Genomic DNA, 57,671 nt, shown 5'->3' on the forward strand with positions numbered 1-57,671 from the left:
AAACCGGTGGGGCCGGCCTTCTCCGCGACATCGAGCTTCCGCTGGTGAGCGTCCTTGCCCAGATGGAGTCCATGGGGATCGCGGTCGACACCGAGGCGATGGAGCGGCTGGAGTCCGACTACTCCGATGGCGTGCGTGCCGCGCAACAGGACGCCTTCGCAGCGATCGACGGGGAAGAGATCAACCTCGGTTCGCCCAAGCAGCTGCAGACGGTGTTGTTCGACCAGTTGATGCTGCCGAAGACCCGCAAGACCAAAACGGGATACACGACCGACGCCGATGCCCTGACGGATCTCTACGCGAAGACCGAGCATCCGTTCCTGGAGGCGCTGCTTCGGCACCGAGACTCCACCCGGCTACGGGTCACGATCGAAGGCTTGCAAAAGTCGGTCGCCGATGACGGGCGCATCCATACGACGTACCAACAGACGATCGCGGCGACCGGCCGACTCAGTTCGGTGGAGCCCAACCTGCAGAACATCCCGATCCGCACTGAAGCTGGACGCCGAATCCGTGAGGTGTTCGTGGTTGGCGGTGGGTATGACTCCCTCATGTCTGCCGACTACAGCCAGATCGAGATGCGCATCATGGCGCACCTATCCGGCGACGAAGGGCTCATCCAAGCCTTCCGCGATGGTGAGGATCTGCACTCGTTCGTGGGTTCGCGGGTGTTTCATGTCGACCCATCCGAGGTCACCCTCGAGATGAGGTCGAAGGTTAAGGCCATGTCTTATGGGCTGGCATACGGCTTATCGGCCTTTGGGTTGTCTAAGCAACTTGCGATCTCGACTGGCGAAGCCACGGAGTTGATGGAGGAATACTTCGCCCGCTTCGGCGGAGTCCGCGACTACCTACGCGATGTTGTGGCTGGCGCAAGCAAAGCGGGCTACACCGAGACGATGCTCGGTCGACGGCGTTACCTGCCCGATCTCACCTCGGACAATCGGCAACGTCGACAGATGGCCGAACGAATGGCGCTCAACGCGCCGATCCAAGGCTCGGCAGCCGACATCATCAAGCTCGCGATGCTGCGGGTCGACGCCGCGTTGCAGGACGCCGACGCACAGTCGCGCATGCTCCTGCAGGTCCACGACGAACTCGTTCTTGAGGTCGCGCCGGGGGAGCGGGACCAGCTGGAAGACCTGGTGCGCCGCGAGATGGGCGCTGCCGTGGAGTTGACGGTGCCGTTGGACGTCAGTGTCGGACACGGCGCGACCTGGCACGCGGCGGCACACTGACCAGCGATCCGTCGGACTCAGTCCGAACCGCGAGTACCCAGCAACTGCTCCGCGGCGGCCAGCGATCCTGGGGTGCCCACATCCAGGAAGGTGCAGTCCTGACGGAATGCGCCAATACGTATTCCGCGGGCGAGGGCGGCAGGAAGCACGTCTCGTTCCCATGAGACGTGGCCGACGCGCGACGTCGTGTCCAGCAGGGCTGGATCAAAGACGTATGTCCCCGCATTGACCACACCGGACCGTGCATCTGCTGGGCGGTCTGGCTTCTCCTCGAACCGAGAAATGAATCCAGCCTGGTCGACCATGACCGCACCGTATTGGCGTACATCTGGGACGGAACGCACGTGCAAGGTGGCGAGCGCACCCGCTGCGCGGTCGACCGCGTAGGCGGCCAGGTGTTCGTGAAGATCGTGCGTCGAGATGAGGTCACCGTTGACCGCCAGGACGACATCGCCAGATACCAGACCGAGCTCATCGATCGCTGCGGCGAGGGCGCCGCCGGTGCCCTTTGGCTGAGTCTCACGCACGTACTCCAACGAGAGGCCGTAATCCGTCCCCCGGCCAAGCACGGCGGGAAACAGTTCGGCGCGGTAACCCGTGGAGATCGCGACCTGGCTGATGCCCGCAGCCCACAGTCGGCGTAACTGGTGCGCGATCAGCGGCTCTCCAGCAACCATGAGCAAGGGCTTGGGTCGGTCGTCGGTCAGCGAGCCCATGCGGGTGCCGCGTCCACCAGCAAGCACAATCGCCCATCGGTCGCGTTCAGTCACGACGGCTTCTCCAGGATGTCCTTAACCTGTGGGGCGAACCAGTCCCACACGATCGGTCCTGACTGTTTGGTGAAGTGCATTCCGTCGGAGTAGAGCGGTACGTCGTTGACTGTGTCGTGGTAGCCGCCCGGACACACCGCTGCATTGAGATCGATGATGGGAGTGTTGGTGTTGCGTGCCCAGGACTTCGTGATCCGGTTAATCCGCGCAGTGTCGGCGCTGGAGTTGAACCGCGGTACAAGCGGGTCGACACCAAAATCGGCCAGGCGATGGCAGGTGGGCGTGACGACAGCGAGGTGATCGATGCCCGCTCGGGCTGCGCTTCGACGCAACCAGTCCAGGGATCTGAAGATGAAGGCGTCATGTTCGGGAGTGCCAAAGCGGGCCACCTTGCCGTCAATCCGATGATCGGCAACGAGGGTATGCGGCACGAAAAAGACCAGGACGTCGGCTTGGGAGTTCTTGAGTTGCTGCGGCCACGCCCGTCGCCAGTCCTGGCACGCTTTCGTGCGGCGCGGTGTTTTTCCATCGACTGTGACGTCCCCGTCGAAGGGATCGCATCCGTAGTTAGTCACGGTGCGCACGTCCAGATCGGGGTAACGGTTGGCCTCGAGCGTTTTGCCGAGACTTTCAGGCACCGAGTTCCCGGCGAGCGCCACCACGTGTTCTTGTTGCCCAACGGTGTATTGGGCTGGGACCAACTCGACGTTGCGCCTCTCCCCGGGTTCGACGGTGGGCAAGGCGCGGGCGGTCATGGGCAAGCCGAGCGCGCCGATCGCCAGCGCTGGGATCGCCACACCCGTGATCGCCCGGCTGAGTCGGCGGCGACGCGGTATGAGGGCGCCGAAGCCTTCGCGCCGGATCGGCAACTCGATGTAGCGATAGGTCAACCAGGCCAAACTGACCGTGAGGGACAGACGCAGCATCGCCAGGCCAAAGCCAGCAAAGCCCACCAGGTCAGGACTCAAAAACACGATGATGGGCCAGTGCCACAGGTATATCGGATAGCTGATGAGGCCGATCCACACCAGCGGTTTCCAGGAGAGCGCACGTTGGAAGTGGGACTCGCGCGCGCTCACCGCAGCAAGGATGGGAAGAACGGTGATCAGCGAGAGGACCAGCAGGCCACCCTGGAAGACCGCCGCGGCCGACTCGGATAGCACAGCGGCGCTGAACAGCACGATGGCGAGGGCGGGCCAGGCGAGGTAACCGCTCATCCGTTGAATCCCCAGGTGTGTGCGCTTGCGGCGGAACAGACTCGTTCCCCACAAGGCGGCAGCGCTGGCGCCGATGAGTAATTCGAAGATGCGGGTATCGGTGCCGTAGTACACCCGGCTCGGCTCTGTCCCGGGCTGATAGAGGTGAGCCATCCACCAGGCCGAGACCAGCGCGAGCGCGAATAGGGTGCCTGCAAGCGCGCGCCGCGACCGCAGGACCATGCCGAGTCCGATCAGCACCAACGGGAATACCAGATAGAACTGCTCCTCGATGGCGAGCGACCAGGTATGCCGTACCGGGGACGGCAGTGCGATCGTGCCGAAGTACGCCTCGTCGCCCAAGAGGAAGCGCCAATTCGCGACGTAGGCGATTGCAGAGAGCACGTCTTTGCCGATGTCCTGGAGACGGCCCTGGGGTGCGAAGAGGGCCGAGGCTACGACGACGGTTAGCAGCATCGTCATGAGCGCGGGAAGAAGTCGCCGTGCGCGGCCCAACCAGAAGGCCATCACGTTGATGGAGCCCCAGACTCGCCGCTCGGCCAGGAGGAGCGAGGTGATCAAGAACCCGGACAACACGAAGAACAGGTCAACCCCGAGCCAACCGCCAGGAAGGAGCGAGGGATTGAGGTGAAACATCACGACCAAGATGACGGCGACAGCCCGCAGTCCATCCAGCGCTGGGCGGTGAGGCAGCAGTCGTCGCTGGTCAGTCAAGGGGGAGTCCTTCCGGGCGTGGCCCTGTCGATCCTACTGTCCCGTAGCCATCTCCTGCCGTACGTCGCTACCATTCCCCTCATGTCGAATCCGGTGGCCTCTCGTACGGTCCATAGTCCACGCACAGGTACCAAAGTCGCAGTCCTCGTGGGACTGGTGTTTCTCGTGCTTGCTGCCTACTGGTACTGGGTGCCGGTGACCTTCCTCAGCAACAACGGTCAGATCTTTGGATGCGGCTCGGCCGCCAGTCCGCCTACGGAGAAGTTCCCGCAGAACGTCTGCCGGGAACTCCCGAGCACCTATGAAAAGCGCGCACTGTTTAGTGCGCTGGCCGGAGTGGCCGTGGCGTTGGTGGGTGCGGCGCTGTTTGGGTTCGATCGCCGCGAGGAAGAACTCGACGCTGACGACGACGATGATGACGATGACGACCGTCCCGCGCGGTCCAAGAGCCAGGCCCGACGGCGTTCGGCCAAGGGCACGCGTCGCCCGGTCCGGGCCGATGATGATGACTGGGACGACGAGGATGACTGGGACGACGAGGACGCTGACGACACCAGCGTCAAGACCGAGCGCGGTCCTCGGCGCCAGGGAACGTCAGGGTCTAAGCCCCGCCGTACCGAGCGCTAGTCCGCGTGGCTGAGGGCGTCCGCCTCCGGCGGGCAACACGCTCGCTGAAGGCGCTGGTCAGCACCGACCTCGACTCTCAGCCCCGCGGTTATCGGCCGCCCTTGGATGGATTCCGGGGTCTCTTCGTTGTTCTCGTCCTGGCCTATCACTTCGGCGCGACCGGGCTCGCCGGTGGTTGGATTGGGCTCAACCATTTCTTCGTGTTCTCCGGGTTCTTGATCGCCACCCTGCTGATCAAGCAAGTGCAGCGCAGCGGATGGATCGACGCCTGGACCTTCTACATGAGGCGTGCGCGTCGCCTACTCCCACCGCTGGTGGTGCTCGTAGGCGCCGTGCTGATCTACCTCGTCGTCGCCTCACCGCCTGATCGGCGACAGACCGCTGGCGATGCGGGCGCCTCCTTGACCTTTTGGCTGAACTGGAGACTGATCGCCCGAGACGATCAGTACTTTGATCTCTATCAGACGCCGTCGCCACTGCGACACGTGTGGACGCTCGCTGTGGAGGAGCAGTTCTATCTGCTGATTCCGTGGCTGTTGATCGGGGTCTATCTGCTCCTTCGTCGGCGGTGGATGCGCGTCGCTCTTGTCGCGGGGCTTGCCCTGGGGGCAGCGGCCTGGAGCACCTGGCTGACTGGACCTGGGGGCGCAACGACGAGCCGGATCTATTACGGCACTGACGTTCGGATGCAGGCCATCCTCGTGGGAGTCGCTTTCGCCGTCGCGATGACGCCCGGTCCGGGTGGGAAACGGCTGCGGTTGTCCCTCCCCGCGACGGCAGTCGTCGGCTGGGTCGGTGCTGTGGTGTCCATCGCCGCCTTCTTTGTTCTGGACGAATCCAGCATGGACCTGTTTGGCAACGGCGGTGTCCTGCTGTTCGCCATCCTTGCCGGTGGCATGGGAGTGTCGGCGTTTGACCAGCGCGATCTGCTGTTGAACCGGATCTTCAGCTGGGGCCCGATCGTCCACCTCGGTCAGATTTCTTACGGGCTGTACCTCTATCACTGGCCGATCGAGTGGTGGCTACCGATGGATGGGGCGCCGACCTGGTTAGCCGGGTTGGCGAAGTTCGCCGTCTGTTGGACGTGCGCGGTGCTGTCCTATCGATTCCTGGAACTCCCGGTGCTGCAGCACGGGATGCGAGGTCTGTTGCCGGTTGGTCGGGGCATCTCCTTCATCGGTCCAGGGATCGTCGCGGGGATGACGGCGCTATGCCTGGCGATGGTGCAGGCCATGCCGAGCGCACGCGAAGCGGTCGGGGACGGTCGGCCCCTCGTGGCGGGGGTGTCCTATCAACGGCCAGCGCAGGACGTACGTATCGCGGTCGTGGGCGATTCGGTGCCGACGTCGCTCCAAGAGGGCTTTGAGCAATCCCGTTACCCCGGAGCGACGGTGCTTCGCCACGCGGATTACGGGGGCTGTAACCCGATTCCGTTGACGCTGGACGTGGGTGGTGATGCGGTGCCGGAAGATCAGGGTTGCGATGAATGGCGTCAACGATGGCCGCGCGAGGTCAGGAAGGACCGCGCCGATGTGCTCCTGGCGCCTGCCGGCCTGGGCTTCACCTTGCCCATCCGTGAAGGTGGTCGACTGGTTGAACCACGCTCGGCGACCGCAGAACGACTGATCCGCTCCGCTTTGGCCGCACAGTTGCGTCAGTTCGAGCAATCCGGTGCCACTCAACTGCAGGTCGTGAACGTGCCTTGCCGCGTTTTGCGTCCGGCAGTCCTGGGCAAGCGCACTCGGGAAGCGCTGGGGGAGCGCTCCTACGAAATCGATCCGACGTGGGTGAACTCGGTCATCGCCGACTGGGGTGCACGCCACCGCGCGCAGGGCGTGGAGATTATCGATCTCAACAAGGCGCTCTGCGGCAACGGTTTTCGGGGCGACATCAACGGAGTTCGGATGTATACCGACGGGGTGCATTTCAGTGAGCCGGGCGCCGCCCTGACCTGGACCTGGTTGATGCCGACCAGCGTTCGAGTGTGGGAGCAGCGTGGTGGACGTTAGCGGGACTGCCAGTTGGTGCTGACCTGTCCGAGGAGCCAACGCACCATCATGGGCGTCGCCTCGGGCGAGTAGTGCAGGGTGTCGTTGAAGAGCGGGATGTCGTTCTTGGTCGGCACGTAGTTGCCCTCCTCGCAGGAGGCCGAGTGCAGGTCAATGAGTTTGGCATCAGGAGTGTCCTTCACCCAGGACTCCAGCACCCGATTGATCTTGGTTGGCTGCTCGAACTCCTCGATGTAGCCCGGCGTTCTCTTCTGGATGCGCTGGTATAGGTCGGAGAATCGATCTTGGCCGAACTCGCGGCAGGGCACGTTCACGAGGTTGATCTGCTCGACGCCAGCTCGGCGGGCCCGCGTGGCGATCCGGGTCAAACTGCTGGTCAATAGTTGGTCGAATTCGGGATCTCCGATGGACTTTGTCTGTCCGTCCGTCATCACGTGTGGGGCGGCCAGGACCGGGGAGCCAAAAACCAACAGGGTTGAGGTCTGGCTCTCTTTCAACCTCTGTGGCCAGTCGCCCAAGCAGACAGCGTGCTGGTCTTTGGTTCCGTAGACGCTCACCATTGGTCGATCAATGAGGTCGCAGCCTTCGCGAGCCAAATTGACCGGCTGGATGCCAGGAAACTGCCGAGTCGGGAACCTCTCCATCAAGTACCAGGGAAGCGAGTCACCCAGGACTGCGAAGGAGTCGGGCTCCCCGGCCTGATAGCCCGGCTGATCTGAAACCAGTTTGGGTGGCAGCGATGCGCTCGAACTGGCTGTGACCTGAGCGTTCGTTGGGGTCGGGAGCAGCACCGTGGAACTGATCAGCGTGAGGCAGACGGCAGGCACCACCACCGCGACAACTGGCCGTCGCAGTCGGGGAAGAAGCCCTCGTACGCCGTGGCGTAGGACCGGCTCCTCGATGAACCGATAACTGACGTAAGCCATTCCGGTCGTGATGGCGAACGCTAGGAGCCCGGTGACGAGAGGTGAACCGATCCCGCCGTTGGCACCCAGCCACAAGATCACGGGCCAATGCCAGAGGTAGAGCCCGTACGACAACTTGCCGAACTGTGCCGCGATTGGCCAGTCGAAGACGCGCGTCAGCGGTGTCCGCTGGGCGCCGCTCAAGGCAGCGACCAGGACGGCGGCCGCGACCGAACTGACAACGACGCCGCCTTTCTCCCACATCCACGGCGAGTAAGCCTCGACCGTGAGGAACATCCAGATCAGGACCGCGGCGGACGCCCACCCGGCAATTTGGAGGCTCGGACGGGACGCGACTGCGGGCACTCCCTGACGTCGCCGCCATCCGAGAGCAACGCCCAAGGCCGCTCCGATGAGCAATGACGACACCCGAGTGTCGGTGCCGTAGTAGAGCCGACCGAAGTTGTCGGTCACCGATCCTGCGACGTGCGCAGTCCACGCGGTGGCGGCTATCGCTGCACCGATCAGGAATACGACCCGATGCGAACGCCGGCGAAGGAGGTAGAGCCCTAGCACGACGGCGGGCAGCAGGACGTAGAACTGCTCCTCGATCGACAGAGTCCAGGCATGGCGCAGCGGGGAGGCGAGCAGGCGATCACCGAAGTAGAGGTCCTCCTGCGCAATCAAATTCCAGTTCGTGACGAAGCCGAGGGTGGTGAGGATGTCACCGCCGAAGCGATGACGTTGCTGCTCTGGTGCGAAGAAAACGCAGTAGGCGGTGATGACCGAGAGAAATGCGAAGAGGCCCGGCAGCAGTCGTCGGCCACGCTTCTTGTAAAACTCCCAGGCGCTGATGGAGCCCCACTGCTCTCGTTCCTCGACCAACAGCCGAGTGAGGAGGAACCCGGACAGGACAAAGAAGCAGTTGATCCCGATCCACATGCCCTCCAGCGCGGTCGCGCCGAAGTGGTAGGCCATGAATGCCGCCATCAAGATGCCGCGCAGCCCATCCAGGCCTGGGGCATACGGATAGTGCGTCTTCGGCACGAGAGCGGATCCTTCGATCTCAGCGGGGTCGGTGACAGGGCTAACTTACGGGTCGGTACGGTCACCTGGTCTCAGGCTATGACGGCCTGTTGTCAAACGGAGGCTCGAATGGACACCACGACGTTCTTGTCGCGCTCGGCAGACCTGTTTGTCGCCGACGGTGCGACGACAACCCCCCGCGACCCCTACTGGCAGCAGATCGCGGACTCGGTGAGCGGCTACACCTCGGCCCACGAACTCGCGGTGCTCGGCCTCGCGGCTGGTCTGCTGCCGGAGTCGGAGTGCTACGTCGAGGTCGGAACATTCAAGGGGCGGTCCATCTGCGCGGCGGTGCGTGACGCAGCGGGCCAACAACTCTATGCGATCGAGAACTTCCTGGAGTTTGGCATGACGGGGCAGGAGGCGCGCGCCGAGCTCGAACACAACCTGGCCACCTATGCCGCCGATGCCAATGTGGTGTTGCGCGAGGGTGATTTCTTTGAGATCGCGCGCGGCACAAAGCCTTTCGATCAACCCGTCGGTGTCTATTTCTACGACGGGGAACACACCTTGTTGGCGCACTACCTCGCGCTGGCTGCCATCGAGCCGTTCCTCGCCGACGAGGCGCTCGTCCTGATTGACGACGCGACCTGGCCGGTGGTGCAGCGAGCGCACCGGTGGTTCCTGCGTAGCCATCCAGGGTGGTCGATCGAGGCGTGCTGGGATGCCACCGAGCCGGATGATCCGCAATGGGCTAATGGCTTGCACGCCTTGGTATTTCGCCGGGCGCGCCCATCACGGCTCTCCCGTCGCGACGCGTTGTTGTTGCGCTACCAGGCCACCGGGCAGGCCACGGTCAATAGCGCAGCGTGGGCTGTCGCTGACCGATTCCCCCGAATCACCAAGGCCGTCGCAGGCGCGGTCCTGTCGCGCTCACGCACGATCGGTGGTGACCGCACCTGAACGTGAGGGCGGTCCAGCCGTTGTGGACTGCAAGCGCAGGGTCACAATCAACCCCACGATGGCGACGGCCAGGGCGACCCCACCGGTCACGGTGAGGATCTGCGTTGCGCTCTCGCGCAGCCAGAGCAACACGATCAGGATCTCTACCGTGACTGCGGCGAACGCAAACATGCCAAGACCTCGGCGGTCATTGCCCATCTGCGAGAACATCCATACCTGCGCCAACGCCCAGCAGGTACCGACCCCGACACACCACGGCACAAGCCAGGCCGAGTCGGCGTAGTCCGACCCGCCTGCGAGCGTGATCCACCATTCCGGTGCGAGTCCCGTGAGTACTAGGCCGAACCCGCCGATCAGCAGGATTAGCGCGCTGGCCCGAAGCAGAACTCGCGCAGCGCCCGGCGCGCCGAGGCGGGGGATCACCAACAAGGCAATGAACTGCGTGCCCCAGGCCAGGGCGCGGGCAAAGGTGGCCGCAAGGGCATACCCGCCCGAGTCGTGTGCGCTCAGGACCTGTCTGGCTAGCAACACATCGACATTGGTGAGCGCGACGAATGCGGCCAGCGTGAGCTGAGATCGCCACAGTAAGCGCGCCAGGCCGGGGCGCGTTGAGGGCGTGTCGGTGAGTTCCGCGCGACACAACGTCCATCCGACTGCAGCCGTCAGAAGCCCGGCGATCAGCAACAGGGCGACCGTCGCCGTCAGGCGAAGGCCAAGGATCGCCACGGCGCTGGCGGCCGCGACACGCATGCCTGCCGTGGCGATATAGAGGACGGACAGCGCGCCGATGCGGTGGGTGCCGAGCAGGATTCCTTGAAAGACTCCGGTGACTGTCATCGGAATCAAGGTGAGGCCGGTCAAAATGACGGCCCAGGCCGAATTGAGGTGCAGGATCGTGGCGACCCAGGGCGAGGCCAGCACGGTGCAGCCCGCGAGCAGAACCCCGATCTGCATGGCCAGCCGCCACCCCGTCGTGGGCTTGGTGGGGTCGGCGACGGTGCGGGCCACCACTACCTGAAAGGCGCCAGCAGGAATGGCCAGCAGGATGCCGTAGGCGGTCAGCGCCGCGTACGCACCAAAGTCTGCTGGGCCGAGTGGCCGGGCCAGAATCACCACGACCGCGAAGCTCAGCGCGTTGCTGATGCCCATCGACACTCCAAGGAGAGCGCCACGCAGCGCGTACGGCCGTGAGGGTGCGTGGGGGGCCGGTGTGGCCTGTGGCATGAGAGTCCTGGGGTCGAAGCAACGGGATAAGGCTACTCACCAGTTATATTGGCCCGAGCCCGACGCGGCCGATGAGGCATAGCCCCAGCGAATCCCCGACGAAAGAACGCACTGTGCGCTTCCTGACCCGCTACCGCGTGACCGTGGCTGTGCTTGTGGTCGTGCTGGCGGCAGTCGTGTTTTTGAACGATCTTGGGCACTTCAATACCGACATCAAACCTGAGGTCTACCTCGCCCCGTGGGAAACTCTGGGGCGCTATCTGTCCTCCTGGACCGGCTCGCCGCACCTTGGCTCGCCCAACTTCAATGTCGGGCTGGCCCCAGTTCTCCTGCTCCTGAGCGCCTTGCGGTGGATCGGTCTTTCGCCCGAGATGGCTTTCAAGACCTTTCACCTGGTCTTGTGGATCGTTGGCGCTGCCGGAACGTCGCGGTTCGTCCGGACCATCGCACCCCGCGCGGGCGTGTGGGGCGGGCTGATTGCCGCCGTGGTCTTTTTGGCCAATCCCTACACCGTGCAGGCCGGTGCCACCCTGGCCGTCGCACTTCCGATGGTGCTGCTGCCGTGGATGTTGTGGTGCCTAGTCCGTGCCTTGCGTACCCCGAGGGGGTGGGCATGGCCAGCAGCCTTCGGCGTGACGTTCGCGGCAATGAGCGGCATGAACGTGGCTGTCGTTCCACTTTTCCAGTTGCTGGCGGTCTTTCCGGTGGCGTACGCCGTGCGCGCTCAAGTCGGTGTCAGTTGGCGGAACATCGGTGCAGTTCTGCTCAAGTGCGCACTCTTTGTTGTCGGCCTCTCGCTCTACTGGCTGGTCCCGGCCATGGCTGCACGGTCAACGGGTTCCCAGATCGCGGAAGCATCCGAAACGCTGACTGGGATCGCGATGGTTTCCTCGATGCCAGAGGTGCTACGTGGTGTAGGTCTATGGCCGTTGTATGGCCACGACGCGAGCGGCCCATGGGTGCCAGAGCACGCGGTGTACCTCCTCAGCCCGATGGTCATGGTGCTGGGGATCTTGCTTCCCGTCCTCGCGTTGGTGTTGCTGCGGTGGTGCCCACGCTCGGTTCGTTACGGAGTCGTCGGGTCGGTCGGCATTGCCGCACTCGTGATGGTCGGCATCTTTCCGAGCGAGGCAGACCCCAACTCGCCTTTTGGAGAGGTCCTACGCACCGCACTCCAGCAGCCCGCTCTGGTCGCTTTCCGCACCACCAACAAGATCGGCGCAGTCCTGATCCTGGCCTTTTCCGTCGCCATCGGTGTTGGTGCAGTCGGTGTGTGGCGTCGGCACGGCAATCGGGTCGAGCTGCGTATGGCGGTGCCGGGCGTGGTGATGCTCTTGGTTATCGGCTGGATCCTGCCGCCGTTGCTGGGTGGGCTCTACACCTCGCGCATGGACATTCCGACGTATTGGGAGTCGGCCGCGGCAGATGCGGATCAGGGTTCCCCGGACTCCACAGCGTTGCTGTTGCCCGGCCAAGTGCGACCCGAGTATCGCTGGACGGTGGAACGCCCCGACGACCTGAGCAATGCGCTGATGACCCGCGACGCGGTGCTGCCAGGAACGACGCCGAACGCTTCCGCACCGGGCGCAAACTTCCTGTCGGCTCTCGACTCCCAGGTCCAGTCCGGCCTGGCACCAGACGAATTCGTGTCCACCATGTCGCGCTACCTCGGCTCCGACAAGGTGATCCTGCGCCATGACCTGGCCTGGGAGCGCAACGGTGGGGCCAGGCCCGCCACGACACACCACCTGTTGTCCAAGGACGATGGGCTCGCCGAACCCCGGTCGTTCGGCTGGCCAGGGGAGTTCGTGCTCAGTCCGGACGGATCGTCGCCGTCCTACGATGAAAACGAGTTGTCGCCCGTCGAGATCTATGACCTCAAGCGACCGCGACAGGCGGTTCGAGCGCAGAGCACGTTCGGACAGGTGCTGGTAGCGGGGGATGGCTTCGCCTTCGCCCCGATGACTGAGGCTGGACTCCTGAAGGGGACACCGTTGGTGCGCTACTCCCACCTCACGAGCCCACGTGATCTCACGCGATCCCTGCCCGCTGCTGGCCACCTCGTGATCACTGACACCAACGCCCGTCGGGATGTCATACCTAACCGGCTGACCGCGGGGCACGGCCCGCTGCTCGCCAAGGATGAGCCACTCAGGCAGACGCGGACCCTCGCGGAGCGCCCCAATGACCAGACCGTGCTGCGACGTTCGGGCGTGGTGGCCCAAGCGACCAGCAGCGGCGGCACTTTTTTTGATCTTCCGTTCGGCGTCCCGGAATTCGCGGTCGATGGAGATCCTGACACCGGATGGCGCTTCGGTGACTTTGGCCGAGCGCCTGGCGAAAAACTCACCCTGACGCTGCCACGCAAGGTTCGGATCGATGAGGTGCCGATCTCTCAGTTGTCGACTGGCGTCGCCAAGATCAAGTCCGTCACCGTGACTGCGGGAGGAAAGTCAGACACGATCTCCCTCCCGGACTCGGGCGCTGCCAGAGCCAGCCTCGGCGGAGTCGTGACCGACAAGGTAGAGGTCCGAGTCGACAGTGTGCGCGGCGCGGGATTCAACCACGTCGGCATTGCCGAGGTAGGGCTGCCCGAAAACCTCACGGCGGTGCGTACGGCGCGCACCCCCACTACCTTCTCCGACCGCTATCAAGACATGGGCGCCTCCGAACGCAAGGCCTTTGCCGACATCCCGTTGGACGTCCTGCTGACCCGCGTCCAGAACACACCGAGCCGCGGCGACGACAGCGAGACCGAGTTGCGCCGTGAAGTCCACCTGCCCGACCGGCGCACTTTCAAGCCGACCGCGTCTGTACGGGTCAACGGGTCGGTGGAATCCATGCTGGATGGCATCGCTGGCTATGACCGCTCGGTGCGCGCCATCTCCAGCGATCACTACTTCCGGCTCCAGGGGACGCGTGCCTCCCAGGCGGCGGATGGCCGCCCTTCAACCGCGTGGACCCCCGCGAACCCGATTCGTGGCGAGTGGTGGCAGCTCACGACCGGGCGTCGCGCGATTCCATCGGTCAACGTCACCCAGCGCCCCGCGGCCGAGACACGGGCCGCAGCTGCGGCCAAAGCCACCCGAGTCGAGATCGCCGTCGACGGCAAGCGGGTGGCGAGTCGCTCCGTCGGATGGGGTACGACCAAGATCAAACTCCCGCACGGAACTCGGGGAAGCACAGTCCGGATGACCGTCGTGGGTGCCGATCGCGTCGAGGAGTCCACGCCGCCACGCTTCACGGAGATTGACACGGGCGCGCAGATGAAGCGTGACTCCGAAAACTCCCGGAGCGCATGCCGCACCGTGGCCCAGGTCGATGGCAAGCCGTTGTCGATGCGTCCGGCGTCCAAGTCGGTCGCCGACGCCGCGGCTGCCGGCACCCCATGGGCGCTCTGCGGCGACCCGCTGACGCTCGGCCCGGGTGGGCATTCCATCACTCCGGTTGAGGGGTACATCCTCGATGACCTCGCATTGCGCGACATCCAGCGCGAACCCGGTGTCGGCCTGACGCCACGCTTTGAGGTCACCAAGAACACTCCCACCGCGAAGTCGTTGGACGTCAAAACCGCGAACGGTCCCTACGCCATCACCATCGGGCAGAGCGTCGACCCTCGTTGGAAGGCGACTGCGGGCGGGGTGGATCTAGGACCGGCCCGAGTACTCGACGGCTATTCGGCCGGGTGGATTCTGCCCGACGGCAAGGCACGCACGATTGAGATCAGGTTCCAGCCGCAGTCGCGCGCGACTATCGCCCTCGCAGTCTCCGGCCTGGTCCTGGTTGCCGCGCTGGTCCTGATCGGCAGGCGGCTTCCACGACTATTCCGGCCTTCCGCTCACCGCCAGCCGTGCCCACGTGGTCCGCGGAGGCCGGTCGGTCGCATGGGACTTGGCGCCGCGGTCGCTCTCGCCGCCGGGTCATACCTCGCGTTGGGTCTTGCAGGAGGCTTGGGCGCGCTCGCCGTGATCGCGGTCGTTGCCCGATATCGGCCCAAGGGGCCAGGTCTGCTCTACGCAGGCGCCGGTCTCATCTTCGTCAGCATGCCGGTCTACCTCGTGCTCTTGGGCGACGAGCGGGGTGAGGTCAGCGCCGACGTCGTGGCGCAGAGTATGTGGCCACATTGGATTGCTTCCGCGGGACTAGTGATGGCCCTAGTTGGCGCCGTGACCGTGCGTGACCTGCCCCTGAAACGACCACCGCGACCAACCCCTGCGAGCGAGGACGACGGCGCGGCGGTCGAATCGGCCGACACACCGCAGCAGGAAGGCACACCCCACTCGTGAGTGCGACAGTCAGCGTGGTGGTCCCCACCAGAAACAACGCCCGAACCATCGAGGCGTGCCTGAAATCGGTACGGGCCCAGACCTATCCCGCCGTCGAGTTGATCGTGGTCGACAACTCATCTGATGACGGCACACCCCAACTGGCCGAGGGATACGCCAACCGGGTCGTGACGGCTGGACCCGAGCGCAGCGCCCAACGCAACAGGGGAGTGCAAGAGGCCACCGGTGAATGGGTCCTGTGGCTGGACAGCGACATGGTGCTTCCGCCGGATGCCGTCGCGGCTGCGGTTCGCACGACCGAGGCAGGCGCCGACGCCGTCGCCTTGCCAGAGCGCACGATCGGGTCGGGTTTCTGGACGCAGTGCCGCGCACTGGAGCGCTCCTGCTATCTCGACCAGCCGTTGCTCCACAATCCCCGACTCCTGCGCCGCGATTATCTACTCGCGCAGGGCTTTCACCTTGGCATGTCCGGCCCCGAGGACGCCGATCTGCGAATGCGGCTGCGCGCCGAAGGGCATACGGTGGCGCTCGCTCCGGTCATCGTTGACCACGACGAGGGTCGACTGACGCTCAAGGACGTTCTGGAAAAGCGGTACTACTACGGCCGAAGCATCCCGACCTTCGCCGCCGAACATGAGGGCGCCGTGTCAGATCAGGGCCGGGGGATCCTGCGCAGTTATGTCGTCCATCGTGGTGATCTCGCACGGGATCCGCTCCACGCTGCAGGCATGGTCTTCATGCGCGGTCTCGAGGTCGTCGGCTACGCCTTCGGGGCCCGCCGCGGTCGCCGTGACCGTGCTGCGGGGCGTACGCCATGAGTCGCCGGTTGTTGTGGGTCTCGTTGCCCGATCAGCGACCCCGCCGCGAGTTGTACTGGATGTCACGGATGCCCGGTACGGATGTCACGGCCTTGGCCAAGGACGAGCCGGTTGGCGATCTGACCTGGATCCCGACGACCTACCGCCGGCCGATTACTCGCTTCGTCGAGGCGGGCGCTTTCGCGTGGGCACGCGGAGTCGCTGATGCACCGGGAGAGTACGACTGGGTGGCCTCGCTCGAACTCTGTTCGCTCGTCACCGGCCAGGCATCGCGGCTCCGTCGCAGGCGAGGACTCAAGCAAGCGGTCATCACCTGGGAAAATCTCCCCAACCAGCCGCTCTACAAGATTCCGCCTTATCGCCAGGCACTCCAGTCCTGCCGCGATGCTGACCTCCTGTTGTGCATGGTGGATGCGGCCCGAGAACACCTGTTGGACAACGGTTTTGACGAAGCGCAGATCGAAGTCGTCAAACCTGGCATCGACACTGAGCTCTTCAAACCCGCCGCGCGATGGCCAGATCAGCCAACCATCACCTTCATCTCGCCGCTGGCTCCCAACAAGGGGATCGACACGGTGCTGGAAGCAGTACAGATCGTGCAGCGCACCATTCCGGAGGTTCAACTCAAGGTTGCAGGGTCTGGCCCGCTCAGCCATCTGGTCGATGCGGCCGCGGCGGATCCGGCCCGGCGAGTGCAGCATGTCGGGGCTCTAGACGCTGCGGGAGTGGCTGACCTTCTTCAGGGCACCTCGTTATTCACCACGGCACCGCGGCCGACCTGGAAATGGACCGAGCAACTCGGCCTGGCCTACCTCGAGGCCCAAGCCTGTGGGCTTCCGGTCGTCACCACGCGCTGCGGGACTAATGACGAAGCCGTGGCCGCGCCGCCCAACGACCTGGTCGATGGGGGAGCCGAGGAGTTGGCCGAGAGATTCGCCTGGTGGCTGGAGCATCCGACGGAGGCCGCCGCCGTGGGCGCGACCAACCGCTCCCGGATGGTGGCCGAGCACGACCTGCATACGCAGTGCGTCCGGATGGCCGCAGCGTTTGCAGCCAGAGAGTCGGGCTAGTCCGATGCAGATGGCTGAGCGCCTTCGTGCGACCTCTGCGACGTGGTACGGCGCTGCCGGGGGTGTGGTCTGCGCAGTGCTCATGCTTGGCCCCGGACTTGCGCCGGGATACCTGCTCTTCTACGACATGGTGTTCGTGCCCGACCTCCAGTTGAGCGATCGGGTCCTTGGGGTGGACGGTTCGGTGCCACGCGCCGTACCCAACGACCTCGTCGTCGCGGTGCTGTCCGGGCCAATCCCGGGCTGGATCGTGCAGAAAGTGCTGCTCGTGGCGGTGTTCGTCGGCGTGGGCGCCGGCATGGGGCATCTAACCCGCTCCCGGCTAGGAGCGTGGAGCGCGGCCGTGGTGGCCTGTTGGAATCCATATCTCGCAGAGCGTCTGGCGATCGGCCATTGGGGATTCCTACTGGGGTACGCCACGCTGCCCTGGGTCGCCGCGGCCGCGGTGCGCTGCCGTCGAGGTGAGCGGGGCGGTCGCGCGCTCCTGGGCGCAGCCCTTCTCGTCGCGGCCTTCACCGGGTCCACCGGCTCGGTTCTGGCCCTCGCCGTGGCGATTGCCGTCGTCGTCCTGCCGTGGACAGCGCCGCTGACGGCCCGCGCCGCGGATCTCGCGTGGGTCGCGCTCGTCTTTGTTCTGGCCAATGCGCCGTGGTGGTGGCCCTTCCTGCGCGTCGGTCAAACCTTCGTGGCTGACCCCGACGGCGTCGCAGCCTTTCAGTCGCGCGCGGACACACCGTTGGGCACGGTCGGCTCGCTTCTGACCGGTGGCGGCATCTGGAACAGCGGAGTGTGGTTCGCCGAGCGCGAGACGTGGCTGATCTCTGGGGTGGCGCTTGTCCTAGTTCTTCTGGCCTTGGCGTCCTGGGGCATGAGCGCGGGGTGGCGTCGCCACCCCGCCGCACTGGGAATGATGGCCGTTGGCTCGCTGGGATTTCTGGCGTCGGCGTTGTCCTCTTGGCCAGGTGGAGATGCCGTCATCCAGTGGGTGGTTGTCGAGGTTCCCGGTGGCGGTTTGATCCGCGACTCACAGAAGTTCCTCGCCCTTTGGATGATCTTCCTGGCGATGGTCGTGGGGGATGGAGTCGAACGCCTGCGCGAGCGAGGCGTACGGGCCGGTCTGGGCGTCCGGGTGCCGGCCGGTTTGGCCGTCGGCGCGCTACTGACCAGCGTCGCGGTACTCCCAGGTGCGCTGTGGGCGGCGAACGGTCGATGGACCACGACGCACTATCCGGCCGATCAGCTGCGCGTCGCCTCCCAGCTTGAGCGGGCCCCAGACGGCGCGGTCGCGGTCTTTCCCTGGACGCTCTATCGGCGAAGCGAGTGGAACGACCGGCGGGTGGTCCTTGATCCTTGGCAGCGACTGCTGTCTCGGGAGGTCCTGGTCAACGACGACCTTCCGCTCTCAGATCGGGTGGTGCGCGGCGAGAGCCCGGACTCGGCCCGGGTGAGTCGCGCACTGACCGCGGGAAAGGGCGTCCCGGTCTTGCGTGATCTTGGGGTGCGTTACGCGGTCGTCTTGACCGACCAGCCCACCAAGCCCGGCGTTCCGGATCTGCGGAGCGAGCGAGTGCTGACCTCGGCCGAAGACATCACCGTCTATGACCTCGGACCAGTGCGAGCTCCCAGCGCTGGTGCCGACGCCACGGATTACATCGGGTTCGCCCTCGCGGGAGGAGCAATCCTGCTGGTGGGCGCCAGCGTGATCGGCGCGCGGTGGCGCCGAACCTGACGACGTCATCGACTCGGAGCCGTCCCGTTGTTATAGTCAGGTGACGGACGAGTAACCACCGCCATTTTGGGCGGCAATGAGTGAGGGTCAAGCCATGGCGCAAGAAGGCGCAAGCAAGGTCGCGTGGAACGCTGGCGGTGCGATCGTCGGTATCGTGTTGGCGGCTTTGGCGGTCTTCGGGCTGGTCCAGTCGCAGAGTTCGGTCCAGCAGAAGCAGACCTACAGCGAAACCATCAGTTACGACAACTGATCCCCGGCCCGCAACGGCCGTTCATTTCGCCGCGTCACTCCATGTGACTGTCGCGGAGTTCGCTGTCGACGTGCGGTAGTTCTGGCCGAGGCGCCTGCCCAAGAACTGAGAGCAAGGACTGCTCCAGGTGCTGGGCGGTGTGGTCCCAATCAAACGTACGCGCGTGCCGTTCGGCAGCATGTCCAAGGCGCCCTCGCAGTTCGCCGTCGGCGAGCAACGACTCCACCCGTCGTGTCAGATCAGCACGATCAGTCGCCAGCAACCCCGTCCGCCCATGCCGAATGGACTCGCTCGGCCCACCGGCGGCCGCATAGGCCACAGCGGGAGTGCCGTGGATGCCAGCCTCCACAATGTTGAGGCCCCACCCTTCCTTATGGGAAGGGACCACCAACACCCAAGAACGAGCCAAGATTTCTTGCTTGCGCGAATCGTCGACAAACCCGTGGAAATGAACCTGCCCGAACACACCGCGCGCCCGGGCGTGCTCCTCGAGTTCGTCCTGCCAATAGCCCGCGCCCACAACAGCAAGTGACAGACCCGGGTGGGCTTCTTGGAGGTCGGCCACAAGGTCGATCGCCTGTTCCACATGCTTGTGCGGCACGAGCCGACCCAGGACACACAACAAAGGGTGTGTGCTGCGTGGAGTGACCCCGAGGCTCGCATCGTCTGAGCGATCGTTTCCGGAGTAGACCACGTCGATGTGGTCACCGGAGACCCCGAGCTCCACGAGGTCTGCTCTGGTCGCCATTGACACGGTGACGTACCGGCTGCGGCGGTACACGAGGGGCGCGACCTTGGACTCCAACACCCAACCGACGGCCCCTACGACGCGTCCAAACACGATAGGCCACTGTTCGCGGTGGACATGGTGGGTCACGTTGACCACAGGGCAACGTGCCACCAGGGGTGACCAGAAGGGCACGCCATTCTGGATATCGACGATCACGTCATAGTCGTGGCGATGCCGAGCCACGTGGGCCAGACCGCGTGCATAACACGTAAAGCGATTGCCGCGCCGCAGAATCCGCACGCTGCCGTGCCTGGTTTCGGCGGCTGATCCAGGGAACCGGGAGGTGACGAAGGTGACCGAGTGGCCGCGCTGAGTCAGACCTTCGGCGGTGCGTTCGGCAAAGGTTTCGGCGCCACCGGCCTCCGGGTTTTCCTGGTCGCGCCAGGAGAGATAGAGCACCCGCATCGTCACGAACAGTCTTTCGAGATGTCGGTCACAACGGTCTACGCTCCTGCTCGGTGGATTCGGTCAAGCTCACCGTCGTCCCGGTGAGCCATAGATAGGGTAGCCGTCAGGCTACTCACGCGTAGGAAGGTTCGAATCTCGCATGTACACGCAGGTGATATGTGAGATCTGTGGGTCGACGACGCGCGCCGAATTCCTTCGTGGTGGCGGTGCACTCGACCGGTGCGTCGAGTGCGGGCACCTTCAGCGAGACCTCGAGCGCGCGCCAGCCTGGCACCGTGATGTGGCTTATGGCGGCGACCCCACGTTGGACCGGGCGCGATTGGCGCTGACCTACCGTGAGCTCGCCCGCCGCGCGCCCGGGCAACCGGGGCGAGTGTTCGAAGTGGGGTTCGGCACGGGCGCCCTGCTGCTGCGGTTCGCCCACCAGGGCTCGCAAGTGGCCGGGTGCGATTCCGAGCAACTCCAGGCGAGCACTGACCCACGGCTGGCCGAGCAGGCAACGCTGTGGCATGTCCCGATCGAGGCCATCGACACGTCGGAGACCTACGACTTGGTGTACGGCGTGCACGTTGTCGAGCACGTGACCGACCCCCTACGCACGGCCCAGGTGTGTCGCGAACTCCTGCGACCAGGCGGACAGGTGCAGTTCCTGACCCCGGCCGGTGACGGGACCGGGCCGACGGCCTACGGCGCCGCCTGGTGGATGTTGGAAGACCCGACGCACGTCCGGTTCTTCTCGGCCGTGAGCCTGACTCGGATGCTGGAGCAGGCTGGCTTCATCGACGTCCAGGTCCGGCGCCTGGTCCTGGATTCGTTGGCCACTGACGGGGCGAGCCTGACGAGGATGGTGCGCAAACGCGCCGAGCCAGCGGGCGTGTTGTCGTCGGCGGCCGTACTGGGTGGCGCGGCGCTGAGCGCGCCGTTCGTGCTGGTGATGCGGGCCCTGGTGCCGCGAACACGTACGACCTTGCACGTCACGGCCAGGCGTCCGACGTGACACGGCAACAGCGGAACGTGGCCCGGTCAGTCTCGCTTTTTCGCGCCTTCTTGAAAGAGCAGACCGAGCCCGCGATTTTCTACGGCGCACTAGCCGAGGACTCGGTGGCGACCCTGCAGGACCACATCGATCTCCACGGGGCCACCGTGGTGGATGTCGGCGCGGGGCCTGCCGAGTTCGCTGACCGGTTCCGTGCGGCCGGCGCTCGCTATGTCGCCCTCGACCACGACAGGTCGGTCGCGTCGGTTGCGCGCGGGGGGCTGGTGGCCTCGGCCAGCCAACTGCCACTTGCGGATGCGTCGGTGGACGTCATCTTTTGCAGCAATCTGTGGGAGCACGTCGAACAACCTGAGGCGGTGGGAGATGAACTCCTGCGGGTGATCCGACCAGGCGGGTTGCTCTTTCTGAGCTATACGAACTGGCTATCCCCGTGGGGTGGGCACGAAACCTCACCCTGGCACTGGCTTGGGGGCGAGCGGGCCGTACGCCGCTACCGGCGGCGACATGGACATGAGCCCAAGAATCGCGTCGGCCAGACCCTTTTCCGGGTCACCGTGGCGCAGGGCCTGCGCTGGTCAGCCGCGTCTCCCCATGGTGAGGTCGTGGCCGCGCGCCCGAGGTATTACCCGGATTGGGCACGCACGCTGGTGTCTGTTCCGTGGGTGAGGGAGGTGCTGACCTGGAACCTCTTACTCATCGTGCGGCGCCACTGACGAGCGACCAGCTCTGGGCTCGACGGCGACTTGCCGTCGGCACGTTGGTGGCGGTGATCCCATGGTTGATTGCCCCCGGCCTGGTCCAGCCCGACACTAAGGCTGATCTCACGCTTGCCCCGTGGTCGTATCTGGCCCGCTCGCTGACTGCCTGGAACGACCATTCTGGGTTGGGCGAGTTGCAGAACCAGGCATATGGCTACCTCTTCCCGATGGGACCCGTCATGGGCGTCGGCCAATGGCTGGGCCTGCCTGAGTGGGCTGCGCAACGCGCGTGGTGGTCGCTGTTGCTTGTCCTGGCGTGGTGGGGGACCGACCGGCTGATTCGACGATTGGGCGTGGCCGGCCCCGCGGCCGCGATGGTCGCAGCCACGAGTTATGCCTTGGCGCCCCGGGTGCTTACCGTGCTCTCGCAGATCTCGGCGGAAGCCTGGCCGGCTGCCCTCGCGCCCTGGCTGATGTTGCTGGTCCTCCCGCTGACCCAACGTGACGCGACGACGGCTCAACGGTGGCGGGCTGTCGCGGGAACGGGACTCGTCGTCGCGGCACTCGGTGGCGTCAACGCGGTCGCGTCGGCTGTCGTACTCATGCTGCCTGCCCTCATGCTCGTGGTCGCGCGAGCTCGGCCACAGGTGTGGCTGATGTGGGCCAGTGGGGTGGTCGTTGGCGCGCTGTGGTGGGTTGCACCGCTGCTGGTTCTGGGCAAGTACGCCTATCCGTTCCTGGACTACATCGAAACGTCGAACATCACGACGGCCACGACCAGTGCCACGAATTCCCTTCGGGGAGCGTCGCATTGGGTGGCATACATCCTGGATGGCGAAGACCATCCAGTGTGGCAGTCCGGGTGGGTTGAGGCTCAGCACCCGATCGCCATCGTGGCGACGGCAGCGCTGGCTGGCGTGGGACTTGCGGGGCTAATGCTGATGCAGCGAAGTGCGACGACAGCATGGGTGGGGCGGTGGGCGTCTGCTGCTGTGGTGGTCGGCGTCCTGCTCATGGCCGTGGGCCACGCCGGGCGCCTCGGCTCGCCCGTTGCTGAGATGGTTCAGGGCTTGCTGGATGGGCCCTTGGCGCCACTGCGCAACGTGCACAAGCTAGACCCGGTCCTTCGGTTGCCGATCGCGCTCGGCCTCGCCCACGTGGTGACTCGACTTGCCGAGCAGCGCGTCCAGATGCGTACCCGGGTGATGGCCGCCGGGCTCGCCGCCGCCGTGGTGCTGTCCCCGCTTGCGTTGTGGACCGGTCGGGCCGCCGATGCCGCGGGATATCCATCAGTGCCGACGGACTGGACCCAGACAGCCACCACGGTCGATCAGGCGGCCGAACGCTCGGGAGGGGCAAGTCTGCTCCTGCCTGCCTCGCGAAATGCGCACTACGAGTGGGGCAACCTGACCGATGAACCGCTCACTGCGCTCGCGGCTTCGCCGGTGGTGGTCCGAGCGTCGGCGCCTTTGGGTCACCCGGGAAGCACCCGAATCCTGGACTATGCGGACCAGTTGGCCGCCTCCGGAAAACCGCAGCCCTCCTTGGCCGCCGGGCTGGCTCGCATGGGATTGCGCCGAGTGGTCGTCCGCCACGACCTGACCTCCTCAACCGGCGCGCACTCGTCGCGGGCTGTGGAGAAGACCCTGACCCGTAGCCCCGGCTTCACGAGACTGGCCCAGCACGGCAAAGTCAGCGTCTGGTCGGTCACCGCCCCGGCGTCCGACACAGTGACCGGCTACCCCGCGAAACTGCTGACGGTGGCGGGCGGACCAGAAGCGACCTTTGATCTGCTTGCAGCGGGCCTGCTGAGTCGTGGGCAAGGCAGCCGCGTTGGACCGGGGCTGGAGCCAGCCGATGTGGTCACTGATTCCGCGCCGTGGCGGGTGTATCACAACGGACGACCTGCCCAGTTTGCGTATGGCCCAGCCCTCAGGCGGGAGGATTCGGCTCCTACCCAGCCTGGATCCCGAGACCTTCCGCCGGCTGGTGAAGCGTCGACTCAGCCCACGATGGTCGTGCCAGGAATGACATCGCTGCGCGCGAGCACTTCGGCCGCGGACCCGTTCGCCCGGGGCTATCGCAGTCCCCGTAATGGTCCTGCGAGTGCGCTCGATCAGGATCCCTCGACGGCGTGGATCTCCGATCACGCGGAGGAGGGTCCGGTAGAACTCATGGGCGAGACCGACTCGCCGGTCGCGGGTGGCATGTTTGAGATCCAGTTCGCGCAGGGTCCCGGGGTGACTGTGCCAACGTCGGTCGAGGTGACCTTTGCCGGGCCTGATCGGCCCAAGCAACGGGAGACCTACCCGGTCAACAACGGCAGCGTCGGTCTGGGGCACAAGGGAGGGTGGACGACCGTGCGAATACGCCTGCTGGGGTTAAGCGGCGACGAGCAGGGTGGTATCCGCGAGGTGACCTGGCCGGGAAGCGGCCGCAGCTACCTTCAGCTCCCAGAGCCTGTTGACTTGAGCGAGCAGGCGCTCATGGTGCGTCGGGACCCGTACGGCGCCGACGGCCCGTCACTCGTGCGCGGCTTCACGAACCAGCAGTCCCTCAGACCTGACGCGGACATCACGGTCCGGCCCCGGCCCGGACGAGCGCTCAACCAGTTGCTGGATGGGGACTGGACCGTCTCTGGTCCCACCTCCAGTTCGGCGGCTGCCCAACGTCCGGGCGCGGCTGTCGACGGCAGAAGCGACACGACCTGGACGGTGCCTGCAGGCGAAGGCGCGCCCACGCTTCGCGTCAAATTCGCCACCCCACAGCGGATCCGCGGCATCGCCCTCGGTTCGAGTTCAACGGTCACTGGGGTCCGGGTCAGGACCTCCCCATCGACACCCGTCACCACGCTCGGACCGACGGGCGGACGAGTTGATCTGCGCACGCGCAACCTCGACATCCAACTCACCCGCGATGATGCATCAGGAACGTGGGAGGTCCCAGAGATCACGCTCGATGGTGTCGACCGAGCGTCGCCCGACCCTGAAATACGTTGCGGCAATGCGGGATTCATCACGGTTGGGCAGAATCGCGTATCGCTGCGCGCCACGCCGTCAATGCGAGAGTTGCTCGAGGGTGCACCGATTCCGGCGCAGTTATGTGTACCCCTCGTGGCGGCCGCCGGCGACGTCGTGCTCGAGGTGGGGGCAGGGGCCACTGCTCTTCCAGAACGGGTGGTCATGGGCAAGCGTCCGACTGCGGCCGTTGGCTCTCGCGATCTGCGGGTCATGCGTTCGGCCTCTGGCGAGCGGCAGGTACGCGTTGGCGCCGGTTCGCCCATGCTCCTCACCTTGCCCGAGGGTGAAAACGCCGGCTGGCAGGCGCGGACCAGTGACGGCTCGATGCTGCGACCGGTCACCGTCGACGGGTGGCGACAGGCGTTCATCCTGGAAACCCGGGATGCGACCACGGTCGATATCACCTTCGCGCCCACAAGGCTCCATCGTGCCGGGCTGGCCGCGGGAGCGGTTGGGGTGCTGGTGCTTGCCCTGCTCTGGCTGAGTGTGGCCGGGCACCGCCCTGCACCGTGGCGGCCGGGTGCGGTGCGTACCTGGCCCCGCAGGGCCGCCGTGGCTGCTGCCGCAGGCGCCGGAGCCGTGATTGCAGGCCCGGTGGGATTGCTGATCGGCCTGGCCGTCGCGATGGTGCCACGAGTGTTCTTGTCGCGGCTGGCCGTCGGGGGAGTCGCCACCGCGGGTGTGGTGCTTGCGGTTGCGGGCGCCGCGGATCAGCAGTCCGTCGGCGCGGTCCTAGCGCAGGGTCTCAGCGTGGTCAGCGTTGCTGCGCTGGTTGCCGGTTTCGACTCCGCGCCCACCGGATCGCAGGCGCCTCCACGAACCGAGCCGAGAGCGTAGCGATCGCCACGCTCAGGCCAACGGTCGCGATGAGGACCCACCAGAATCCGCCGGAGAACAGCGGGCGGCCTGTGACGGAGTAGAGCACTTGCAGGACCAGCACGTGCCACAAGAACACCGCGTACGAAAGCTCGCCCGCCCAGGCGCACCCTGCCTTCAGGCGTGGGGACGGCGTGCGCCGGTGCTCAAACTCGAGCGCAGCCAGGAGCACCATTGCGGCGAGCGCGGCATACGCCACTTCTTTGAACATCAGGCTCGCTGGCGTCGCCTCGGACAAACCGACGGGCCCGCCCCACGGCGTAGCGACCGCGAGATAGATCAGGCCGGCGGCCAGGAGCGCCAGCATCGGATCATGACGAAAAGGCGCCACAGCGGCAGTGGCGCGGGGGGCGGCGAGGCCGGCCGACCACGTCTCTACTCCGAGCGCCGCGGCTGCTCCGACGGCGAACCACGCTGCATGCGCTGGCGCTGAGGTGGCGAGCACCGGCCATTCAACGGCTGCGGCGAGACCTTGAAGCGCAACACCCACTCCGCCGATGGCCGCGAGAATGACGAAATGTCGGTCGACCCGCGGGTGCGCGTGGCGGCGGATCAGCCGACCGATGAGCGGGACACCCAGATAGAAGGTGATCTCGGTGGTCAAGCTCCAGGTCTGGGTCATCGCCTGGTAGGTCTCCCCGGTCCATCCCTGAAGGACAAAAACATGGGCAAAGACCTTCCACGGGTCCCCGACACCGGCAACTCCGGGAAGCGCGACGGCGGCTAACAGGACGGCGATCAGAGCGACCCAATAGGCGGGCAATACCCGAGCCGCGCGTCGACGCGCATAGCCCTCGGCGTTGACCTGCGAGCCGGACAACGCCGCCCGATAGTGCGGCCGTAGGAGCAGAAACGCTGACAGGGCGAAGAAAATGGCGACCCCGCTGTCCCCGCGTGCGAGCAGCCGGCCGACGGTGTCGATCTGTGCCGCACCGGTCCAGAACGCGACATGCGACAGGAGGACGAGCATGGCGGCCATGCCGCGTACGCCGTCCAACAGATTCCACCGCATCGCCACCTCCAAGTTAACGGTCGGGTAGGTTTCGCATGGCCTTGCTAGCGCAGGCTACTGGCGCAAACCACGAAGGCAGGAGCGACAGCCGTGGGCACGAGTGAATTCACCGGGTCGAGCATCTCGCGCCCCGTGCTGCGGGCGCGCGCGCCCTTGCGTCTCAGTTTTGCCGGTGGCGGCACCGACGTGGCTCCCTTTCCGCAGCGGGAGGGCGGTGCCGTGTTGTCCGCCACGATCGCGGCGTACTGCTTTTCGACCCTTCGTCCACGGTCCGATGGCCAGATCACCGTGCAGTCCCTGGACTATGGGACTTCGGTCGGTTTCCGGGTCGATGAGGATGTCGAACTCGACGGCCAACTCGACCTTCCCAAGGCGGCGATCGCTCGGATTCGTGAGGTAGACGGCGCGCTGCCGACCGAGGGCTTCGATCTGTTTCTTCACACCAATGCGCCGCCCGGTTCTGGTCTTGGCTCATCGAGCGCCGTCATGGTGTCAGTGATCGGCCTGCTGGCCCAGCACAGCGGATTGGACCTCGGGCCGTACGAGATTGCCAACCTGGCCTACCGCCTCGAGCGCGAAGACCTCGGCATTCCAGGGGGCTCACAAGACCAGTACGCCGCCGCCTTCGGAGGCTTCAACTACATCGAGTTCGTCGGCGATTCGGTGCTGGTCAACCCCCTGCGCGTACGCGACGCCACCGTGCACGAACTCGAGCACAACATGCTCCTTGCCTATACCGGTCAAACCAGGATTAGCGACCACATCATCGAAGACCAGGTGAGCCGATATGAGACGGGCAATGCCGATGCCCTTGCCGGTCTGCGCTCCCAGAAGCGCCTCGCCCAAGACATGAAGCAGGCACTGATCCTGGGTGACGTCGATGCGCTCGGTCACATGCTGGGGGAGGCGTGGCAAGAAAAGCGCAAGATGTCTCAGCGCATCACCACCCCACTCATTGATGACGCGATCGACGCGGCACTGCAGCGAGGTGCCCTGGGCGGCAAGGTGACCGGCGCGGGTGGCGGTGGGCACTTGATCTTTATCTGCGAGTTCGAGCGCCGTCACTTGGTGGCTGAACAACTGATCAGCATGGGTTTGGAAGTTTCGGAGTTCACCTTCAGCAAAGAAGGGGTCGTGACATGGCGGACCAAGGGATAACCGCTGGCGCAGGCCGGCCAGCATTTCTCGATCCGGCGTCCCATGACGCCGTAGTCGAGTCGCTGAGTCAGCGCCAGGCCGACGGCATTGCAGCCTGGGCCGCGCTCTCCGCCGCCATCGCGGAACCGGTGATGACCGAACGGGTAGCGCGGGCCGGCCACGCCCTGGTGTCCTCGCTGGCGGCCGGCGGGACCCTCCTGGTCTGCGGCAATGGCGGCAGCGCCTCTATTGCGAGCCACTTCGCTGCCGAACTGGTCGGCAAGTGCATCCACGATCGAGCGCCACTTCCGGCCATCAATCTTGCTGAGTCACCGACGGTGATGACGGCGATTGCCAACGACTACGGCCATGACCAAACCTTCGCGCGCGGGGTGGCCGCGCACGGTCGTCCAGGGGACGTGCTCGTGGCCATGAGTACGAGCGGTCGCAGCCGCAACGTTCTCGAAGGGCTGTCACAAGCCCGCGCGCACGGTGTAACGACCGTCCTCATGACTGGTGCAGCAGGGGAGCAGATGCACGACAGCGCAGACCACCTGCTCGCTGTGCCGTCGCAGGACACTCCTCGCATCCAGGAGGTGCACCTGCTGTGGATGCACGTGTGGTGCGAGGCGATAGACGTCCTGGGCTATGGAACGTCGTAAGCGGCTCAGCGAGGACGCACTCCTCGGCCGGGACCAGACCCCCTTCCCGGCCCCGACCACCTCGCGTCCGCACGACTTGATCCTGTTGGACCGAGACGGAACCCTCAACGTTCATCGGCCGGGGTATATCAGTTCGCCCGCCGAGTTACGCCTGCTTCCGGGCGCGGCGAATGCAGTGCGCCAGCTCAATGCGCTGGGAGCCGTGGTCATCGTGGTGACTAACCAACGGGGCCTGGCGACCGGTGCTCTCACGGCAGAACAGTTGGTCAAGGTACACCGGTCGCTCGAAGAGCGGTTGGCACGCGATGGTGCCCATCTCGATGGGATTCACGTGTGTCCGCATGACGTAGGTGAATGCCGCTGCCGCAAGCCCTTACCCGGTTTGCTTGAGCAGGCGCTCAAGCGCGCGCCGTGGGCGCAAGTTCACCGATGCCTACTGCTGGGGGACCAGCCAAGCGACCTCGCCGCTGCGGCAGCCCTCGGCATACCGGCGAAGCAGGTTGGTGGATCAACGGTCGGCTCATTGCAGGGATGCGTAAGGCAACTCCTCAACACGGATTGATGTGTGTACCTCGAGGTACTCACGCGTTGCCAAAATTCCTGCTACCTTCCAGTAAGTTACGCGACCTGGAGGTAGTTGTGCGCAAATCGGCCATCATCGTAGGCATCGGCGCGTTTTGTCTCGCGCTGGCACTCTTGCTGCGATTTTTCGCCTACGACCGACTCGCGGTCGTGCCGGTAGATCAGAACACCCAGCAGACGCTGAGCGATCCCAACGCGAAGTACTTTGACGCGGACAAGGTGGCTCCCGGGCAGGGCAACGTGGCCACGACCGTGACGGTCGTGGGCGACAAGAAGGCCAGCGAGGAGGCCTCGGACAAGACCGGCAAGAACGTCATGGTGTTCAACAAGTGGCAGTCCACGGACAACAACGATGTGAAGCCACCGATGGATGCCGTCGTCCAGCGCATTGCGATTGACCGCCACACCGGCGAGGCCATCGACTGCTGCTCAACGACCCAGAACGGGAAGCCGACGAAGTACTCCGGCCAGATCATTAAGTGGCCATTCCAGACTGAGAAGAAGTCCTACCCGTACTACGACGGCACCATTGGCAAGCCCATGACGATGAAGTTCGCGGGCGAGGACGAGATCGAAGGTCTGAAGGTATACAAGTTCACCGGGTCCGTTCCGATGACAAAGTTCCGTGAGCAGGAAGTCCCGCAGAAGCTCTTTGGGCTGCCGGACAAAGCGGTCACGGCGGACCGTCTCTATTCCAACAACCGGACGATGTGGGTCGAGCCCGAGACGGGCGTGATCATCAAGGGTCAGGAGCAGCAGCACCAGATCCTCAAGATCGATGCCAAAGGCGCCAAACCAGCGACCGCAATCCAGACGACGCAGACGTTCAGTGACGCCACGGTGAAGAAGAATGTCGATGAGTACTCCTCCAAGGCGACCTCATTGAAGATTGTCCGCGTGTGGGCGCCTATCGTTCTGGGTCTGCTTGGGTTGGTGCTGCTGCTCGCGGGCGTCGCGATGTCCTTGCGTGCGCGCCCCAGTGGCGCCAGCGATGACACTCAGGACGAACTGGTGTCCTGGGACGAGATGAACCAGAACCCGCCCACCGACCGCACCGATCGGTTCTAGTTCGTGCGGGTTGTCGTCACCGGAGGCTCCGGCTTCCTCGGCTCGCATCTGTGCGAGGCACTCCGCTCGCGCGGTGATCACGTGGTCGCCGTGGACAACTTCAGCACGGGCAACCCGCGGAACCTCGAGCACCTGATCGGGCCCGGATTCGAACTACTCGAAGCCGACGTGAGTGAACCTTTCGATGTCGCTGGGGACGTCGACGGCGTACTCCACTTCGCGAGCCCGGCCTCACCCGTGGACTACCTACGGATGCCGATCGAGACACTGACGGTCGGATCACACGGCACAGCGCACGCGCTGGAACTCGCTGGCAACAAGGGCGCGCGGTGCGTGCTGGCCTCGACGTCCGAGGTCTACGGCGACCCCGAGGTCCATCCGCAGCCCGAGAACTACTGGGGAAATGTCAATCCGGTCGGTCCGCGTGGCGTCTATGACGAGGCGAAGAGATACGCCGAGGCTCTGACTTTGGCGCATCACAAGGCATATGGCCTCGACGTCGGCATCGTGCGCATCTTCAACACTTTCGGACCGCGTATGCGGCCGAACGATGGACGCGCTATCCCCAATTTCATCCGGCAGGCGCTGGCGGGGGAGGCCGTGACGGTGAGCGGGGATGGATCTCAAACCCGCTCGATCTGTTACGTCGACGACCTGGTTGCTGGTGTGCTGCGCATGCTGAACAGTTCCCACCTGGGACCGATCAACCTAGGTAACCCCCATGAGATCTCAATGCTGGAACTCGCGGAGTGGATTATTCGGCTAACCGACTCGAGGTCCCGCGTCACCCTCATCGAGCGGCCCATCGACGACCCGACGGTGCGTCAACCCGACACGACGCGGGCCCATGAACTGCTCGACTGGAATCCGTCGGTCGCGGTCGAAGATGGCTTGAAAGCGACGATCGACTGGTTCCGGGAGCACACGGCCTCCGCTCCGCTGAGTCCGGTCGCTGTCCAGGAGATCCTGCAGGGTTAAGCCGGGCGTTCGGCACGCCTGGCCGTGAAGATGGCCGTGCCTGGGATCAGGCGGCCGCGCATCGGGCTCCAGCCGCCCCATACCTGAGAGTTTGTGGCGGGCCAATCCGGCTCGATGACGTCCTGCAGCAGCAGGCCGGCGCCGACGATATGGGAAACCCAGTCGCCGATGGTTCGGTGATGCTCCACATAGGTCACCGAACCGTTCTCGTCCTCCTCGACGTAGGGAGTTCGGTCGAAGTAGGACGCAGTGACGGTCAGGCCCTCTGCTCCGGGGGCGTCGGGAAGGGCCCAACGCAGGGGATGGGTGGTGGCAAACGCCAGCAGGCCACCGGGGCGAAGCACCCGAGCAGCCTCCGCGATCACGCCCGCGGCGTCCTCGACGAAGGGCATCACGCCGTACGCGGTGAAGATGACGTCACATGACCGGTCCGCGAAGGGAAGTCGGGCGCCGTCGCACTGGATGAGCGGCGGACCCCCATCGCCTCGGCGCGCGTTGATGGCCCGACCCTGAGCCAGCATGCCGCCCGACAGGTCGGTGGCGACGACCTGCGCTCCGACCGATTGCAGATAGCGGCTGCCTTGGGCCGCGCCCGCACCGATTTCCAGGACGCGAAGCCCGCTGACGTCGCCGAGGACGTTGAGCTGCGATTCGTGCCAGCCCTCTGGGCCCCACACAAGGTCGGCGTCGCCGAGAAAATCGCCATGTTCGCGGTAGTAGTCGCGAGCCTGGTCGTCCCACCAGGCTCGCTGGGCGCGTACTGACGTGGACTGATCGACAGCTCGTCGGGCGACACCGAGCCAGGTGGGTTCATCGTTCACTGACACAGTATGTCCGCGCTTCGCTCGGGTCTCGACAAGCTCGACCTCCTCGCTTCGCTCGGGCCTCGACAAGCTCGACCTCCTCGCTTCGCTCGGAAAATTGGACTGTGGCTAGACGCGTCCATAGGATGGAAAGGCGCAGCCCATATTGTGCTGCGTGAACCTGTCACATCTTGTCCGTCTCGCTTCGATGTTGCCCCCGGGCAGCCTGGTCGCGACCAACTCCCGCCCACCGAAAGTTATCCACTACATGACTGCCACTACCACCTCTTCTCCGATCGCTGTCAATGACATTGGTACGGAGGAGGAGCTGCTCGCCGCGATCGACGCGACGATCAAGCACTTTGATGACGGCGACATCGTTGACGGTGTCATCGTCAAGGTCGACCGCGACGAGGTCCTGCTCGACATCGGATACAAGACCGAGGGCGTTATCCCCTCGCGCGAGCTATCCATCAAGCACGACGTTGACCCCGGCGAGGTTGTCTCCGTCGGCGACGAGGTCGAAGCCCTGGTTCTCCAGAAGGAGGACAAGGAAGGCCGGCTGATCCTGTCCAAGAAGCGCGCCCAGTACGAGCGCGCCTGGGGCACGATCGAGCAGATCAAGGAAGACGACGGGGTTGTCACCGGTACCGTCATCGAGGTCGTCAAGGGCGGCCTCATCCTCGACATCGGTCTGCGCGGATTCCTCCCGGCTTCACTGGTCGAAATGCGTCGCGTGCGCGACCTCCAGCCGTACGTCGGCAAGGAGATCGAAGCCAAGATCATCGAACTGGACAAGAACCGCAACAACGTGGTCCTGTCCCGTCGTGCGTGGCTTGAGCAGACGCAGTCTGAGGTGCGCACCACCTTCCTCAAGGAGCTGCAGAAGGGCCAGGTTCGCTCTGGTGTCGTCAGCAGCATCGTCAACTTCGGTGCCTTCGTCGACCTCGGTGGGGTCGACGGTCTGGTGCACGTCTCCGAGTTGTCCTGGAAGCACATCGATCACCCGTCCGAGGTGGTCGAGGTTGGCCAGGAAGTCACCGTCGAGGTTCTCGACGTCGACATGGACCGCGAGCGGGTTTCGTTGTCGCTCAAGGCAACTCAAGAAGACCCGTGGCAGCACTTCGCCCGTACCCACGCGATCGGACAGGTCGTCCCGGGTAAGGTCACCAAGTTGGTGCCGTTCGGTGCGTTCGTCCGCGTTGACGACGGCATCGAGGGTCTGGTCCACATCTCCGAGTTGGCCGAGCGCCACGTGGAGCTGCCGGAGCAGGTTGTCACCGTCGGTAAGGAACTCTTCGTCAAGGTCATCGACATCGACCTCGAGCGTCGCCGCATCTCGTTGTCGCTGAAGCAGGCCAACGACGACGCTGCCGCCGGGACCGAGTTCGACCCGACGCTCTACGGCATGGCCGCCGAGTACGACGACGCGGGCAACTACAAGTACCCCGAGGGCTTCGACCCGGAGACCAACGAGTGGCTTGACGGCTTCGACTCCCAGCGCGAGACCTGGGAGAAGCAGTACGCCGAGGCACACACCCGCTACGAGGCGCACCAGGCGCAGATCGAGCAGGCACGCAAGGACGACGCGGAAGCCGCTGCCAGCGACGACGCGCCGACCTCGTACTCCTCAGGCTCCAGCAGCAGCAGTAGCAGCAGCGACTCTGATGACGACGACGAGAGCGGTGCCTCGGCACCGTCCCCGGCGAGCACCCCGGCTCCGGCCGAGGGCACGCTGGCTTCCGACGAAGCGCTTGCCGCGCTGCGGGAGAAGCTGACCGGAAACTGACGGTCCGTCGTTCGCAACGGCCCCGGCCACCACATGGTGGTCGGGGCCGTTGGTCTGTGCGTGTCGGTGCGCGGGCCTAGAGTTCTGCCATGAGCCAACGGGTGAGTGACGCACTGAACGCCCTCACGCCGGACCGTTTGCCCGGTTGGTCGGCAGCGATCCGGGTCGGACAGGACACCTGGGTCGACAGCGGCGGGGTAGCAGACGTGCACTCCGGGGAGCCGGTCACGACGAAGACGGCCTTTCGGATTGCGTCGCTGACTAAGCCCGTTGGGGCGGTGCTGGCGATGCAAGCGCTTGAGCGCGGGGAGATCTCGCTCGATGAGCCGATCGCGCGGTGGATTCCCGAATTGGCCGACTTGCAAGTATGGCGCGGCGGCGACCACGCCGTGACCGAGACTGTTCCGGCCGATCTGCCGCTGACCGTCCGGCACCTGTTGACCATGACGGCCGGATGGGGCATGTCGTCGAAGGGTGACGCGCTGGATGATGTGCTGTTTGCTTCGGCGGTCAGCCCGGGGCCTGAGGCGCCGAAGGTTGCGGGCAACGAGGGCTACCTCGCGGCCCTTCGAGAGATACCGCTGGCCTTCCAGCCTGGCCAAGGGTGGCGCTATCACAACTGCTCTGACGTGCTGGGCATCGTCCTGTCGCGGGCGACCGGCCGGGACCTCGACGTCTTGCTGAAAAACCGACTCCGCGGGCCGCTGGGATTGGAGACGCTCGACTTTCAGATCGACGCTGCCGTGCCGGTGGCCACGTCGTATTTCCTGGCATTCCCCGACCAAGATTCGCTGCCGACGGCCACCGCCCGCAACCGCCCATCGTTCCTCGCGCTCGGGGGCGGTCTGCTGGGAACGGCCCTCGACTGTTTGCGCGCGTTCGACGAGCTGTGGTTGCCGAAGACGATCTCTCCTGAGTCCGCGCGGCAAGCTCGGAGCCCACAACTAGATGGCCCATCTCTGGCCGCTGCGATCACCATGTCCGGCGAAGGCACCTCCTATGGCTTCCAGGTGGGCGTCAATACCGAGCCACGGCCACCGCGCGGAGGGTCAGGTGCCTATTGGTGGTCGGGTGGAACCGGGTGTGAGGCATGGTGCGACCCGGAGACTGACACCAGCGCTGTGCTGCTGACGAATGCCGGAATAGAGATGGAGAACGGCCCCTCCTATGTCGCAGCGTTCTTCGATGCGTTGAGTGGTGGCTAACGAGTCGTCGCGGGAGCGGCCCGACCTTCGTAGACTGCCGTCTGTGACTTCACCCAAGCAGGCCCAGCGGCGTCCCCGCAGCGTTTATGGCGTGGGAGACGACCCGGATCCACGGTTCTCCCTCGCGAACGAACGCACCGCTCTTGCTTGGCTGCGCACCGCGTTGGCGATCGTGGCCGGTGGGGTCGCGCTGTCCTCGCTCGCGGGGATTCCCGAACTGCCCGACTGGTCAGCCGCGTTGGGGCTGGTGATCTGCATGGCCGGGGCTGGGCTCGGGGTGTCCGCGTTGATCGGCTGGCGTCGCAGTGAACGCGCACTACGACTGGGGCTTCCTCTGCCAGCCCCCAACGCACTGGTCCCGCTAGGAGTCGCCATCGTGATTCTGGCGATCGCCGCGGTGGTGCTGAGCGCGGCGGAACTGCGCAGTGGCGTCTGAATCCCGCCCACGCCGGCGGTCAGCAGGTCAGCGCGCGTGGGGAGAGCCACCCCCGATGGCGCAGCGCGAGGCCCTGCAGCCGGAGCGCACCGAGTTGGCGTGGCACCGCACTGTCATGGCCTGCGCGCTGGCGGCCATCCCGATGTCCGTAGCCCACCTGATCGATCGCCGCTACGGCATGTTGCTGGTCACCGCGATGGTCATCCTTGCTATTGGGCTATCCCTGGGACCGTTGACGGCTCGATCCCGGCAAATTAGCGAACGCGGTTGGCACCACAGTCCCTGGCCGCGCCTGGTTGGCGTGTCCGTGGCCGTGGGGGCCGTTGCCAGTCTGGGCGTTGCGACAGCCCTCATGCGGCTTGTCGTTCCCTAGATCACCCTCGGCCGAACAGGGTCCCACCGTTGACCTGGAGGATCTGCCCGGTCGTCCAGCCCGCCTCGGGCGAGGCGAGATAGGCGACGGCCTCCGCGACCTCTGCGGGCGTGCCCGGACGTCCCACCGGAATAGCCGCAGTCCGGTTGGCCGGAATTCCAGGATCGTTCGCAATCCGCTGGGCCCAAAACTCGGTGTCCGGTACGAAGCCAGGTGCCACCGCGTTCACGGTGATCCCGCTCGGTGCGAGCTCACCGGCAAGGCTGAGCGCCCAGGCATTCACCGCAGCCTTCGCCGCGCCGTACGAGCCTGAACCGCGCAGGGCCGCGATCGAAGACATCGCAATGATCCGGCCTCCGGGGCGGGTGAAGTGGTGCAGCAATGACTGGGTCAAGAGCACCGCAGACAGGACGTTGCCGTCGAAGTCTGCGCGCCATGCCTGCGCGGTGTGCGCTAATGAGTCGGCACCGAGTCCATAGTTGCCGCCCGCGTTGGCGACCAGGACATCGACCATGGGCCCGTGATGAAGTGCGTCGCTGAGCCACTGCACTTCATCAGGATCAGTGAGGTCGCACGCGTGCGTCTCGATGTCGACCTCTGCTTCGAGCGAACGCAACTCGGCGGCCGCTTCGTCCAACACGTGTCCTCGCCGCCCGACGAGAACAATCGACGGGCTCTCCACGAGGAAGCGTCGGGCGATGGCGAGTCCAATACCAGTGCCTCCGCCGGTAATCACGATGCGTCGTCCCATACAACGCAGCATGTCACTCATGCCATCGACTGGCTATGGCTGTGTGCGGATTCCTGCGAGCGCTCGCGCGCTAGTGTCGGGCTGTGGCATCAGGGAACAAGGAACCGGGGTACCCACCGTGTTGAAAGTCGGTCTGTCCGGCGGCATCGGGTCTGGAAAGTCGACGGTCGCCCGTCGACTCAAGGACTTGGGGGCGGTGATCATCGACGCAGATCTGCTGGCGCGTGAGGTTGTCGAGCCTGGTACGGAAGGTTTGCGTTTGGTCGCGCAGCACTTTGGTCCGCGCATCCTGGCCACCGACGGCTCTCTTGACCGTCCAGCCTTGGGCCGGATCGTGTTTGGCGACGATGATGCGCGAGCCGAACTCAACGCGATCCTGCATCCGCGAATTCTTGCCGAGACTGATCGCCGGTTCAATTCCGCTCCGGCGGATGCCGTGGTGGTCCACGACATGCCACTTCTGGTCGAGCTCGACCGATCTGCGGAGTACCACCTCACGGTCATCGTGGCGGTAGGCGAAAAGGTCCGACTGGCACGCCTCATCCGGGATCGCGGCATGAGCGAGCAAGATGCGCAGGCGCGCATTGCCGCGCAGGCGACGGATGCCGAACGGCGCGCAGCAGCCGACGTCTGGCTACCGAACGAGAGCGCGATGGAGTCCTTGCAGTCAGAGGTGGACCGCCTTTGGGCCCAGCGACTCGCCCCGTTCAATGTCAACCTGCGCGCCCGCACTCCGGCCGAGGACGCCGACGCGGTCCCCGTCGAGTTGGCGGCCAGCAGCGGCACCCGACTTGAGAAGCGTCTGCGCGGAAACCTCGTGAGGGCCGGGCTGTGGCCGCAGGTGGACACGGTCCGGAGTTCACGTCGGGTGCTTTCCGGAGGCGTCCCTGGCATCGCGATCGAACTCCTCGTGGGAGACGCGGACGCGAGGCGGAGCAGCGGCTTCCAGGAGGCGATGCTCTGGTCAGGGTTCGTGGCGCGAGCCTCCTCCGAGGGTGCCGCGCCCTCCTGCAGTTATGACAGCGCTGATCCAGGGCAGGCGGCCACGGTGCTTTTGCGTCGGGCATAGGCGGACCCCTCCTGCGTGGTAAGGGAAACCTCACTTAGCCTGTCCTCATGTCGCAAGCTGTTACCGCCACGCGCCCCTTCGAGATCTTCACCGCGGAAGTAGTGCGCACAACTCGGATCACGCCCCACATGATTCGCATCACCTTCTCGGGCGCCAGTCTCGATCAGTTTGCCGACCCTGGCTTTGACCAACGCATCAAACTCTTCCTCCCACCGATCGTGGGCAGCCTGGACGATGTTCCTCGCGGCGCGGACTGGTATTCGCAGTGGCGCGCCATGCCCGAGGAACGGCGTGCACCGATGCGGACCTACACCACGCGCTTCGTACGCCCAGCCGAGCACGAGGTCGACATCGATCTCGTCGACCATGGCGACCTCGGCCCGGCCTCGGCGTTTGCTCGCCGGGCGCAGCCGGGGGATCAGGTGTTGCTCCTCGGTCCGCACGCCGCGCATCCCGGGCCGCACGGCGGACTGGAATTTCCGGTCGATTTGGCCAGCAAGACAGACCTCTTGATTGCCGGCGATGACACCGCGATTCCCGCGGTTTCGGCCATTCTGGAACAGCTACCGGCGCAGGCGCGCGGGCTGGCAGTCATCGAGGTCGAACATGCCGCCAGCATCCAAAGTGTTCAGGCGCCGGCGAGCGTTCGGGTCGAGTGGGTGGTCCGAAATGGCGCGCGGGGCGCAGCTCAGACACCGATCGTGCGGACTTGGCTCGAGAACCATCCGATCGTCGGCTCGTCGGAGGGCGATTCCACGGTCTACTTCGACGGCGAGGACGACATCTATTGGGAGGTGTCGAGCGAGCGAGGCGAGGAAGTTCCGCCGCTCGCCGCCTGGATCGCGGGGGAGTCATCGGTGGTCAAGGCGCTTCGTCGCCTCCTCGTGCGCGATTTTGCCGTGCCGCGGACGGCCGTCGCATTCATGGGCTATTGGCGAGAAGGCATGAGCGAGGCGTGACCCGAGACGCGAGCCCCCTCCCACCGACGGCGGGAGGGGGCTCGCATCAACGGAACGAGCGTGAACTCAGGAGTTCGAGTCCGACTTGTTCGTGGTCTTGTCGCCAAGACGCTCCAACTGCTTGGCTGCCGCGTCGCGGCCGCCAAGACCAAAGGCCAGGGCTGCTGCAAGTGCGCCGCCCACGACCAGTGCGCCAAAGCCGAGTTCGATGATCGAGTCAGCGATACCCATGTACTTCAAGCCCATCGCGGCGAAGAGCACAACGGTGCCGTACTTCACGATGACACCAGCCGGGCTGTCAGCACCCACGAGTTTGGCCAGCAGGTTGGCGATGAAAACGCCAGCACCGATGATGGCCGCGCCGAACAGCACGCGCCCACCAAGCGACAGCACCTCGGTGAGGAACCGGGTGATCTGCGGAAAGCCCAGCGACTGCGCCGCCATGACACCGAAGAAGAGCATGATCGCGACCTGAATGGCCTTGACGACTCCAGGGACGGCCGACTTCCCCTCGGGGAGGACCTCCATCTTCTGGAGAGAGCCGTCGATGTTCAGACTCGAGAGGACCTCAGCCAAGATGTCGGCCGCAAACTTAGCGATGACCGCGCCGATTGCGAGCATGATCGCGGCGGCAATGATGGCCGGCAGCGCCTCGAACATCATGGTCAGCATGCTTTCGGCAGGCTCCGAGATGGACTTGATACCCAAGATCTGCAGTGCCGAGATAGCGACCACAATCATGATCAGCGCGTAGGCGACAGTGGCGATGAGGTTGGCGATCTTAGCGCCAGGGGACTGCTCGGCAGCGGCGGCATACTGGCCACCAACGCTGGACGACTGCTCCGTTGCCTGCTGGCCACGAGCCTCGTGCTCCACGGCAGAAGCGGCCTTGTTGCCCTTCTGCAACCACTTGTCGAACGGCACGGTGCCGAGGGCGGTACGCAACAAATCGCGCACGACCTTCGCCAGCAGCGCACCGACAACGAAGACCAATCCGGCGCCGATGAGGTTCGGCAGGAAGTTGGCGACGCCATCGAGCATGGACTGGATCGGGGTGAGGACAGCAGTCAACTTGAAGACGCTGAGGACCGCGATCAGACCGAACATCCAGATCAACAGCGCAGCGATTGCGCCAAGTGAAGTGCCCAGGCTCTGGCCGTCGCTTCCGGCCTTCTGCAAGAAGCCGACCTTGTCGACCAACTTGGCAAAGACTGACTTGACGACCTTCGCCAGAATCCAGGTGATGAGGAGGATGACGGTAGCGGCAATGACCTGCTGCAGGGTCGAAGCCCAATCAAAGTTCTCCCAGAACGGTTCCGCTCTCATGAGTGTGCTCCCAGGTGGTTGAAGAATGCGCAAACGCCTCCACCTTGGCGTGGAATGGCGATGAGGTCAAAGGCCAGGATGCCCTTCCACGATTGGTCTCAGGGGAAAATCGCCCGGTATTCCGCGTCTGTTGAAGGTGTTAGATGAGTTGACTCACGAGTACGGTCGCGCAGTCACCGCAGGGCCTGTCGGTGGCTCGGACTAGCGTGAGGGCATGCGTCCTACGACCGACCTTCAGCGTCGGGTTGCCCCGTTCAACGTGGTCTCGGATTTTCAGCCGAGTGGTGACCAACCGACCGCGATCGCCGAGCTCACCCGTCGCGTCAACGACGGCGAACAGGACGTCGTCCTGCTCGGCGCGACGGGTACCGGAAAGTCCGCAACGACCGCCTGGCTGATCGAGCAGGTTCAGCGCCCCACCCTGATCATGGCGCCCAACAAGACATTGGCCGCACAGTTGGCCAATGAGTTCAAGGAGTTGCTGCCGAACAACGCCGTCGAGTACTTCGTCTCTTATTACGACTACTACCAGCCCGAGGCGTACGTCCCGCAGACCGACACCTATATCGAGAAGGACTCCTCGATCAACGACGAGGTGGAGCGCCTGCGGCACAGCGCCACGAACTCCCTCCTGACCCGTCGTGATGTGGTGGTCGTCGCGTCGGTGTCGTGCATCTACGGCCTAGGGACCCCGCAGGAATACGTCGAACGCATGGTGCGGCTTCGCGTGGGACAGCAGCTCGATCGCGACGATCTGCTGCGCAAGTTCGTCCAGATGCAATACACCCGCAACGACCTGGCGTTCACCCGCGGCACCTTCCGGGTCCGTGGCGACACGGTCGAGATCATCCCGGTCTACGAAGAGCTCGCGCTGCGCATCGAGTTCTTCGGCGACGAGGTCGAACGCATCTATACCCTGCACCCGTTAAGCGGGGAGGTGGTGCACGAAGAGCAGGAGATGTATGTCTTCCCGGCCTCGCACTACGTCGCCGGACCAGAACGGATGGAACGCGCGATTGGCGGCATCGAGGAGGAGTTGGCGCAGCAGCTGGCGACCTTCGAAAAGCAGGGCAAGTTGCTTGAGGCTCAGCGATTGCGGATGCGCACCACCTATGACATCGAGATGATGCGCCAAGTGGGTGCATGCTCGGGTATCGAGAACTACTCGATGCATATCGATGGCCGCGGCCGGGGGACGGCACCCAACTGCCTGCTGGACTATTTTCCAGAGGACTTCCTGCTGGTCATTGATGAGTCACACCAAACCGTGTCTCAGATCGGCGCGATGTACGAAGGCGACATGTCCCGCAAGCGCACCCTGGTTGACCACGGATTCCGGCTGCCGTCAGCGATGGATAACCGCCCGCTGAAGTGGGAGGAGTTCCTGGAGCGCATTGGACAGACCGTCTATCTGTCGGCGACCCCCGGCGACTACGAGATGGCCAAGTCCGACGGTTACGTCGAGCAGGTCATTCGTCCGACCGGCCTGATCGATCCCGAAGTGGTGCTGAAGCCAACTAAGGGTCAAATTGATGACCTCCTGCACGAGATCCACGCCCGCGCCGAGCGCAACGAACGTGTCCTGGTGACGACACTGACCAAGAAGATGTCGGAGGACCTCACCGATTATCTGTTGGAGAAGGACGTCCGGGTGCGTTACCTCCATTCGGAGGTCGACACCTTGCGACGCGTGGAACTGCTGCGTGAACTCCGACAGGGGACCTTTGATGTTCTGGTGGGAATCAACTTGCTCCGAGAGGGCCTCGATCTTCCCGAGGTGTCCTTGGTGTCCATTCTCGACGCAGATAAGGAAGGCTTCCTGCGCTCAGCGCGTTCGCTGATCCAGACGATTGGGCGGGCAGCTCGTAACGTCTCAGGACAGGTGCATATGTACGCCGACTCCATGACACCCTCCATGCAGCAAGCGATTGACGAGACCAATCGGCGACGGGTCAAGCAGTTGGCGTACAACGCCGAGCACGGCATTGATCCGACGCCGCTGCGCAAGAAGATCGCTGACATCACCGACATGCTGCAGCGTGAGGAGGCTGACACCGATGCGCTGATGGGGTCGGGCCGAACCCAGTCGCGGGGTAAATCCAGTCGTGGGTCGGGCCAGGTTCAGGCCGATGCCGCGGTCGCTTCTGGACACCTGACCGATCAGCCAGCAGCCGCCGATCTGGCTGGCTTGATTCACCAACTCACCGAGCAGATGCATCAGGCCGCTGCTGACCTACATTTCGAGTTGGCCGCGCGTCTGCGTGACGAATTGGGCGACCTCAAGAAGGAGCTCCGCCAGATGCAGGAAGCCAACCGGTAGCCCGCACCGGGGGCGGTACGACAGCGTGTCGTAGGCGATCTAGGCTGGTGCCATGAGCGCACGGACCACGTCACTGCACCGGACCGTCTTCCGGGTGGTGGCCTTCGCCGAGGCCCTCAGTTGGCTAGGTCTGCTGATCGGGATGTTCTTCAAGTACGTCACGGAAACTGGCGAAGCGGGAGTCAAGATCTTCGGCCCGATCCATGGCGGCATCTTCGTGGTGTATCTGCTCGTCACCCTGTGGGCCGCGCGTCACTTCCGATGGACCGGCGCGGTGACAGTCGCCGCACTGGCGAGTTCGATCCCGCCCTTCTGCACGGCGATCTTTGAGGTGTGGGCCGACCGCCGCGGACTTCTAGGCCGTCGGTCCGAGGTGTAGTCAGGTGGACTGAGCACCCCGGGGGGTCTGGCAGACTGGCGCAGTCGCGTCTATCTCGGCTTTCGAGCCCACCCGCGCCGCCCGTGTCATTCCCGTCCGTAAGGAAGGTTCCAACCGTGGCTTTAGCCCATTCGTTCGCACCACTGTGGGTCATTGGCCTGTGTGTTGGTGTCATGGTCGCGTTGCTGATTTTTGATGTCGTGGTGCTGGGGCGCCGTCCGCATGTGCCGAGCAACAAGGAGACTGGTCTTGCGCTGGGGTTGTATGTCTCCTTGGCGGTGGCGTTCGGGATCTACGTTTTCATCGATGCTGGGTCGCAACTGGGTGGTGAGTATTTCGCCGGGTGGTTGACGGAGTATTCGCTGTCGATCGATAACTTGTTCGTCTTCATCATCATTATGGCGAAGTTGAACGTTCCGCGGCAGTATCAGCAGTATGCGTTGTTGGTGGGGATCGTGATCGCGCTGATTTTGCGGGCGATCTTCATTTTGGTGGGTGCGCAGGCGATTAATTCGGCGGCGTGGATTTTCTACATCTTTGGCGCCTTCTTGATCTACACCGCAGTGAAGTTGGCCAAGGAGTACGCCGCGCATGAGGATGATGAGGACGCGGGCGATAACAAGGTGGTGCAGTTCGCGAAGAACCGGTTGCCGTTCACGGATTCGTGGGATCATGGGACGAAGTCGCGGGTGATGGAGAACGGGTCGCGGGTCTATACCCCGATGTTCTTGGTGATTTTGGCGCTGGGCACAACCGATCTGTTGTTCGCGTTGGACTCGATTCCGGCGATCTTTGGTTTGACGCAGGATCCGTTCTTGGTGTTGATGGCGAATATTTTCGCGTTGATGGGTTTGCGGCAGTTGTACTTCTTGATCGGTGGGTTGTTGCAGAAGTTGGTGTACCTGTCGTTGGGGTTGTCGATTTTGTTGGCGTTTATCGGGGTGAAGTTGATTTTGCATGCGTTGCATGAGAACAACTTGCCGTTCATCAATGAGGGCGAGAAGCTCGAGGGGGTTCCGGAGATCCCGATCTGGTTGTCGTTGACGGTGATCATCGGGATCTTGGCGATCACTGCGATCGCTAGCCTCATCAAAACGCGACGAGATGAGCAGAACAAGTACCTGCCGTCATAACTCGTGAAAGAAGGGGCAGTCAGGCTGGTGCCTGGCTGCCCCTTCTTGACGTCAGGTGACTACCAGCCGCGCGAGCGCCAGTCGCCCAGATGTGGCCGCTGCGTTGCGAGGGTGCCATCGTCGCCGTGGCCCGGATAGAACCAGGTGCGGTCGTCGTACGCACCGAAGATGCGTTGCTCGACGTCGTCGATGAGCTGGTCGAAGGACTGGTAGTCGTAGTGGGTGGTGGCGCCGACTCCGCCGGGGAAGAGGCTGTCACCGGTGAAGAGATGGGTGCTGCCATCGGGTGCCGTCCAGGCAAGGGCGATGCCGCCTGGGGTGTGGCCGCGTACCCCCACGACCTCGAGCGTGATCTCGCCGAAAGTCAGCGAGTCCCCGTGGTCGAGAACATGATCGGGATCGATCGGAAGGGCCTGCGCATCGTCGCGGCCTGCGTACGTCGTGGCACCCGTCTGTTCGGCAACCTCGGCCAACGCGCGAACGTGATCCCAGTGTTGGTGACTTGTCGCGATGGCATCGAGTGTGCCGGTGCCTTCATGGACCAACTCCACGATCCGCGCGGCGTCATCGGCTGCATCGATGAGAAGCTGGGCGCCGCTGCTGGTACACGTCAGCAGATATACGTTGTTGCTCATATCGGAGACCGCCAGCTTGCGGATGGTGAGGCCATCAAGTTCGCGTACCTGTGCCGGGCCGCCTGGGGTCACCGCGCCGTTATAGTCCATGGGTTATTTCCTTTCAATCATCGTGCCGATTCCAAGATGCCGACCAAGCGTTCGATCGGGTTAGCTGCGTCGTAGGTCCGCGCTATCTGCTCTAGTCGTCCTCGATCAGGAATGGTGGTGGGCAACGCGGTGTTGAGGTCCGCTGGGACGGGAACGTCGAGTGCCACGTTGACGACTTTCGGAGCAACGTCGAGGTAATCACTGGCCGCCTCGAGTCGGGTGCGCTGCGCGCCCTTGATCCGCGGGTCGCCGCCGTCGATGGCCGCTCGCAGGCTCGCCAAGTCGCCGTAGGTGGTGATCAGCTTCGCTGCGGTCTTGTCCCCAACTCCGGAGACACCAGGCAGTCCATCGCTGGTGTCTCCGCGAAGCATGGCCATCTCGGCATAGGCACGCCCGGTCGGAATTCCGTACTTCGCGGCCAACCAGGATTGATCAACGATGTCCGGATCGCGTACTCCACCCCGCGCCGTGTACAAAACCCGAACGCTCTGCTCGTCGTCGGCGAGCTGGAAGAGGTCACGATCACCCGTGACGATATCGACGATGGCGTCGCCATGCGCACGATGAGCGAGGGTGCCGATCACATCGTCGGCTTCATAGCCGTCGGCGCCAACGCGAGTGATTCCGGCAGCTTCAAGTACCGCAACGATGACCGGAACCTGCGGGGTGAGTTCTTCGGGCGAGTCCTCTTCGACGTCCGCACCTTCGACGACTCGATGCGCCTTATAGGAGGGGATCGCCTCAACGCGGAAGGCGGGACGCCAGTCGTTGTCCCAGCACGCCACCATGTTGGTGGGTTGGTACGTGGTGATCAGTGTCGCGACCATGTCGATGAATCCACGCAGTGCATTGTTAGGTGGCTCGGACGCCGATGTACGCCGGTCCGGGACGCCATAGAACGCCCGAAAATAGAGGGAGGCGGAGTCCAACAGCATTAACCGACGCGTTGTCATGGGCCCCATGCTTCCACTTTGCGCAGTGCTCCGCTGAATCCGTACGGCCAGCGAACCGAGCACATAGGGTTCAGCCATGGAACCGTTGGACAGGCGCATCGTGCAGCTGCTGGCTGAAGACGGCCGGATGAGCTTTACCGATCTTGGAAAGCAAACCGGCCTGTCGACGTCAGCAGTTCACCAGCGGGTTCGCCGACTGGAGGAGCGGGGCGTCATCCGCGGTTATCGCGCGCAGGTGGACCACTCCGAGACCGAGCTTGCTTTGACCGCGCTCATCTCGGTCACGCCCTTCGACCCGGCAGCACCCGACGATGTCCCAGACCGACTCCGTCACCTGCACCAGATCGTCTCGTGCTACTCGGTCGCGGGCGAGGAGAGTTACGTCCTGCTCGTCCGGGTCGCCTCACCGTTGGCGCTGGAAGACCTGTTGGCGCGCATCCGTGCGGCCAGCAATGTTACGACGCGCACAACCGTGGTGTTGAGCACTCCGTGGGAGGACCGCTCGGCAATCACTGACACCTGAGCGTCCCCTCACGGAGTCGCGTCAGTTCTTGCCCGTTCCTGGCAGGATCCCGGCGTCAATGACCTTCTTGACGTAGGGCCGCACACGTTCGAGCAACTCGGTCGCGCCTTCGGCGTCACGCCACACCGCTGCATCGTCGGTAGCGAGTTCAATGGCGTCGTAGAGTTCGCCTCCGGCGGCCGTGAGCGTTTCCTTGCCGTCGGCACTGGTCAGAATCCCGCGTGTCGCCAGGCGGTCGGCGGTCGATGCCCACTCATCCTCGCTCCATCCGCGGGTACGCATGGAGGCCGCGCGGCCCATCCCACGCTTGCGGACAGTGGGGTCTGGATGGGTGGCCTCGTGGAAGACCAACGCCTCAAGCGGCTCCAGCCCAGCCTGAGTAAGAACGGCGATATGCGCGTCGCCCCGCCACTCCCGCAGAACGCTGGTGGCGTGCCATAGCGCAAGGTGCGGCTGCTCCGGCCACGCGACACTGCTCCACGCAGAGGCGAGCGGGCGACCGACATAACTTTGGGCTTGGGCGATCTGTCGAAGGCCGGCCGCCACCTTCGCGATTTCGGGATCATCGATGGACGCTCCGAGCGCCTCCCGAACCGACTTGTCGACGGCTTGCTCGCGCAACTCCATGACCGCGCTCAGCCCGTGGGCCACCGCGCCGTCCCAGCCTGCACTGATTACGGCGGGGGAGAAGTTGAAGAAACAGGACGTCACGACCGCATCAGGGGTGGCGCCCAACGGCCCACCACGAGCACCCACATAGCCCGCCTTCCAGTTCAGGCCAGCCGACTTGGTGATCTCAGTGAGATGCGGGCTGAAGTAGGCAATGACGTGCAGCGGCTCGAGGGTCTCGTACGCCGCGCGCGCCAGCTTGCGGGCGCCGTCATCGTGCTGAAGTGGCAGGGTCATTCATTACTCCTCAAGAAGTGCGGGCGATCGCTGCGGTTCGCGCGGACGCCAAGATGACGAGGTCATCAGGCGCGAGCTCCAGGTCGAGTCCGCGTCGCCCGCCGCTGATGAGCACGGTGTCACACATCGTCGCTGAATCGTCGATGACGGTCCGTAGGCGCCTTCGCTGTCCGATCGGACTGATCGCGCCGACGATGTAGCCCGTGGCTTTCTCGGCATCATCGGGTGTGGCCATCGCGACCCGTTTGACACCCAAGGTCACCGCCATGGCCTTGACGTCGAGGAACCTCGTCACGGGGACGACGGCCACCGCCAGGTCGGAACCGTCATCGACGAGAAGTGTCTTGAAGATGCGTGCCGGATCGACGTCGAGCTTGCGGGCTGCCTCGGCTCCGTAGTCCGTGACCGCTGGGTCATGGTCATAGCGCCGTTCGGTGTAGTGGATCTCTGCCCGTGCGAGCGCCTGTGTCGCAGGTGAAGTGTTTGCGCGTGATCTGCGTGCCAAGGTCAACCTCCGGTGGCGATCGTGCCACGCTCCGAAACGGTGGTGTGTTTTCCCTCACGAGCGGCCCGAGTTCTTCCCCTCCTGCAACACCTCGCTGACCTGCGAAAACGCACAAACCTGCAGGTCAGCGGCCGGTTGACAGCAAATATGTGCCGAGTAGTGTTCCTCGGGTGCTCGGCTCGCAATCAGTCGATGCCTCAGACGATGGGCCCTCATACCTAGTAGAAAACAGTGGCCCGAGCGGACGGCTCGGTCACTGGCCCCAACGGTGCGAGGGCCCATCGGTCTGCCTACGCTGGCCCGATGGTGATCCGGCTCCTTCTCGCAGTTGCGGCGGGGTTGGCTTTATGGCTGGCGCAACCTGGCTACGACTGGTGGCCGTTAGCGTTCGTGGGAATCGCCTTGTTCGCCCTGGTGACGGCCAGCCTGCCCGAGGGGCACCAGAAGCGCCGAGGCTTTGTCTTGGGCATGGTGATGGGCCTGGCGACGTTCATTCCCACACTCAGTTGGAGCGGAATCTACGTCGGCGCCTTTCCCTGGTTTGCCCTGGCGACGGCCTCGGCCGTCTATATCGGTTTCCTTGGGATGGCACTTGCCGTCCTCCAGCGAGGGGGCGTGCGAGTCTTCGTCGGGGCCGCAGCGTGGGTGGCTATGGAGGCGGTGCGCTCAAGTGTGCCGTTTGGTGGCTTTCCATGGGCGCGGGTCGCTTTCTCGCAGACAGACGGTCCGCTCGTTCATCTCGCATCGCTGGCCGGTGCCCCTGGGGTGACCTATGCCGTCGCCGTCATCGCAGGTGCCGTGGCACTGCTCGGGCAATACCTGCTGGCCCGCCGAGACGCCGCGCCGGCGGTGCGCCTGCGCACGGTCACCATGGCTGTTGCAGCAGCCGCACTGATGCTTCTCATCAGTATTCCGTGGCCGACCCCGACCGATGGTGAGGCATTGACGGTGGCTGGGATTCAGGGCAATGTCCCGCAGGCGGGCCTAGAGTTCAACGCACAGCGACGAGCCGTGCTCAACAATCACCTGGCGCTGACCCGGAGCGTCGCGCGCCGCGTCAAGACGGGTGCACTTCCACAGCCCGAAGTCGTGCTGTGGCCAGAGAACTCCTCCGACATCGACCCTACGAGGGACCCCAGTGCGGGACTGGCGATCGAGTCCGCCGTAGAAGCGGTCGGCGTACCCACGTTGGTGGGGGCGGTGCTCCAAGAGCCGTCCCCGAACGTCAGCAACACCTCGCTGCTCTATCAACCCGGCCAAGGCATCACTGACAGGTACGTCAAGCAGCGGCCGGCGCCGTTTGCCGAGTACATCCCCTATAGGTCATTCTTCCGGTTTTTCAGCGACAAGGTCGACCTCGTCACTGCAGACTTCGCTGCCGGCGACACCGTGGGGCTCATGGAGGTACCGACCAGCAAGGGCACGGTGCGGATCGCCCCCATCATCTGCTTCGAGGTCGCGTACGACGACCTCACCCGCGATCCAGTCAAGGGCGGCGCCCAGTTGCTGGTGGTGCAGACCAATAACGCCACGTTCGGCTACTCCGACGAGTCAGTGCAGCAACTAGCGATCTCACGACTTCGTGCCATCGAACATGGCCGCAGCATCGTGCACGTGTCGACGGTGGGGGAGAGCGCCCTCATCACCCCCGACGGCGCGACCCATCAACAATCTGAACTGTTCACGGCGAAGGCGATGGTCGGCGATGTGCCGCTACGCACTGCGACCACCCTGGCCACGCGGGTCGGTCGCATCCCCGAACTGGGGTGGTGTGCCGTAGCCGCGATAGCCATCGTGCTGGCCTGGAATCGAGAGCGAGGGCGTCGCGCGGGTACAGTGCCGACCCAGGATCGTGATTTGGCACGACCGCAGACCCACGATTCGAAGGACGACAATGACGACGCGTGACGAGGAGCCCACGATCGCCGCCGCGCGCTCCGAGGAGCGCGTTCCAGATCGTCGAACGCTGGTGCTCGTCCCGACCTACAACGAGCGTGACAACCTGCCATTGCTCATCCAGAAGGTCCGGGCCGCTGTTCCGGCTGCGGATGTTCTGGTCCTGGATGACAACTCCCCGGACGGCACGGGGGACGTCGCTGACCAACTGGCCGCAGCGGATCCGCACGTATCGGTGCTGCACCGAACGGAAAAGGCCGGTCTCGGCGCGGCATACCTCGCTGGCTTCGACTGGGGCCTGCAGCGCGGGTACGAACTCCTGGTCGAGATCGACGCCGATGGGTCCCATCCGCCAACCGTGCTGCCGACCATGCTGAGGGCTGCCGAAGACGCGGATGTCGTCATTGGCTCTCGTTATGTTCCGGGCGGCTCGGTGGTCAACTGGCCGATGCACCGACAGTTGCTTAGCCGCGGCGGAAATCTGTACATCAAGGTTCTCTTGAGCATGCCGGTCAATGATGCGACCGCTGGCTATCGGGTGTACCGCGCGACTGCCCTGCATCACATCGGACTGGACTCGGTCAGTTCGACGGGCTACTGCTTCCAGACCGACCTCACCTGGCGGGCGACCCGCGGCGGGTTGCGGGTCCGGGAGGTCCCGATCACCTTCGTGGAGCGGGAAATCGGTGAGTCCAAAATGAATCCTGAGGTTGCTCGGGAGTCACTCGTCCGGATCACTGGATGGGGCATCGGCTATCGCGCTGAGCAGGTACGGAACATCGCCGATGGGGCTGTGCGTTCTATCAGACGACGGCGAAACACCAAGTCTTCGCTACCGTGAATCCACCAGGAGTGAACGCATCATGACCCAGCCTGCTGCTCAGCCTGCCCGCGCCGGGCGCAGATGGCGTTTGATCCCGCCCTTGTTCCTCCTCGCCGAGGTCGTCGTGGTGATCGGGTTATTCCAGTTCATCGGATGGTGGACCGTCGTCGTCCTGCTAGGGCTTTCGGCCCTCGGCGTCGTGGTCATCAGCACCAACACGCGCCGCTCGTGGCGGGATATTCAGACCATGCGGCGAACCGGCGAAGCGCCCGAACGCACCGCGGGGGATACGGCATTCGTCGTGCTTGCTGGGGTCCTCTTGATCTTTCCCGGCATTCTCAGCAGCGTCCTAGGACTGCTGCTGCTCGTGCCGCTCACCCGGACGTGGCTGCGTCGGCTGGTGGGTGTCGCGGCATCTCGAACGTTGTTGCGCACTATGGGCGTCCGCGTCCACCACGGGGCTGGTGGATCACCATTCGGTGACGTCGTTCAAGGGGAAACTTCACCTCGCGCCCAGGCGCAGCCGCAGGCCTACGAGCAGGTCCCGCCGGCCGCCCTCGAGGGCAAGATCGTGGACAAGCCGACTGACTGATGCCCGTGCGCCGGTGATGCGCACAGCAAAAGGCCCCGACACCATTTTTATGGTGGCGGGGCCTCTCGGCGTGATCAACGAACTGTCAAGCGCTGCGCTTGCGACGAGGCTTCTCGCCGCGCTGCTCACGCAGCCAGGTCAATCGTTCCTCGAGTAGCTCTTCCAGCTCAGGAACCGAGCGCCGCTCAAGCAACATGTCCCAGTGCGTGCGCTGCGGCTTTACCGGCTTGCGCTCCGGCTCAGGGCCATCTACCAACTGGGCCTCGCGGCCGCAACGGCATTCCCACAACGAGGGGACGTCGGCCTCGACGGAGAACGGAAGTTCAGTCGTGTGACCCTCGGAGCACGCATAGCGGGTGAGCCGCCGGTCGGAAAGCGTCACCCCGTCGTCGGTCTCCAGGGACAGCGTGCTGAGGTTCGTCCCCCGCAATGAACGCTCTGCCATGTCATCTCCTAGTCGTCGCCGGGCCGTGACTGGTCATGCCACAGCTGTCTGTGTGGTCTAACGACAATCAAGCCCGTCATGTTCCGGCACCCGCGAGATATGACGTCCACATACCCCTCCACGTTGCATGATTTACGTCACACAACCGCAGGTACGTCGTTCCCCGCCTGCCGGATTCCTTCGCGGATGTTACAGCGAAACAGCAGGTAACCGCCAACACCAAAGAAGAGGATCAAGGCAACAATAGAGAGTCGATAGGATCCAGCGAATTGGTACACGAGCCCAAAGATCAGCGCTCCTGACCAACTGGTACCACGTTCCATCGCTTGGTACAGGCTGAAGAACTCTCCTTCGCGCCCCCGCGGAATCAACTGACTGAACAGGGATCGTGCCAAGGCCTGCGTACCGCCGAGCACGATGCCGATGCCCACGGCGAGGACGAGCCAGAGTCCAAATTGTTGCGCGGGCATGAAGAACGCGACCACGACGACCGCCATCCATAGTCCGAGTCCCGACAGGATCATCTTCTTGGCGCCATGAACGGCAGCCATCCGGCCAAAGAGCAAGGCGCCGCCGACCGCAACAAATTGCACGAGAAGCACCGTCACGATGAGTTGACTCTCACCAAAACCGAGTTCCTGGTCGCCGTAGAGGCTGGCGCTGGCGATGACGGTCTGGATGCCGTCATTGAAAAAGAGGTAAGCGACCAGGAACAGCAGTGTTTGGGGGTAGAGGCGCAGTTCACGGAAGGTCGCCTGCAACTGGCGCAGGCTCCCACCGACCACGCCAGCCTTGGCGTCTACTGGCGTGACCTGCGTGCCTTTGACCTTCCGGAGGCCGAGGTAGGGGATCAGGGTGAAGATGGCCCACCACAGGCCCGCTGACAGCAAACTCACCCGAACGGACATGCCCTTGGACATGCCGAAGGTCTCATACATCGAGACCACCACGAGGTTGATGGCTAGCAGGATTCCGCCGCCGAGGTAGCCCATGGCCCATCCACGGCTGGAGACGCCATCGCGTTCATCGGGGGTGGAGATTCGTACCAGCAGCGCGTCATAGACCACCAACGACGAGCCCAGGGACACGGTGGCCAGGATGATGAGTGCGACCCCGAGCTGCCAGTTGGTTCCTTGCACAAAGAACATTCCGCAGGCAGCCGCGGATCCGAGCCAGGCAAAGCCGCCGAGAAGCCGGGTGGGCTGGCTGGTTCGGTCGACGATCGCGCCCGTGAAGATCAGCACGATGGCTGACACGATCGTCGCGACCGTCGTCGTATAGGGGGCCAGTGATCCCGGCGCAATTGGAATCCCCAGGACCGACAAGGTGGCATCACACTGGGCATTCTCGGCAAGTCCAGGACAGGCGGCTTCCTTGGCGATCGCCGTCAGGTAGGGCGCCATCAGGACCGTCGCAACCGTCGTCACATAAGCAGAATTGGCCCAGTCATACCAAAACCAACTCCGTTGGAATTGACGACGAGATGCCAGGGGGATTTCGGGGGCAGCGGCCTCGGTCACGAGCACACCATGGCACAGCGCGCGCACTATGGCATGGCCTTCGCGTCGTTTGTGACGTGTCGACGTGCTAGGCCCCGGCTTGCATCTGTCTTCTGAAACAGCAAGGGTGGAACAGAAGCGAATCGATGGACACATCTAAAGGAGTAGACATGGGATTCTTGGACAAGTTGCGCAACAAGGGCCAAGAGGCCAAGGGCAAGGCCGAGGAAGCCGTCGGTAACGCGCGTGGCGACAAGTCACAGGTTGCAGAGGGCAAGAGCGAGCAGGCCGAAGCCAACGTCCGCCAGGCGGGCGAAAGCGGCAAGGACGCCGTCAACAAGGCCAAGGACGCCTTCGACAAGTAGTCCGCAAGCACAACACGACGAAGCCGGTTGGGAATTTCCCAACCGGCTTCGTCGTGTGATCTGACCACTGTCCTCAGACGGTGGATCTCACACGGTGAGCCCCAGCTCGAGGAGGCGTTTGCTGATGCGGTCATCGGTGGAAATCACCGGTGAGCCGTTGCGAACCCAGGGATCTCCGCCGAAGTACTTCTGGAAGATCTTTTCGCTGGTCCGGGTGGCCAACGCCTGGAGCGTCAGGGTGGGGTTCGGTCCACCTACCGCATTCGGCAGGGCCGAGCTGTCGCCGATAAACAATCCCTTGACCGCCCTGGTTTCACCAGACTCGTCGATCACCGAGTTGGTGTCAGAGGAGCCCATCCGCATCGTGGAGTGCACGTGCAGCGGAAGCGCCGGGAAGTCCATCCGGTAGACCTTCTTGGCCCCCGCTCCCTTGAGTAGACGGGCCGCTTCCTTGGCCAGGAACTCACGGTTGCGGACGCTGCGTGGCGTCCGCTCACGGTTGCTCAATCGGACCTTGGGAACGGCACCATTGTCATCCGCAGGAAGCGCCGACAGGCTGACGCGGTTGTTGGCCGCGACATCGTCGTCAACGATGCTCACCACGTTGAGGATGTGGTCAACGCCCTGGCCGAGGACTTCCTTCAACTCCGGGCCGATCAGCCGGCCGGTCGAGCCGTCCCACGGTCCGGTCATACCTCGACCGTTCTTGTACTGCCCGCGAATACCGCTGTCGGAGAACGTCATCGTGAAGGCCTCGATGCCGGGCATCAGGCCGACGTTCATGTTCATTCCGTAGCCGGGGTAGTCGCACCGGGCTGCGGACGCCGGTCCCTTGGAACTGCCCACGTTCTCGTCAAAGACTCCGAAGGTCCAGTCCAGGAAGTGGTCGGTGAAGCCGCGACCAACCCAGTCATTGGGGTTGGGGAGACCACTGTTGAACCACAACCTCGGGTTCTCCACACAACCGCCGGCCAGCACCACGACCTTGGCATCCTCGCTGTGCTCTGCGCCAGATTCGTTTTCCAACCAGGTCACGCCGGTGATCGTCAAGTCACCGTCACGCTTCTCAGTACGCAGCTTGGTGACCGAGGCGTCCGTGATCAACTCGATGGCCTTGCCGCCCGACGTCCAGGACTCAGCAGTCAGCGCCATCGGCACATAACTGTTGTCCGTCGAGCGTTTTGCGACCTGGTTGCGTGGTGCCTTGTCCGGACTTGCGCAGCCCTGGAAGCAGTGACCACAGAATGTGCAGCCCTTCGCCTGCGGATATTTCAGAAGGTTCTTGTCGGATGTCTTGCCAGCATTGCCCGACGGCTGCAGGATGGCATTTTCCTGGGGGCGATAGGACGCCTCGAGAGTCGTCTTGGTGGTCTGCACAGGAATGCCGAGCGTCTCGCAACCCCGCAGGTAGACCGACTCTTTGGTTCCGACCGCCGCAGTCTGAACGGGAAGAGTTGTCTCCACCCATTCGAAGTACGGGACCATTTCCTCGTACGAGAAAGGGAACCGGTGGTCAACGTCGTACATGTCGGCGTCGTCACCCTTGTACCCCTCGAACACGCCAGGATAGGCGCGCGGGCTGTTCCCAAAATAATGCTGGGTGGTGCCGCCCACTCCGGAAACCTGCCAAAGAAACGAGTTCTGTGCCAGTTCGCGGTAGGCCGCTGGCTTATTGCGGTTCTCTGGACCAACCCGCAAATATCCATCAATCGGGTTATTGGCATCGTTCTCGAGGCGACTCCACTGCTCACGCGGCTTCGCGTGCCTGGGTCCGCCTTCAATAACCAAAATATCAAGGCCCTGGGCGGCTAGTTCTTTGGCGACTACCCCTCCACCGCCACCTGCTCCGATGATAATGACATCACGCATCAGCGGTCACTCACTTTCTTGCGATCCTGGTAGTAGCCCTTCAACTCATTCCAACCGTCGACGCTTCCTGCGTCGTACTTGGCGAGATCCCAACCAACGGGCCGAGACGTTACGCCGAGTTTGTCGGCGTCGAACGTCGTCCACTCGCTAAAGGTGCCGAACGCCGAGAACTCCAGGAGTGCGCCAGAGACGAACTGCAGGAGCCCAGAGACCGAACCACGAACGGGCTCAGGCAATTTGCTGTCGATCATCTTGACGAGGTTGGAGTCCGGGCCTTCGAGCAGTTCAAAGACCTGGGCCTTCTTCTCGAACGACAGGCGGGAGAAGGGCGACTGGAAGACTCCGACCGCGGACGAGGGGTCGACCCGAACTGCCTGGGTGTTGAGCAGCAGGGCGATCAACGTAGAGAGCGGGATCGTTTCGTCATTGCGCAACAACCACTTCAGCACTTTGTCTAGGGAAGACAAATCGATGAGCGGAAGATTCGGCAGACCGGGAATCTTAATTCCGATGTCGCCGAGGCCGGTGGCCAATGCCTGAGCCAGCGGGGTGGCTAGTTGATCAGGCAGTGGCACGTAGTTGTCCAGGGACTCGATCAGGAAGTCCGGCGTCCGAGTGTCGAGCCCTCCTGGGCCCGTGCTCTCGGTTCCCTGGGCCCTGGAATAGGCGTCCTCACCGGGAACGACGAATACCGCGAGACCTTTGTAGACATCGCGGCCGATCTCTGCGAGCAACTTCTTCACCAGGTCGAGAACGAGACCCGCAGATTGTGCTTGTTGTGCATTGGCAAGCGCCTGTGCAGTCGGGGCGCTGGTACTGGTCGCGGTGAGTGCTCCGAGCACTCCCACGCTGGCCAGAAATGTGCGACGAGCTAGGGGTGTGTCCATAAGTACCTCCGAACGAGAGTGCCCCGAGCCTGCCACTGTTCGCAGGAATGTGGCATCGGCCACATGCACAGACATCCTTGGTCACGCCACTGCCTGGCATCAGGGTGGAGCCGATTAGCGCACCATCAGCGCGAGGCGCAGCAACAACTGGTCGCGAGCGTTGTCCAACCGACACCCCGTGAGTTCTTCGATCCGGTTGAGGCGGTAGACAATCGTGTTGCGATGGCAATGCATCTCAGCGGCCGTGTCGGACGTTGATCTATTGTTCTTGAACCAGCGATCGATCGTCTCGAGAAGGGGATCTCGCTTGTCGGCCGGTAGGCCCAAAAGCGGCCCGAAAGCACGCTCCCGAATGCGCACAGCAACTGGACGATTGCCGGTAATGAGCACTTCTGGAAGCCGATCGGCGAAGGTGGCAACCGTCGGGGTCTCCTCCGGAAGGCTGGCCAACACCATCTGTGCCATCCGGAACTCGGTGGCGATGTCGGCCAGCCCGACGAACGGGTCGGACACGCCGACCCACCCCTTGACTGATGCTCGGAGTCGCTTGAGGAGCAGCGACATCGGCGCGTCATTGAGCGTGACGAGTCCCACTTCGTGATCAGCGCGGAGACGCCACTCTGAAGCGAGCCCGCTGAGAGCCAGGCCGTCGGCGGGGGAGTCTGGCGGATGAGAGTGCGCCTCGAGGTGGCGGACCACGACGATGACGAGTCTGGCCTGATCGCTCAGGCCAAGGACCTGTACGGCCTCGGCGGCGAACTCCGGGTCGGCCGCCCTGCCCTCGAGCAACCCGTCGAGGATGGCCTGACGCCGTTCGGTGTGACGTCTCTTCAGCTCCAACTCACGCGTTCGATAGGCGTCGGCCGCGGCGACCGACATCAGGTCGATGAGGTGCATGACCTGCGCGGCGCTATCGAGGAGATCATCGATGCTGTCAGGGACGCGCTGGCGAGATTCGGCCAAGATCGCAGACCAGATCACCTCGGCGCCGATGCGATAGGCCTGGAGCAGGTCCTCGAGCGGAAAGCCCGCCTCGGCTCGCCCGCGAGCGGTCGCATAGGCCGCATCGAACGGGTCGGAGTCGGTAGGGATCTGGCCCGACAAGGTCTGCAGCGAACGCACCATGTTGTCGCGGCACGAACGCATCAGTTCGTCAGGCGGCACAAGATCGGTGCCGAGGTAAGCCGCCGACTTCTCGAGAAGGGCGTCACGCAGGACAACGCCGAGCTCCTCGGCGCGGGGGAGAAGGCGCTCGGTCAGCTCGCGAGTGACGGGGGTGGGATCGGGCCAGGAGCGAGGGCTGAGAGCGCCAGGTGGCAGACCAGGCATGCGACCAGGTTACGACGAGGTAATGGGTAGGTGTGAATATCGCACCGTCGCCTTACGGTCCTCTGAACTTGGGTTGTGCGCCCGCCTAGTGCTGTATGACGAAACTCACAGACTATGGCGTCGGTCCTTGGCATCGGTCCAAGGTTCCGCCACGGTAAGGGGACGATCGTCATCCCCGGTCGATCGTGGAACGCGGGGCGCATCTGCCAGTCCCGCCGAGAGGAGTACCCGAGCATGGGTGACAGCAACCAAGTTGAGGCCACGGGAGCGCAAGTCAAGCGGCGCACTTTCGTGGGGTACGTCATGGGCGGTGCCGGACTCGCCGTGGCGGCCGACATGACCGTCGGTGCTACTGAGGCCGAAGCGATCATCCCGATCCCCTCAGTGCCCCAAATCCCCGAACTTTACGATCTGAACGACTTCCTGACGCACTGCGCGCTTCCGACGTCGCAGTTGATCGCGATCAAGATCGATGAGAAGGGTGACGCGCATTTCGCGCTGCCGCGCTCGGAAGTCGGCCAGGGCCTGACGACCTCAATGGCGATGGTGATTGCTGACGAACTCGATCTGCCACTTGACCGCGTTCACGTGACGCTGGCACCAGCACGCCCAGAACTGCTGTTCAACCAGTTGACTGGCGGCTCGAACTCGATGATCTCGATGTACACCCCGCTCCGGGTGGCGTCGGCGATCGCCCGGAAGCGACTGCTCAAGGCGGCAGCGGTGCTGCTCGGCGG

The 57,671-nt window shown here is 64.2% G+C and carries 50 protein-coding genes (2 of these 50 cut by a window edge); 32 read left to right on the forward strand and 18 right to left on the reverse strand.

The annotated features are described in order from the left end of the window. Nucleotides 1–1,238, forward strand: the final stretch of a protein-coding gene (polA, locus tag F562_RS0104625) for a DNA polymerase I (protein WP_018155762.1). 1,435 nt of this gene lie to the left of the window's left edge; 1,238 of the gene's 2,673 nt are visible here — the last part of the coding sequence; the start codon falls outside the window, past its left edge; its stop codon occupies nt 1,236–1,238. Between the two features lie 17 nt (nt 1,239–1,255). Here polA and F562_RS18070 read toward each other — a convergent pair whose 3' ends face one another. Further along, on the reverse strand, nt 1,256–2,008 hold the full coding sequence (locus tag F562_RS18070) for a nucleotidyltransferase family protein (RefSeq protein WP_018155763.1): 753 nt from the start codon (nt 2,006–2,008) through the stop codon (nt 1,256–1,258). Next, a complete protein-coding gene (locus F562_RS0104635) occupies nt 2,005–3,939 on the reverse strand; it encodes an acyltransferase family protein (RefSeq protein WP_018155764.1) in 1,935 nt (644 codons plus the stop codon). Before F562_RS0104635 ends, F562_RS18070 begins: the two co-directional genes overlap by 4 nt. A gap of 81 nt (nt 3,940–4,020) precedes the next feature. Between F562_RS0104635 and F562_RS0104640 the strand changes: the two genes are divergently transcribed. Then, a complete protein-coding gene (locus F562_RS0104640; protein WP_156822537.1) occupies nt 4,021–4,566 on the forward strand; it encodes a hypothetical protein in 546 nt (181 codons plus the stop codon). Between the two features lie 5 nt (nt 4,567–4,571). Continuing rightward, complete coding sequence (locus F562_RS0104645) at nt 4,572–6,575, forward strand: acyltransferase family protein (protein ID WP_018155766.1); 2,004 nt, start codon at nt 4,572–4,574, stop codon at nt 6,573–6,575. On the opposite strand, the gene F562_RS0104650 is transcribed toward F562_RS0104645, so the two are convergent. After that, nucleotides 6,572–8,527 carry an acyltransferase family protein gene (locus tag F562_RS0104650; RefSeq protein ID WP_018155767.1) on the reverse strand — a complete coding sequence of 652 codons (1,956 nt, stop codon included), beginning with the start codon at nt 8,525–8,527 and terminating at the stop codon, nt 6,572–6,574. The two genes, F562_RS0104645 and F562_RS0104650, sit on opposite strands and share 4 nt — an antisense overlap. A gap of 108 nt (nt 8,528–8,635) precedes the next feature. On the opposite strand from F562_RS0104650, the gene F562_RS0104655 reads away from it, so the two are divergent. Beyond that, on the forward strand, nt 8,636–9,469 hold the full coding sequence (locus F562_RS0104655; RefSeq protein ID WP_018155768.1) for a class I SAM-dependent methyltransferase: 834 nt from the start codon (nt 8,636–8,638) through the stop codon (nt 9,467–9,469). Here the strand turns inward: F562_RS0104655 and F562_RS0104660 are convergent. Beyond that, nucleotides 9,440–10,693: a lipopolysaccharide biosynthesis protein gene (locus F562_RS0104660; RefSeq protein ID WP_083915470.1), complete on the reverse strand. Its 1,254-nt coding sequence runs from the start codon at nt 10,691–10,693 to the stop codon at nt 9,440–9,442. The two genes, F562_RS0104655 and F562_RS0104660, sit on opposite strands and share 30 nt — an antisense overlap. Nucleotides 10,694–10,806: 113 nt before the next feature. On the opposite strand from F562_RS0104660, the gene F562_RS0104665 reads away from it, so the two are divergent. The 5 genes from F562_RS0104665 to F562_RS20725 all read left to right on the forward strand — a co-directional run bounded on the left by F562_RS0104665 (nt 10,807) and on the right by F562_RS20725 (nt 18,846). Beyond that, nucleotides 10,807–14,979: an alpha-(1->3)-arabinofuranosyltransferase domain-containing protein gene (locus tag F562_RS0104665; protein ID WP_018155770.1), complete on the forward strand. Its 4,173-nt coding sequence runs from the start codon at nt 10,807–10,809 to the stop codon at nt 14,977–14,979. Beyond that, on the forward strand, nt 14,976–15,797 hold the full coding sequence (locus F562_RS18075; RefSeq protein ID WP_018155771.1) for a glycosyltransferase family 2 protein: 822 nt from the start codon (nt 14,976–14,978) through the stop codon (nt 15,795–15,797). The genes F562_RS0104665 and F562_RS18075 overlap by 4 nt, the downstream gene beginning before the upstream one ends. After that, complete coding sequence (locus F562_RS0104675) at nt 15,794–16,867, forward strand: glycosyltransferase family 4 protein (protein ID WP_026180997.1); 1,074 nt, start codon at nt 15,794–15,796, stop codon at nt 16,865–16,867. The genes F562_RS18075 and F562_RS0104675 overlap by 4 nt, the downstream gene beginning before the upstream one ends. A 10-nt stretch (nt 16,868–16,877) precedes the next feature. Further along, nucleotides 16,878–18,596, forward strand: coding sequence for an MmpA family trehalose lipid delivery protein (locus tag F562_RS18080; RefSeq protein WP_018155773.1), 1,719 nt, complete (start codon nt 16,878–16,880; stop codon nt 18,594–18,596). Nucleotides 18,597–18,690: 94 nt separating this feature from the next. Further along, on the forward strand, nt 18,691–18,846 hold the full coding sequence (locus tag F562_RS20725) for a hypothetical protein (RefSeq protein ID WP_156822538.1): 156 nt from the start codon (nt 18,691–18,693) through the stop codon (nt 18,844–18,846). Between the two features lie 34 nt (nt 18,847–18,880). Here F562_RS20725 and F562_RS0104690 read toward each other — a convergent pair whose 3' ends face one another. Continuing rightward, a complete protein-coding gene (locus F562_RS0104690; RefSeq protein WP_018155775.1) occupies nt 18,881–20,041 on the reverse strand; it encodes a glycosyltransferase family 4 protein in 1,161 nt (386 codons plus the stop codon). A 142-nt stretch (nt 20,042–20,183) separates the two neighbouring features. Here F562_RS0104690 and F562_RS0104695 point away from each other — a divergent pair, with 142 nt between their 5' ends. Genes F562_RS0104695 through F562_RS0104705 form a run of 3 tightly spaced genes read left to right on the forward strand, consistent with a single transcriptional unit; the run spans nt 20,184 to nt 25,596 of the window. Beyond that, nucleotides 20,184–21,041 (forward strand): class I SAM-dependent methyltransferase, encoded by an 858-nt coding sequence (locus tag F562_RS0104695; RefSeq protein ID WP_018155776.1) that lies wholly within the window; start codon nt 20,184–20,186, stop codon nt 21,039–21,041. Then, on the forward strand, nt 21,038–21,754 hold the full coding sequence (locus F562_RS0104700; RefSeq protein WP_018155777.1) for a class I SAM-dependent methyltransferase: 717 nt from the start codon (nt 21,038–21,040) through the stop codon (nt 21,752–21,754). Before F562_RS0104695 ends, F562_RS0104700 begins: the two co-directional genes overlap by 4 nt. Beyond that, nucleotides 21,700–25,596 (forward strand): alpha-(1->3)-arabinofuranosyltransferase domain-containing protein, encoded by a 3,897-nt coding sequence (locus F562_RS0104705; protein ID WP_169333364.1) that lies wholly within the window; start codon nt 21,700–21,702, stop codon nt 25,594–25,596. The genes F562_RS0104700 and F562_RS0104705 overlap by 55 nt, the downstream gene beginning before the upstream one ends. Here the strand turns inward: F562_RS0104705 and F562_RS0104710 are convergent. Beyond that, a complete protein-coding gene (locus F562_RS0104710; RefSeq protein ID WP_018155779.1) occupies nt 25,514–26,647 on the reverse strand; it encodes an acyltransferase family protein in 1,134 nt (377 codons plus the stop codon). The two genes, F562_RS0104705 and F562_RS0104710, sit on opposite strands and share 83 nt — an antisense overlap. Nucleotides 26,648–26,737: 90 nt before the next feature. Here F562_RS0104710 and F562_RS0104715 point away from each other — a divergent pair, with 90 nt between their 5' ends. The 5 genes from F562_RS0104715 (at nt 26,738) to F562_RS0104735 (ending at nt 31,074) form a co-directional block, all read left to right on the forward strand. Then, complete coding sequence (locus F562_RS0104715) at nt 26,738–27,805, forward strand: GHMP family kinase ATP-binding protein (protein WP_018155780.1); 1,068 nt, start codon at nt 26,738–26,740, stop codon at nt 27,803–27,805. Continuing rightward, nucleotides 27,787–28,446, forward strand: a complete 660-nt coding sequence (locus F562_RS0104720) for a D-sedoheptulose-7-phosphate isomerase (RefSeq protein ID WP_018155781.1) — start codon at nt 27,787–27,789, stop codon at nt 28,444–28,446. Before F562_RS0104715 ends, F562_RS0104720 begins: the two co-directional genes overlap by 19 nt. Next, complete coding sequence (locus F562_RS18085; protein WP_018155782.1) at nt 28,433–29,008, forward strand: D-glycero-alpha-D-manno-heptose-1,7-bisphosphate 7-phosphatase; 576 nt, start codon at nt 28,433–28,435, stop codon at nt 29,006–29,008. Before F562_RS0104720 ends, F562_RS18085 begins: the two co-directional genes overlap by 14 nt. Nucleotides 29,009–29,085: 77 nt before the next feature. Then, nucleotides 29,086–30,096 (forward strand): cell envelope lipid trafficking protein PgfA, encoded by a 1,011-nt coding sequence (gene pgfA, locus F562_RS0104730; protein ID WP_018155783.1) that lies wholly within the window; start codon nt 29,086–29,088, stop codon nt 30,094–30,096. Nucleotides 30,097–30,099: 3 nt separating this feature from the next. Continuing rightward, the gene (locus tag F562_RS0104735) at nt 30,100–31,074 is read left to right on the forward strand and encodes a UDP-glucuronic acid decarboxylase family protein (RefSeq protein WP_018155784.1); all 975 of its coding nucleotides are present in this window, start codon (nt 30,100–30,102) and stop codon (nt 31,072–31,074) included. On the opposite strand, the gene F562_RS0104740 is transcribed toward F562_RS0104735, so the two are convergent. Beyond that, complete coding sequence (locus F562_RS0104740; protein ID WP_156822540.1) at nt 31,071–31,895, reverse strand: class I SAM-dependent methyltransferase; 825 nt, start codon at nt 31,893–31,895, stop codon at nt 31,071–31,073. The genes F562_RS0104735 and F562_RS0104740 overlap by 4 nt on opposite strands. A 250-nt stretch (nt 31,896–32,145) precedes the next feature. On the opposite strand from F562_RS0104740, the gene rpsA reads away from it, so the two are divergent. From rpsA to F562_RS0104760, 4 genes are all read left to right on the forward strand, one after another. Further along, complete coding sequence (gene rpsA / locus F562_RS0104745) at nt 32,146–33,666, forward strand: 30S ribosomal protein S1 (protein WP_026181000.1); 1,521 nt, start codon at nt 32,146–32,148, stop codon at nt 33,664–33,666. Nucleotides 33,667–33,755: 89 nt separating this feature from the next. Next, nucleotides 33,756–34,871 carry a serine hydrolase domain-containing protein gene (locus F562_RS20055; RefSeq protein ID WP_083915473.1) on the forward strand — a complete coding sequence of 372 codons (1,116 nt, stop codon included), beginning with the start codon at nt 33,756–33,758 and terminating at the stop codon, nt 34,869–34,871. 43 nt (nt 34,872–34,914) lie between these two features. Beyond that, nucleotides 34,915–35,307 carry a YidH family protein gene (locus tag F562_RS0104755; protein ID WP_051080148.1) on the forward strand — a complete coding sequence of 131 codons (393 nt, stop codon included), beginning with the start codon at nt 34,915–34,917 and terminating at the stop codon, nt 35,305–35,307. Nucleotides 35,308–35,362: 55 nt separating this feature from the next. Further along, a complete protein-coding gene (locus tag F562_RS0104760; RefSeq protein ID WP_018155789.1) occupies nt 35,363–35,680 on the forward strand; it encodes a DUF202 domain-containing protein in 318 nt (105 codons plus the stop codon). 1 nt (nt 35,681) lies between these two features. On the opposite strand, the gene F562_RS0104765 is transcribed toward F562_RS0104760, so the two are convergent. Beyond that, a complete protein-coding gene (locus F562_RS0104765; RefSeq protein WP_018155790.1) occupies nt 35,682–36,431 on the reverse strand; it encodes an SDR family NAD(P)-dependent oxidoreductase in 750 nt (249 codons plus the stop codon). A gap of 19 nt (nt 36,432–36,450) precedes the next feature. On the opposite strand from F562_RS0104765, the gene coaE reads away from it, so the two are divergent. Both coaE and F562_RS0104775 read left to right on the forward strand, forming a co-directional pair. After that, on the forward strand, nt 36,451–37,500 hold the full coding sequence (gene coaE / locus F562_RS18095; RefSeq protein ID WP_211206432.1) for a dephospho-CoA kinase: 1,050 nt from the start codon (nt 36,451–36,453) through the stop codon (nt 37,498–37,500). Nucleotides 37,501–37,547: 47 nt separating this feature from the next. Next, complete coding sequence (locus tag F562_RS0104775; protein WP_018155792.1) at nt 37,548–38,459, forward strand: siderophore-interacting protein; 912 nt, start codon at nt 37,548–37,550, stop codon at nt 38,457–38,459. 66 nt (nt 38,460–38,525) lie between these two features. On the opposite strand, the gene F562_RS0104780 is transcribed toward F562_RS0104775, so the two are convergent. Beyond that, nucleotides 38,526–39,785, reverse strand: coding sequence for a mechanosensitive ion channel (locus tag F562_RS0104780; protein WP_018155793.1), 1,260 nt, complete (start codon nt 39,783–39,785; stop codon nt 38,526–38,528). Nucleotides 39,786–39,999: 214 nt separating this feature from the next. Between F562_RS0104780 and uvrB the strand changes: the two genes are divergently transcribed. From uvrB to F562_RS0104795, 3 genes are all read left to right on the forward strand, one after another. After that, on the forward strand, nt 40,000–42,105 hold the full coding sequence (uvrB, locus tag F562_RS0104785; RefSeq protein WP_018155794.1) for an excinuclease ABC subunit UvrB: 2,106 nt from the start codon (nt 40,000–40,002) through the stop codon (nt 42,103–42,105). Between the two features lie 52 nt (nt 42,106–42,157). After that, nucleotides 42,158–42,484, forward strand: a complete 327-nt coding sequence (locus F562_RS0104790) for a DUF3817 domain-containing protein (RefSeq protein ID WP_018155795.1) — start codon at nt 42,158–42,160, stop codon at nt 42,482–42,484. Between the two features lie 116 nt (nt 42,485–42,600). Continuing rightward, a complete protein-coding gene (locus F562_RS0104795; RefSeq protein WP_026181003.1) occupies nt 42,601–43,617 on the forward strand; it encodes a TerC family protein in 1,017 nt (338 codons plus the stop codon). Between the two features lie 59 nt (nt 43,618–43,676). On the opposite strand, the gene F562_RS0104800 is transcribed toward F562_RS0104795, so the two are convergent. Both F562_RS0104800 and F562_RS0104805 read right to left on the reverse strand, forming a co-directional pair. Beyond that, nucleotides 43,677–44,342, reverse strand: coding sequence for an MBL fold metallo-hydrolase (locus F562_RS0104800; protein ID WP_018155797.1), 666 nt, complete (start codon nt 44,340–44,342; stop codon nt 43,677–43,679). Between the two features lie 17 nt (nt 44,343–44,359). Continuing rightward, nucleotides 44,360–45,295 (reverse strand): 5'-3' exonuclease, encoded by a 936-nt coding sequence (locus F562_RS0104805; protein WP_040385246.1) that lies wholly within the window; start codon nt 45,293–45,295, stop codon nt 44,360–44,362. A 76-nt stretch (nt 45,296–45,371) separates the two neighbouring features. Between F562_RS0104805 and F562_RS0104810 the strand changes: the two genes are divergently transcribed. Then, nucleotides 45,372–45,818, forward strand: coding sequence for an Lrp/AsnC family transcriptional regulator (locus F562_RS0104810; protein ID WP_018155799.1), 447 nt, complete (start codon nt 45,372–45,374; stop codon nt 45,816–45,818). Nucleotides 45,819–45,839: 21 nt separating this feature from the next. On the opposite strand, the gene F562_RS0104815 is transcribed toward F562_RS0104810, so the two are convergent. Both F562_RS0104815 and ybaK read right to left on the reverse strand, forming a co-directional pair. After that, nucleotides 45,840–46,724: an SCO6745 family protein gene (locus F562_RS0104815; RefSeq protein WP_018155800.1), complete on the reverse strand. Its 885-nt coding sequence runs from the start codon at nt 46,722–46,724 to the stop codon at nt 45,840–45,842. 10 nt (nt 46,725–46,734) lie between these two features. Beyond that, nucleotides 46,735–47,229 (reverse strand): Cys-tRNA(Pro) deacylase, encoded by a 495-nt coding sequence (ybaK, locus tag F562_RS0104820; protein WP_018155801.1) that lies wholly within the window; start codon nt 47,227–47,229, stop codon nt 46,735–46,737. A 303-nt stretch (nt 47,230–47,532) separates the two neighbouring features. Between ybaK and lnt the strand changes: the two genes are divergently transcribed. Genes lnt through F562_RS0104835 form a run of 3 tightly spaced genes read left to right on the forward strand, consistent with a single transcriptional unit; the run spans nt 47,533 to nt 50,540 of the window. Next, nucleotides 47,533–49,137 (forward strand): apolipoprotein N-acyltransferase, encoded by a 1,605-nt coding sequence (gene lnt, locus F562_RS18100; RefSeq protein ID WP_018155802.1) that lies wholly within the window; start codon nt 47,533–47,535, stop codon nt 49,135–49,137. Continuing rightward, complete coding sequence (locus F562_RS0104830; RefSeq protein ID WP_018155803.1) at nt 49,124–49,966, forward strand: polyprenol monophosphomannose synthase; 843 nt, start codon at nt 49,124–49,126, stop codon at nt 49,964–49,966. Before lnt ends, F562_RS0104830 begins: the two co-directional genes overlap by 14 nt. A 22-nt stretch (nt 49,967–49,988) precedes the next feature. Further along, nucleotides 49,989–50,540, forward strand: coding sequence for an FxsA family protein (locus F562_RS0104835; RefSeq protein WP_018155804.1), 552 nt, complete (start codon nt 49,989–49,991; stop codon nt 50,538–50,540). A gap of 85 nt (nt 50,541–50,625) precedes the next feature. Here the strand turns inward: F562_RS0104835 and F562_RS0104840 are convergent, their stop codons facing one another. Together F562_RS0104840 and F562_RS0104845 are read right to left on the reverse strand one after the other, a co-directional pair. Continuing rightward, nucleotides 50,626–50,985, reverse strand: a complete 360-nt coding sequence (locus F562_RS0104840) for an RNA polymerase-binding protein RbpA (RefSeq protein ID WP_018155805.1) — start codon at nt 50,983–50,985, stop codon at nt 50,626–50,628. 137 nt (nt 50,986–51,122) lie between these two features. Beyond that, entirely contained in the window at nt 51,123–52,505 is a 1,383-nt protein-coding gene (locus F562_RS0104845) for an MFS transporter (protein ID WP_026181006.1), read from the reverse strand. A 149-nt stretch (nt 52,506–52,654) separates the two neighbouring features. Here F562_RS0104845 and F562_RS0104850 point away from each other — a divergent pair, with 149 nt between their 5' ends. Beyond that, a complete protein-coding gene (locus F562_RS0104850; protein WP_018155807.1) occupies nt 52,655–52,849 on the forward strand; it encodes a CsbD family protein in 195 nt (64 codons plus the stop codon). An 87-nt stretch (nt 52,850–52,936) separates the two neighbouring features. Here the strand turns inward: F562_RS0104850 and F562_RS0104855 are convergent, their stop codons facing one another. The 3 genes from F562_RS0104855 to F562_RS0104865 all read right to left on the reverse strand — a co-directional run bounded on the left by F562_RS0104855 (nt 52,937) and on the right by F562_RS0104865 (nt 56,934). Beyond that, on the reverse strand, nt 52,937–54,718 hold the full coding sequence (locus tag F562_RS0104855; RefSeq protein WP_018155808.1) for a GMC family oxidoreductase N-terminal domain-containing protein: 1,782 nt from the start codon (nt 54,716–54,718) through the stop codon (nt 52,937–52,939). Then, nucleotides 54,718–55,605 (reverse strand): hypothetical protein, encoded by an 888-nt coding sequence (locus tag F562_RS0104860; RefSeq protein WP_026181007.1) that lies wholly within the window; start codon nt 55,603–55,605, stop codon nt 54,718–54,720. The genes F562_RS0104855 and F562_RS0104860 overlap by 1 nt, the downstream gene beginning before the upstream one ends. A 114-nt stretch (nt 55,606–55,719) precedes the next feature. Next, nucleotides 55,720–56,934 (reverse strand): PucR family transcriptional regulator, encoded by a 1,215-nt coding sequence (locus tag F562_RS0104865; protein WP_018155810.1) that lies wholly within the window; start codon nt 56,932–56,934, stop codon nt 55,720–55,722. Between the two features lie 234 nt (nt 56,935–57,168). Here F562_RS0104865 and F562_RS0104870 point away from each other — a divergent pair, with 234 nt between their 5' ends. Next, nucleotides 57,169–57,671: the beginning of a molybdopterin cofactor-binding domain-containing protein gene (locus F562_RS0104870; protein WP_018155811.1), read on the forward strand. 1,828 nt of this gene lie beyond the right edge of the window; only the first 503 of its 2,331 coding nucleotides appear in the window; it begins with the start codon at nt 57,169–57,171; its stop codon lies off the right edge, out of view.

Origin of the sequence: Demetria terragena DSM 11295 (assembly GCF_000376825.1) — a bacterium.
Classification (GTDB): Bacteria; Actinomycetota; Actinomycetes; order Actinomycetales; family Dermatophilaceae; genus Demetria; species Demetria terragena.

Coding starts and splice junctions, on each gene's coding strand:
- F562_RS0104640 (WP_156822537.1), top strand. CDS start 4,021: ATGTCGAATCCGGTGGCCTCTCGTACGGTCCATAGTCCACGCACAGGT.
- F562_RS0104655 (WP_018155768.1), top strand. CDS start 8,636: ATGGACACCACGACGTTCTTGTCGCGCTCGGCAGACCTGTTTGTCGCC.
- F562_RS0104660 (WP_083915470.1), bottom strand. CDS start 10,693: ATGCCACAGGCCACACCGGCCCCCCACGCACCCTCACGGCCGTACGCG.
- F562_RS0104675 (WP_026180997.1), top strand. CDS start 15,794: ATGAGTCGCCGGTTGTTGTGGGTCTCGTTGCCCGATCAGCGACCCCGC.
- F562_RS18080 (WP_018155773.1), top strand. CDS start 16,878: ATGGCTGAGCGCCTTCGTGCGACCTCTGCGACGTGGTACGGCGCTGCC.
- F562_RS20725 (WP_156822538.1), top strand. CDS start 18,691: ATGGCGCAAGAAGGCGCAAGCAAGGTCGCGTGGAACGCTGGCGGTGCG.
- F562_RS0104690 (WP_018155775.1), bottom strand. CDS start 20,041: ATGCGGGTGCTCTATCTCTCCTGGCGCGACCAGGAAAACCCGGAGGCC.
- F562_RS0104695 (WP_018155776.1), top strand. CDS start 20,184: ATGTACACGCAGGTGATATGTGAGATCTGTGGGTCGACGACGCGCGCC.
- F562_RS0104710 (WP_018155779.1), bottom strand. CDS start 26,647: ATGCGGTGGAATCTGTTGGACGGCGTACGCGGCATGGCCGCCATGCTC.
- F562_RS0104720 (WP_018155781.1), top strand. CDS start 27,787: ATGGCGGACCAAGGGATAACCGCTGGCGCAGGCCGGCCAGCATTTCTC.
- F562_RS18085 (WP_018155782.1), top strand. CDS start 28,433: ATGGAACGTCGTAAGCGGCTCAGCGAGGACGCACTCCTCGGCCGGGAC.
- rpsA (WP_026181000.1), top strand. CDS start 32,146: ATGACTGCCACTACCACCTCTTCTCCGATCGCTGTCAATGACATTGGT.
- F562_RS20055 (WP_083915473.1), top strand. CDS start 33,756: ATGAGCCAACGGGTGAGTGACGCACTGAACGCCCTCACGCCGGACCGT.
- F562_RS0104760 (WP_018155789.1), top strand. CDS start 35,363: ATGGCGCAGCGCGAGGCCCTGCAGCCGGAGCGCACCGAGTTGGCGTGG.
- F562_RS0104765 (WP_018155790.1), bottom strand. CDS start 36,431: ATGGGACGACGCATCGTGATTACCGGCGGAGGCACTGGTATTGGACTC.
- coaE (WP_211206432.1), top strand. CDS start 36,451: ATGCCATCGACTGGCTATGGCTGTGTGCGGATTCCTGCGAGCGCTCGC.
- F562_RS0104775 (WP_018155792.1), top strand. CDS start 37,548: ATGTCGCAAGCTGTTACCGCCACGCGCCCCTTCGAGATCTTCACCGCG.
- F562_RS0104780 (WP_018155793.1), bottom strand. CDS start 39,785: ATGAGAGCGGAACCGTTCTGGGAGAACTTTGATTGGGCTTCGACCCTG.
- uvrB (WP_018155794.1), top strand. CDS start 40,000: ATGCGTCCTACGACCGACCTTCAGCGTCGGGTTGCCCCGTTCAACGTG.
- F562_RS0104790 (WP_018155795.1), top strand. CDS start 42,158: ATGAGCGCACGGACCACGTCACTGCACCGGACCGTCTTCCGGGTGGTG.
- F562_RS0104800 (WP_018155797.1), bottom strand. CDS start 44,342: ATGGACTATAACGGCGCGGTGACCCCAGGCGGCCCGGCACAGGTACGC.
- F562_RS0104805 (WP_040385246.1), bottom strand. CDS start 45,295: ATGACAACGCGTCGGTTAATGCTGTTGGACTCCGCCTCCCTCTATTTT.
- F562_RS0104810 (WP_018155799.1), top strand. CDS start 45,372: ATGGAACCGTTGGACAGGCGCATCGTGCAGCTGCTGGCTGAAGACGGC.
- F562_RS0104815 (WP_018155800.1), bottom strand. CDS start 46,724: ATGACCCTGCCACTTCAGCACGATGACGGCGCCCGCAAGCTGGCGCGC.
- lnt (WP_018155802.1), top strand. CDS start 47,533: ATGGTGATCCGGCTCCTTCTCGCAGTTGCGGCGGGGTTGGCTTTATGG.
- F562_RS0104830 (WP_018155803.1), top strand. CDS start 49,124: ATGACGACGCGTGACGAGGAGCCCACGATCGCCGCCGCGCGCTCCGAG.
- F562_RS0104835 (WP_018155804.1), top strand. CDS start 49,989: ATGACCCAGCCTGCTGCTCAGCCTGCCCGCGCCGGGCGCAGATGGCGT.
- F562_RS0104840 (WP_018155805.1), bottom strand. CDS start 50,985: ATGGCAGAGCGTTCATTGCGGGGGACGAACCTCAGCACGCTGTCCCTG.
- F562_RS0104850 (WP_018155807.1), top strand. CDS start 52,655: ATGGGATTCTTGGACAAGTTGCGCAACAAGGGCCAAGAGGCCAAGGGC.
- F562_RS0104855 (WP_018155808.1), bottom strand. CDS start 54,718: ATGCGTGATGTCATTATCATCGGAGCAGGTGGCGGTGGAGGGGTAGTC.
- F562_RS0104860 (WP_026181007.1), bottom strand. CDS start 55,605: ATGGACACACCCCTAGCTCGTCGCACATTTCTGGCCAGCGTGGGAGTG.
- F562_RS0104865 (WP_018155810.1), bottom strand. CDS start 56,934: ATGCCTGGTCTGCCACCTGGCGCTCTCAGCCCTCGCTCCTGGCCCGAT.